General features: G+C 41.7%; 46 protein-coding genes and 2 pseudogenes (1 of these 48 only partly in view). 42 read left to right on the top strand and 6 right to left on the bottom strand.

What is annotated here, in order from left to right; all coding sequences use genetic code 11:
• Positions 1-5: 5 nt before the first annotated feature.
• Positions 6-1,175, bottom strand: a complete 1,170-nt coding sequence (locus tag AC1TO5_RS10750) for a magnesium transporter CorA family protein (RefSeq protein WP_482062800.1) — start codon at positions 1,173-1,175, stop codon at positions 6-8.
• Positions 1,176-1,944: 769 nt separating this feature from the next.
• On the opposite strand from AC1TO5_RS10750, the gene AC1TO5_RS10745 reads away from it, so the two are divergent.
• Positions 1,945-2,457, top strand: coding sequence for a hypothetical protein (locus tag AC1TO5_RS10745; protein WP_482062799.1), 513 nt, complete (start codon positions 1,945-1,947; stop codon positions 2,455-2,457).
• Positions 2,458-2,819: 362 nt separating this feature from the next.
• On the opposite strand, the gene AC1TO5_RS10740 is transcribed toward AC1TO5_RS10745, so the two are convergent.
• Complete coding sequence (locus AC1TO5_RS10740) at positions 2,820-4,049, bottom strand: NAD(P)/FAD-dependent oxidoreductase (protein WP_482062798.1); 1,230 nt, start codon at positions 4,047-4,049, stop codon at positions 2,820-2,822.
• Between the two features lie 29 nt (positions 4,050-4,078).
• Positions 4,079-4,999 carry an AraC family ligand binding domain-containing protein gene (locus AC1TO5_RS10735; RefSeq protein WP_482062797.1) on the bottom strand — a complete coding sequence of 307 codons (921 nt, stop codon included), beginning with the start codon at positions 4,997-4,999 and terminating at the stop codon, positions 4,079-4,081.
• A 163-nt stretch (positions 5,000-5,162) separates the two neighbouring features.
• Here AC1TO5_RS10735 and AC1TO5_RS10730 point away from each other — a divergent pair, with 163 nt between their 5' ends.
• The 4 genes from AC1TO5_RS10730 to AC1TO5_RS10715 all read left to right on the top strand — a co-directional run bounded on the left by AC1TO5_RS10730 (position 5,163) and on the right by AC1TO5_RS10715 (position 9,956).
• Positions 5,163-6,332 carry a galactokinase gene (locus AC1TO5_RS10730; RefSeq protein WP_482062796.1) on the top strand — a complete coding sequence of 390 codons (1,170 nt, stop codon included), beginning with the start codon at positions 5,163-5,165 and terminating at the stop codon, positions 6,330-6,332.
• 372 nt (positions 6,333-6,704) lie between these two features.
• Positions 6,705-7,691: a UDP-glucose 4-epimerase GalE gene (gene galE, locus AC1TO5_RS10725; protein ID WP_482062795.1), complete on the top strand. Its 987-nt coding sequence runs from the start codon at positions 6,705-6,707 to the stop codon at positions 7,689-7,691.
• Between the two features lie 30 nt (positions 7,692-7,721).
• Entirely contained in the window at positions 7,722-9,302 is a 1,581-nt protein-coding gene (locus AC1TO5_RS10720; protein WP_482062794.1) for a UDP-glucose--hexose-1-phosphate uridylyltransferase, read from the top strand.
• Positions 9,303-9,521: 219 nt separating this feature from the next.
• Complete coding sequence (locus AC1TO5_RS10715) at positions 9,522-9,956, top strand: hypothetical protein (protein ID WP_482062793.1); 435 nt, start codon at positions 9,522-9,524, stop codon at positions 9,954-9,956.
• A gap of 66 nt (positions 9,957-10,022) precedes the next feature.
• Here the strand turns inward: AC1TO5_RS10715 and AC1TO5_RS10710 are convergent, their stop codons facing one another.
• Positions 10,023-10,247 (bottom strand): DUF1128 family protein, encoded by a 225-nt coding sequence (locus AC1TO5_RS10710; protein WP_482062792.1) that lies wholly within the window; start codon positions 10,245-10,247, stop codon positions 10,023-10,025.
• Positions 10,248-10,398: 151 nt separating this feature from the next.
• Here AC1TO5_RS10710 and yyaC point away from each other — a divergent pair, with 151 nt between their 5' ends.
• The 14 genes and pseudogenes from yyaC (at position 10,399) to AC1TO5_RS10640 (ending at position 22,646) form a co-directional block, all read left to right on the top strand.
• Positions 10,399-10,947 carry a spore protease YyaC gene (yyaC, locus tag AC1TO5_RS10705; RefSeq protein WP_482062791.1) on the top strand — a complete coding sequence of 183 codons (549 nt, stop codon included), beginning with the start codon at positions 10,399-10,401 and terminating at the stop codon, positions 10,945-10,947.
• 4 nt (positions 10,948-10,951) lie between these two features.
• A complete protein-coding gene (locus tag AC1TO5_RS10700; protein WP_482062790.1) occupies positions 10,952-11,785 on the top strand; it encodes an alpha/beta fold hydrolase in 834 nt (277 codons plus the stop codon).
• Between the two features lie 34 nt (positions 11,786-11,819).
• Positions 11,820-13,019: a class I SAM-dependent methyltransferase gene (locus AC1TO5_RS10695; RefSeq protein WP_482062789.1), complete on the top strand. Its 1,200-nt coding sequence runs from the start codon at positions 11,820-11,822 to the stop codon at positions 13,017-13,019.
• A 115-nt stretch (positions 13,020-13,134) separates the two neighbouring features.
• Complete coding sequence (locus AC1TO5_RS10690) at positions 13,135-14,814, top strand: sensor domain-containing diguanylate cyclase (RefSeq protein WP_482062788.1); 1,680 nt, start codon at positions 13,135-13,137, stop codon at positions 14,812-14,814.
• Between the two features lie 74 nt (positions 14,815-14,888).
• Positions 14,889-15,971 carry an HD-GYP domain-containing protein gene (locus AC1TO5_RS10685; RefSeq protein WP_482062787.1) on the top strand — a complete coding sequence of 361 codons (1,083 nt, stop codon included), beginning with the start codon at positions 14,889-14,891 and terminating at the stop codon, positions 15,969-15,971.
• 162 nt (positions 15,972-16,133) lie between these two features.
• The gene (thiL, locus tag AC1TO5_RS10680) at positions 16,134-17,177 is read left to right on the top strand and encodes a thiamine-phosphate kinase (RefSeq protein WP_482062786.1); all 1,044 of its coding nucleotides are present in this window, start codon (positions 16,134-16,136) and stop codon (positions 17,175-17,177) included.
• 17 nt (positions 17,178-17,194) lie between these two features.
• Positions 17,195-17,683 carry a tRNA (adenosine(37)-N6)-threonylcarbamoyltransferase complex ATPase subunit type 1 TsaE gene (tsaE, locus tag AC1TO5_RS10675; protein ID WP_482062785.1) on the top strand — a complete coding sequence of 163 codons (489 nt, stop codon included), beginning with the start codon at positions 17,195-17,197 and terminating at the stop codon, positions 17,681-17,683.
• The gene (tsaB, locus tag AC1TO5_RS10670; protein WP_482062784.1) at positions 17,680-18,480 is read left to right on the top strand and encodes a tRNA (adenosine(37)-N6)-threonylcarbamoyltransferase complex dimerization subunit type 1 TsaB; all 801 of its coding nucleotides are present in this window, start codon (positions 17,680-17,682) and stop codon (positions 18,478-18,480) included. The genes tsaE and tsaB overlap by 4 nt, the downstream gene beginning before the upstream one ends.
• Positions 18,477-18,968 (top strand): ribosomal protein S18-alanine N-acetyltransferase, encoded by a 492-nt coding sequence (gene rimI, locus AC1TO5_RS10665; protein ID WP_482062783.1) that lies wholly within the window; start codon positions 18,477-18,479, stop codon positions 18,966-18,968. Before tsaB ends, rimI begins: the two co-directional genes overlap by 4 nt.
• The gene (gene tsaD / locus AC1TO5_RS10660; protein ID WP_482062782.1) at positions 18,961-19,974 is read left to right on the top strand and encodes a tRNA (adenosine(37)-N6)-threonylcarbamoyltransferase complex transferase subunit TsaD; all 1,014 of its coding nucleotides are present in this window, start codon (positions 18,961-18,963) and stop codon (positions 19,972-19,974) included. The genes rimI and tsaD overlap by 8 nt, the downstream gene beginning before the upstream one ends.
• A gap of 792 nt (positions 19,975-20,766) precedes the next feature.
• A complete protein-coding gene (locus AC1TO5_RS10655) occupies positions 20,767-21,150 on the top strand; it encodes a response regulator (RefSeq protein WP_482062781.1) in 384 nt (127 codons plus the stop codon).
• Positions 21,134-21,466: pseudogene (locus tag AC1TO5_RS10650) on the top strand (substrate-binding domain-containing protein); the annotation flags it as partial. The gene AC1TO5_RS10655 and the pseudogene AC1TO5_RS10650, both read left to right, overlap by 17 nt.
• Positions 21,441-21,671, top strand: a pseudogene (locus tag AC1TO5_RS10645) (ATP-binding cassette domain-containing protein); the annotation flags it as partial. The pseudogenes AC1TO5_RS10650 and AC1TO5_RS10645, both read left to right, overlap by 26 nt.
• 315 nt (positions 21,672-21,986) lie before the next feature.
• Positions 21,987-22,646, top strand: a complete 660-nt coding sequence (locus AC1TO5_RS10640; RefSeq protein ID WP_482062780.1) for a response regulator — start codon at positions 21,987-21,989, stop codon at positions 22,644-22,646.
• 96 nt (positions 22,647-22,742) lie between these two features.
• Here AC1TO5_RS10640 and AC1TO5_RS10635 read toward each other — a convergent pair whose 3' ends face one another.
• Entirely contained in the window at positions 22,743-24,680 is a 1,938-nt protein-coding gene (locus AC1TO5_RS10635; RefSeq protein WP_482062779.1) for an ABC-F family ATP-binding cassette domain-containing protein, read from the bottom strand.
• Positions 24,681-25,029: 349 nt separating this feature from the next.
• Here AC1TO5_RS10635 and AC1TO5_RS10630 point away from each other — a divergent pair, with 349 nt between their 5' ends.
• The 6 genes from AC1TO5_RS10630 to tatC all read left to right on the top strand — a co-directional run bounded on the left by AC1TO5_RS10630 (position 25,030) and on the right by tatC (position 29,078).
• Complete coding sequence (locus AC1TO5_RS10630; protein ID WP_482062778.1) at positions 25,030-25,620, top strand: 5-formyltetrahydrofolate cyclo-ligase; 591 nt, start codon at positions 25,030-25,032, stop codon at positions 25,618-25,620.
• 20 nt (positions 25,621-25,640) lie between these two features.
• On the top strand, positions 25,641-26,117 hold the full coding sequence (gene moaC, locus AC1TO5_RS10625; protein WP_482063111.1) for a cyclic pyranopterin monophosphate synthase MoaC: 477 nt from the start codon (positions 25,641-25,643) through the stop codon (positions 26,115-26,117).
• A 60-nt stretch (positions 26,118-26,177) separates the two neighbouring features.
• Positions 26,178-26,666 (top strand): MogA/MoaB family molybdenum cofactor biosynthesis protein, encoded by a 489-nt coding sequence (locus AC1TO5_RS10620; RefSeq protein ID WP_482062777.1) that lies wholly within the window; start codon positions 26,178-26,180, stop codon positions 26,664-26,666.
• A 74-nt stretch (positions 26,667-26,740) separates the two neighbouring features.
• Positions 26,741-27,802: a molybdopterin-binding protein gene (locus AC1TO5_RS10615; protein WP_482062776.1), complete on the top strand. Its 1,062-nt coding sequence runs from the start codon at positions 26,741-26,743 to the stop codon at positions 27,800-27,802.
• Positions 27,803-27,966: 164 nt separating this feature from the next.
• Positions 27,967-28,200, top strand: coding sequence for a twin-arginine translocase TatA/TatE family subunit (tatA, locus tag AC1TO5_RS10610; RefSeq protein ID WP_482062775.1), 234 nt, complete (start codon positions 27,967-27,969; stop codon positions 28,198-28,200).
• A gap of 65 nt (positions 28,201-28,265) precedes the next feature.
• Positions 28,266-29,078: a twin-arginine translocase subunit TatC gene (gene tatC / locus AC1TO5_RS10605; protein ID WP_482063110.1), complete on the top strand. Its 813-nt coding sequence runs from the start codon at positions 28,266-28,268 to the stop codon at positions 29,076-29,078.
• 117 nt (positions 29,079-29,195) lie between these two features.
• Here tatC and AC1TO5_RS10600 read toward each other — a convergent pair whose 3' ends face one another.
• Positions 29,196-30,143, bottom strand: a complete 948-nt coding sequence (locus tag AC1TO5_RS10600) for an ABC transporter substrate-binding protein (RefSeq protein ID WP_482062774.1) — start codon at positions 30,141-30,143, stop codon at positions 29,196-29,198.
• Positions 30,144-30,474: 331 nt separating this feature from the next.
• On the opposite strand from AC1TO5_RS10600, the gene AC1TO5_RS10595 reads away from it, so the two are divergent.
• From AC1TO5_RS10595 to AC1TO5_RS10515, 17 genes are all read left to right on the top strand, one after another.
• A complete protein-coding gene (locus AC1TO5_RS10595) occupies positions 30,475-31,494 on the top strand; it encodes an NEAT domain-containing protein (protein WP_482062773.1) in 1,020 nt (339 codons plus the stop codon).
• Positions 31,495-31,586: 92 nt separating this feature from the next.
• Positions 31,587-33,302 (top strand): S-layer homology domain-containing protein, encoded by a 1,716-nt coding sequence (locus AC1TO5_RS10590; protein WP_482062772.1) that lies wholly within the window; start codon positions 31,587-31,589, stop codon positions 33,300-33,302.
• Positions 33,303-33,456: 154 nt separating this feature from the next.
• Complete coding sequence (isdE, locus tag AC1TO5_RS10585; RefSeq protein WP_482063109.1) at positions 33,457-34,383, top strand: heme ABC transporter substrate-binding protein IsdE; 927 nt, start codon at positions 33,457-33,459, stop codon at positions 34,381-34,383.
• 8 nt (positions 34,384-34,391) lie between these two features.
• The gene (locus tag AC1TO5_RS10580) at positions 34,392-35,372 is read left to right on the top strand and encodes a FecCD family ABC transporter permease (protein WP_482062771.1); all 981 of its coding nucleotides are present in this window, start codon (positions 34,392-34,394) and stop codon (positions 35,370-35,372) included.
• Positions 35,362-36,138, top strand: coding sequence for an ABC transporter ATP-binding protein (locus AC1TO5_RS10575; RefSeq protein ID WP_482062770.1), 777 nt, complete (start codon positions 35,362-35,364; stop codon positions 36,136-36,138). The genes AC1TO5_RS10580 and AC1TO5_RS10575 overlap by 11 nt, the downstream gene beginning before the upstream one ends.
• 129 nt (positions 36,139-36,267) lie before the next feature.
• The gene (gene groES, locus AC1TO5_RS10570; protein WP_482062769.1) at positions 36,268-36,549 is read left to right on the top strand and encodes a co-chaperone GroES; all 282 of its coding nucleotides are present in this window, start codon (positions 36,268-36,270) and stop codon (positions 36,547-36,549) included.
• 179 nt (positions 36,550-36,728) lie between these two features.
• Positions 36,729-38,357 (top strand): chaperonin GroEL, encoded by a 1,629-nt coding sequence (gene groL, locus AC1TO5_RS10565; protein WP_482062768.1) that lies wholly within the window; start codon positions 36,729-36,731, stop codon positions 38,355-38,357.
• Positions 38,358-39,060: 703 nt separating this feature from the next.
• Positions 39,061-39,222 (top strand): response regulator, encoded by a 162-nt coding sequence (locus AC1TO5_RS10560; RefSeq protein WP_482062767.1) that lies wholly within the window; start codon positions 39,061-39,063, stop codon positions 39,220-39,222.
• A 68-nt stretch (positions 39,223-39,290) separates the two neighbouring features.
• Complete coding sequence (locus AC1TO5_RS10555) at positions 39,291-39,593, top strand: winged helix-turn-helix domain-containing protein (protein WP_482062766.1); 303 nt, start codon at positions 39,291-39,293, stop codon at positions 39,591-39,593.
• A 125-nt stretch (positions 39,594-39,718) separates the two neighbouring features.
• A complete protein-coding gene (locus AC1TO5_RS10550; protein ID WP_482062765.1) occupies positions 39,719-43,579 on the top strand; it encodes an S-layer homology domain-containing protein in 3,861 nt (1,286 codons plus the stop codon).
• Positions 43,580-44,332: 753 nt separating this feature from the next.
• Positions 44,333-46,465 (top strand): ATP-binding protein, encoded by a 2,133-nt coding sequence (locus tag AC1TO5_RS10545; protein ID WP_482062764.1) that lies wholly within the window; start codon positions 44,333-44,335, stop codon positions 46,463-46,465.
• Entirely contained in the window at positions 46,392-47,180 is a 789-nt protein-coding gene (locus AC1TO5_RS10540; RefSeq protein WP_482062763.1) for a response regulator transcription factor, read from the top strand. Before AC1TO5_RS10545 ends, AC1TO5_RS10540 begins: the two co-directional genes overlap by 74 nt.
• Positions 47,181-47,655: 475 nt before the next feature.
• A complete protein-coding gene (locus tag AC1TO5_RS10535) occupies positions 47,656-54,741 on the top strand; it encodes an InlB B-repeat-containing protein (RefSeq protein ID WP_482062762.1) in 7,086 nt (2,361 codons plus the stop codon).
• Entirely contained in the window at positions 54,720-54,956 is a 237-nt protein-coding gene (locus AC1TO5_RS10530; RefSeq protein WP_482062761.1) for an InlB B-repeat-containing protein, read from the top strand. The genes AC1TO5_RS10535 and AC1TO5_RS10530 overlap by 22 nt, the downstream gene beginning before the upstream one ends.
• A 313-nt stretch (positions 54,957-55,269) precedes the next feature.
• On the top strand, positions 55,270-55,968 hold the full coding sequence (locus AC1TO5_RS10525) for a response regulator transcription factor (RefSeq protein WP_482062760.1): 699 nt from the start codon (positions 55,270-55,272) through the stop codon (positions 55,966-55,968).
• Between the two features lie 279 nt (positions 55,969-56,247).
• Positions 56,248-57,198 carry a hypothetical protein gene (locus AC1TO5_RS10520; protein WP_482062759.1) on the top strand — a complete coding sequence of 317 codons (951 nt, stop codon included), beginning with the start codon at positions 56,248-56,250 and terminating at the stop codon, positions 57,196-57,198.
• Between the two features lie 51 nt (positions 57,199-57,249).
• Positions 57,250-57,671, top strand: partial view of an S-layer homology domain-containing protein gene (locus tag AC1TO5_RS10515; protein WP_482062758.1) — the 5' end (the start) only. The gene runs 1,147 nt beyond the window's last position; the window shows 422 of its 1,569 coding nt (coding positions 1-422); its start codon is at positions 57,250-57,252; its stop codon lies off the right edge, out of view.

The raw sequence follows: 57,671 nt of genomic DNA, 5'->3' as shown, positions 1-57,671 counted from the left end.
TTTCATTACCGAAGTTTCCTTGATGGCAGTGGCTCATCATTGGCATATTCGGTCAATACGGCTTTTGATTTTTCGGATGGTGTTACTTTTTTGTTGCGCAATTTACGAGAAGGAAGCTGAGTTCCTTTTTCTAATTCTAACGGTTTAAGTATATTTAAGCTTAATTTAGCCAAAGATTTATGTTTTTTTCGATGCATAAGGATATCACCTGTCCAGCCCTGTCTCCACAATAGAAAATAAATAAAGCTGGTGACGAGCATAATTGCGCCTAATGTATATATAAAACCAAGCGGATCGTCTTTGAATGGTAGCGTTATGAAATTACTACCCCAAATAGCACCAAATAAAGTAATAGGCAAACAAATAACAGTGAAAATCGTTAATATTCGAATAATTTCATTACCACGAAAATTAGATAATGCATCATCTACCGAAATCAATGTATCAATTTCCATTGCGTAATGATTCAATAAATTATCAATACGATCAAATCGATGCTGCATCCGGACGTAGCTAGTGGAAGCTGTAAGTATCTCTAGAAAAGCTTCTTTCGCCAGCCCTTCTATTTCACGAACAGGTAAATACAAATGACTGAAATGAAGCAGTTCATATCTTCGTTCAATAATATCATCTAGCAAGTCTTTACGATTACGTTCACGCATATCCGCTTCTAATTGACCTAATCGTTCTTCAAACTGATCTAAGCCAGTATCTAAGCTCTCGAGTAAAATGCCGATCATACAAAAGAATGCTTCGGGAGCACTATGACATTGTTCATAGAGGGATACATGATCTAGATTTTGTAATCGCAGCGGAATTCTCGTATCTGTTTGCATCGTAAATAATTTATTAGATGAGAACCAGAAGTGGAAAGGAGTAGTATCTTTCGAGTCCTCAGATAATTGAATAAGAATAGTACCTTGAACGATGACTCCATGTTGTTCAACATGCTGCAACACGATATTGTTAGTGGTACGATCATAACTTGATTCGATCCACTGAGATACCTCTGGATATGTTTGCATCAGTTCATATTTTTCATTAGAAAAGCGCTTATTATTGTGATGTATATTAGATTGAAATTTAGGACGAGGCTCATGAATTACTGGTTTGTGTTGAAGCTGCAGAACATTCCATTCCCAGCCCATCATATAACGAAGATTTCGATGGATCAAATGATCTGCCTCCTCCTTAAACTTTTTATATATTTCTTTCGATATAACCTCCTGAAATAAAAAGTAGCATCGAAAGCATGTGCTTGTATAGATATTCTCTACAGTACATCATAACGTAATGATAAGTGCTATACAACCTAATCGCACAAAATATACATTCTTAGAACAAATCTCTAATATTTCGACATTATGAGTGATTATTCCCTGTTTGGGCAATATTAAATGATATGGATGATTGCTCAAACTAGTAGATATACTGATTGCGCAGCATTAGCGCTCCATAGTACGCGAACTAGCGGACACATAGTACGCTAATTAGCTTAAAACCAACACTTTAGGATGTAAGAGGACACACGATACGCTATTGATCGAATTACGCTGAAAAATCACTAGTGAACGAGTAAATAAGGTCATCTGAGTCCGCGAAAACTCAAAATAAGCAGAAAACGCAGCAATAACGTCCTTACAGTCCGCTAGTATAACGGTTTGGCTGCAATGAGTGGTATAAGCTTAACACAGAATGCAAAGTTGGTTCAGGAAGTTAACACAAGGTTGGGTATATGCATTCGAAGCAACTTTTTGTTCGCATAGAAGTTGTATAAGAGAGTTAACAAAAAGTTTGAGTATATGCTTCGAAGCGACTTTTTGTTCACATAGAAGTTGCTCAAGGAAGCTAACAAAAAGTTTTAGGATATGCTTCCGAAGTAACTTTTTATATGCATAGAAGTTGTATAAGGAAGTTAATAAAAAGTTTTAGGAGGCTGCTTTTATGATCAGCAAAGTATTATTGTTTGAAAGTCAACATGAGGTAGCAGAGGCGCTTCAAACATTAGAAGCCAATGGATTTACGAAGGATCGAATGAAAATTGTTGCTTCGGATTTGGAGCATAGCAAATTACTTAATGCAGAAACCACGATTCATATAGATCTACTCTCAGAAATTGCTTCTGCTAACTCTAATGGTGGCATAGATAATGAAAATATATTTATTACTCCATTCTTCGTGTCTCAAGCTACGATGCAAATTCCGATTAATGGGATGCCTGGTGTAATTGTCGGTGAAGCGAATGAACAACATGGTATGGAGGCGCTTCGAGCATACGGTCTCAATGACGGTGTAGCAAGTACTTGCTTACAGGCATTGCGTCATGGACAGTTATTACTATGTATTACCGACGATGCAATCGGAGGCTCATTGTTTGATAGCTTGTATATGTCCAATTCTGAAGATAATGACTGGCTTCCCGACACCAAAGCAGTTCAAATATTGGATAATATATAATGAAACGAAACCCGGCAACATGTACGGTACGAGTGCACGATCATAAGCTATGAAATACGATCACAACGATGAAACGAAACCCAGCAACGTGTACGGTACGAGTACACGAGCGGACAATGTTTAGCACGAAGCTTCCAATAAAGGTTCAAAAAGTGGGCTTTCGCAAGCCGAGAAGATGGAGCGCTACTTGAGAAAGACGGAAGCGCAAATGTACGTTATTGGTACATGCGAACCTACAATGTTTCTGCAAGAAACATACATCGGAAGCTTATGCTTAACTTTCCAAGTTCGCTTCATCTTCGATGTCGAATATGCTACGTTAGCACACTCATCGTTATCAAAGCCCGCTTTTTGAACTACCCCTAGCGGTCAAGCTTGACGATTTCGGCTAGATCATTCATATCCCCCGAACCAGAGATAATATTCGTTAATAATTCAGCACCAAGCATACTAGATACAGTGCCGTTACCGCCATAACCAAGAATATACATAATATGTTCATCAGCAGGGTCTACACCGAGATAGGGAAGCTGATCTGCCGTTTCCGCAAAGGTTGCGTTCCAACTATAATCAATCTGGAGATCATACTCAGGAAAAAGTTTGCGTAATTCTGCTAACAATGTATTGTTATGAGCATCAACTGATGCATTATTATGATTTGGAGTCTGGATATTTTCATCAAGTCCACCGACAATAATTCTTGAATCAATCGTCGTTCGCAAATATAAATAGGGACGGGCAGTTTCCCAAAGCATATAATTTTCATACCAGCTTGTTAGATCGTTCACAGGATTTGTAACAATAACATAAGAACGGTTAAGGGCAGAATGAAAGAACTGTTGATGAAGTTGCCCAGGCTGATAGCCAATGGCATAGACAATATATTCACATTCAACATTGTGAATGTTATTGACGGTAACTCGATAATTCCCGTTAGATAATCGCTCATGATCACTTACTAACGATTTTTCATACAAGTGACAGCCTTGTTCTGCTAAGTATTGTGCAAGACTTAATATAAACAGATGAGGATTGACTTCGGCATCACCATGTGTAATTAATGCAGTACCTTTTGAAAAGGGGAAATGCTGCTCGATTTGTTGTCTACCCCATAATTCACAAGGCAAATCCAAGCTTAGCAAAGCTTCATATTCTTGCTGAAGCTTAATAATATCCTCCTCGTCAGTACAGTATTGCATACTCGTTCGAGGACGGAAATGAGCATCGCCCACTTGTTTTTGTAGAGTAGAGGCGATACGCTTGAGCCAGTCTAATGCCAGGTAACAGTAGCGATAGTAAATATCTGCTTTCTCACGACCGATCGTACTTCTTAATTCGCTTAACATAATATCATTACAATATTGCAATAAGCCAGTACTAGCCAAGGAACTACCTTCTGCGATTTGATCGCCTTCAAGTAAGACGAAATCAATACCTTGTTCTTGAAGCGTGTAGGCCATTAATAATCCAGACATTCCGCCACCGACAATAAGTACTTTTGTTGTTAAAGATTGTTCTAATGTAGGCCAGTGGGATGGCATGGTATCAAATGTATTCCAATAAAAATCTCCTGTATGAAGCTCTTTCATCATATTCACCTCTGAGCTTAGTATATCCATTATTACATTTGATCTAATACTCGTTTGCGATATGAAGTAGGAGATTGTTGGTAACGCTTTTTGAATTGTTTAGAAAAATAAAGCGCATCTTGAATGCCAACGGAAGCAGATACTTGTTCGATCGTTAGTTCATGTCGTTCCCTAAGTAAACGCTTAGCATTATCTAATCGTAACTGTAACAAAAAAGTGCTAGGAGTAACTCCGATTTTTTGTTTGAATATACGGGAAAGATAAGCACGATTATAACCGAGTGCTTCTGCCATATGTTCGATAGAGACAGGGTGTGTATACTGAGTTGTCAAATAATGCACAATCTGATTATGCAGCTGATATTCATTAATTTGTTGTCGATGTAATCCATGATCAGATGGCTGCTGAGCTCTTCCATATTCGGTCATGATCATATGTAGTAATCCCGAGGCGTATATCGATGAAGTAGAGTGGCTATAACGGAATGCCTCTAAAATATCTTGATAGTAGGAACCGACCGGTTCAACTGGAACATTATTCATTACTTCACAACCAGAGGTGAAACCAGCTATTGTTACGAGTTGTTCTGCTTGCTCGCCTCGAAAAGCGACCCAGCGATAGTGCCAAGGATTATTATTATCGGATTCATAGGAAATTAATTCATTAGGTCGAATAAGAAAGGTATCACCTGCATTTAATTCGTAACGCTTATGCTCTGTAATAAAGCTTCCGCTACCTGAAAGAATGACATGCATAAGATAAAAGTCATATACTTTCGGACCAAGTCGATGGTTCGGTTTCGTATAGCTTTCACCTGCAAACAACACATGAAGCCATTGCTGATTAGGTTCAGTCATATCAGGATTCGAAGCTACACGATACGATTCTTTTGTGCTTTCATCGTCTGCATAATGTTGATTCGGCTTCAGAAGCTCATGAGAGGACTTTTCCATTAGATCACCTCTCCTTTCTTGTCTACATATTATCATGAAATGTGTAGTAAAGTCACATTAATCCATATAGACTTCACTTGCCACCATTTTGTTAGTACTTAAACTACTATATACTGAATGCAATATCACTTAACAAATTTGATGAAAAAGGAATGTGATAACAATGGCAAATATTCAAGAACTAAAAGAACAATTTGTACAACGCTTCGGAACCTCTAATGAAGAAATTAAAGTATTCCATGCTCCAGGTCGCGTTAACTTAATTGGTGAACATACAGATTACAATGGCGGTTATGTTTTCCCAGCTGCCCTAACTTTCGGAACAACATTAATTGTACGTAAACGTGCAGATAAAGGATTAGGTCTTGCATCTACAAACTTCGCAGACACGAAAGTATTGAGTGTAGACGAGGTTGTCTATGATGAAGCGGACGATTGGATGAACTATCCAAAAGGGATCGTTAACGAAATTTTGCAAACCGGAGTTGTTTTCAGTTCCGGTTATGATCTTCTATTCCATGGTGAAATTCCTAATGGTGCTGGACTTTCTTCTTCTGCTTCGATTGAAGTAGTCACAGCATTTGCTTTACTTACATTAGAAAATCAACCAGTAGACACTGTGAAAATTGCGTTAATGGCTCAAAAATCGGAAAATGAGTTTAATGGCGTACAATGCGGAATTATGGATCAATTTGCTGTAGCTAATGGTAAAAAAGATCATGCCATTCTACTTATGTGCGATACGCTTGAATATGATCTAGTACCTTTTAACTCTGGTGATTATAAATTAGTTATCGGTAACACCAACAAACGCCGTGGATTAGTTGACTCTGCGTACAATGAGCGCCGTGCACAATGTGAGCAGGCAGTCCAAGATTTACGTGCTGACCACCCAGCGTTAACATTACTTGGTCAACTCAATATAGAGCAATTCAATGCATCTAAGCATCTAATTAAAGACGAAGTTGTACTGAAGCGTGCACAGCATGTTGTTGAAGAGATTGATCGTGTACTGCAATCGATGACGGCATTAAAAGCGAATGATCTTGTGCAATTTGGCCAATTAATGAATGGTTCGCATGATTCACTTCGTGATCTATATGAAGTAACAGGTTCTGAGTTAGATGCGATGGTTGCAGCAGCTCGCAGGGTTCCAGGCGTATTAGGTGCACGTATGACGGGAGCAGGCTTTGGAGGATGTACAGTTTCTCTTGTTCATCAGGATTCTATTGAGCAATTCAAAGAGCAAGTAGCTACTGCATATACAGCTGAAACGGGACTTGTGGCTGAGTTCTATGTGTGCACAATAGGCAACGGCGTAGAGCAGTTGTAGAGGAAATTCAAAAAGCGGACTTTGATAACGATGTGATACAGGAAGCATATTCGACATCGCATCTGAAACGAACTTGGAAAGTACTAGCGTAAGCTTCCGATGTATGTTTCTTGCAGAAACATTGTAGGATCGCGTGTACCAACCACGTACACTTGCGCTTCCGCCTTTCTCAAGTAACGTTTCACCTGCTCGATTCTGAAAGCCCACTTTTTGAACCTTCATTGGAAGTTAGTTCAAAAGCGAACCTAGATAACGATGTTATCGCAGTTCTGGAATTAATCAGTATACAAAAATGATTTATGCTTCCGATGTACTTTTTGTTAGCTAAGAAGTATATCAGGAAGTAAACAAAAAGTCTTAGGAGATGATCATATGGCAGTTCTAGTAACAGGTGGCGCGGGATATATTGGGTCTCATACGGTTGCGGCTTTGCATGAGCGTGGAGAAGAAATCATTATTCTTGATAATTTACAACAAGGTCATAAAGAGGCGCTTCTAGGCGGTAAGCTTTATGTTGGCGATCTTCGTGATAATGATATTCTCGATAAAGTGTTTACTGAAAACGAAATTGATGCGGTTATTCACTTCGCAGCTAACTCTCTAGTTGGTGAGAGTATGAAAAATCCGGGTAAATATTATAACAACAACGTATTTGGAACACTTTGCTTGCTTGAAAAGATGAAAGAATACAATGTTAAGAAAATCGTATTCTCTTCTACTGCGGCAACTTATGGCGAGCCTGAAAGTGTACCTATCGATGAATACGATCGTACAACACCAACGAATGCTTATGGTGAAACAAAGCTAGCTATGGAAAAAATGATGAAATGGTTTGATGTTGCTTACGGTGTTAAGTACATTTCACTTCGTTACTTTAACGCTGCTGGTGCACATGATAGCGGAAAAATTGGTGAAGCACATGATCCTGAAACTCATCTTATTCCAATCGTATTGGAAGCAGCTTTAGGTAAAAGACCGCATATCTCTGTATTCGGGGATGACTATGCGACAGAAGATGGTACATGTATTCGTGACTACATTCACGTAAGTGATCTTGCTGATGCACATTTGCGTGCAGTTGATGCATTGCGTAAAGGTTCAGACAGCGCTGTATATAATCTTGGAAGCAGCCATGGCTTCTCAGTGAAAGAAGTTATCGATATTGCTCGTGAAGTAACCGGTCGTGAAATTCCAGTTGTAATGGAACAACGTCGTGCAGGTGATCCGGCCGTTCTAGTCGCTTCATCAACTCGTGCACGTGAAGAGCTTGGCTGGAGTCCTGACCGTAGTAATTTGAAGGATATTATCGCAAGCGCTTGGAGCTGGCATGTTAACCATCCAAACGGGTATAACGAGTAACATTATTGCACAGCAGGAAGGAGTATCTTTATGACTACACAAACTACTACAACCGCAGAGCAAGCATTATTACAAATTGAACGTCTTGTACAATTTGCGGATCAGCAGCAGATGATTCAAACAGCAGATATCGATTACGCAAGAAATGCATTATTAGATCTTTTCAAATTCGATGAGCCGTACGAGGGTGAAGTGCCTTCAGAGCAATTAGCATCTCCCGTCGAGATACTAGAAAGCTTACTTGATTATGGATTTGAGATTGGATTAATTCCTGAAGGGACATTAACGTATCGTGATTTGCTTGATGCGAAAATAATGGGCTTATTGATGCCTCGTCCTTCAGAGTTGATTGCTATTTTCAATAAGCTTGTTCAGGAAAAAGGGATTTCAGCAGCAACGGATATGTTCTATAAATTGAGTATTGATAGTAATTATATCCGCATGGATCGTATCGCAAAAAATCCAAGTTGGTTGCATGCTACTAATTATGGCGATCTTCAAATTACTGTTAATTTATCCAAACCAGAAAAAGATCCTAAGGAAATTGCTTTGTTGAAAACATTACCTTCCGCAAAGTATCCGAAATGTTTATTATGTGCAGAAAACGTCAACTACGCAGGTCGGGTGAATCATCCAGCGAGACAAAACCTAAGAACGATTCCGATTGTGCTTCAAAACGAACAATGGCATATACAGTATTCTCCATATGTGTACTACAATGAACACAGTATTGTATTTAAAGGTGTACATGAGCCGATGGTTGTTTCGCATAGCTCAATGGCGCGCTTGCTTGATTTTGTAGAACAATATCCACATTACTTTATCGGATCAAATGCAGATCTTCCGATCGTTGGTGGTTCCATTCTATCGCATGATCATTTCCAAGCAGGTAAACATGTTTTCCCAATGGAAACAGCACCAATAGAATCAAGCTTCACATCTGAGCAGTATCCGAGTGTGAAACTAGGTATTGTACAATGGCCAATGTCAGTCATTCGTCTGCAAAGTAGTTCTAAAGAAGAAGTGAAACAGCTAGCTGCTTCTATTCTTGACCAATGGAAAGCATACAGCGATGCATCTGCAGACATTTTTGCTTTTACGGAAGAGAAAGATGGCAAGCTTACACCTCATAATACAATAACACCAATCGCTAGATTGCTGGATAATGGTGATTTCGAGCTTGATCTTGTACTTCGTAATAATCGTACAAGCAAGCAGTACCCAGATGGTATTTTCCATCCACATCAACATTTACATCATATTAAAAAAGAAAATATTGGCTTAATTGAAGTGATGGGGCTTGCCGTATTGCCTGGTCGCTTGAAGGCAGAACTGTCTCAAATTGCTGATCTATTGAGTAATGATGACGCTGCAGCTATTCAAGCAACAGCAGAGGCGACTCATCCGCTTCATAATCATTCGCATTGGATTGTTGAACTAGCGGAGCAGCATGGTACTAGCTTGTCTGCGCAAGAGGCTAATACGCTTGTACAATCGCAAACTGGTGGGAAATTCCTTGAAGTATTGCATGATGCAGGAGTATATAAACGTACAGAAGCTGGCCAAACAGCATTTAAAGCATTTATTAAGTCGTTGGGCTTTCAACAATAATATGTTTAAGTGATGAATTATTAGAAAAATCCTATTTGTTTCTAACAAATAGGATTTTTTTGTTGTAATTATATAAGGGGTATGGTATTTTTTATGTAATTATGAAATTTCATAGTGATTTATTATACAATTGTCTAAGCTAGTGCTTTCGATGTTACTTTTATTGATAAGAAGTCGCATCCAATGAAGAACATACAAGTTTAGGATGGAGGGGTTGTAATGGCTGAAAAGATGTTACCACTGGATGAATTTCTGAAGCTTGACTCTGATGATCAAGTTGAGAAGTTAAAACGTTGGAAAATGGATTACACGCTCAAAGATATTCGTGAAACGTGGAATTTTAAACATTCTGCACAGTATTATATGCTACTGAAGAAATTGCGTATCTATGAGCGCGTTGTGAATAAGTCTGATAAGTTTTATCCACAACCTGATAATCAGCGACTAGGTACAGATGGCATCTGGAGAAATTACGGAGGTAATAGCTTCAATACACCAGGAGATCATTTTAACTTCCATCTCAATACGAAACTTTCAGGGACAGAACTAGCAGATAAGCTAGAAAGAATTGCTTTTTTCTTACGCGGTGAAGCGAAGGAAGTCGATGTAAAATTCTCCGTTGTTGTTACAGAACAAGGAAATTCTGGAGATTAGTATATTGTACATGTCTACTATAAAAACTGCCTCCGATGACGATGACATCGGAGGCAGTTTTTCGTATTAGTTACGTAGTTTCCCTAATTCTGAGACAATCGCTTCTACTTCACTAATACTGAATTTATCTTTGGAAGTAATCACTTCATATATGTCCTTAATATCTTCATATTTATTCAAGTTATAACTTGAAGCTTGCATCGCCGCAGCAGATGCCATTTTTAATTTGGATTTAATTTCTTCGATCATAATAACCATATTTTCCATTGATGCTTGTTGTAAATCTGCCAATCTAAACACCCCTTCAAGTTTTCAGTTATCACTTATTGTAACATGATTTGCTATATGAAGCTTAACAAATTGAACTGCCTTAGAAAATTCGCTACAATAGCAGTATGCACTGGGGAGCGAATAAAGTAGTTATTATAGAGAGGACATTGTAATGCAACAATTCATGGAGCAACTTTTGACCGAGCCGATTGCGATAGAGCAGGATATCTATGTTAAGGTAATGCAGGATCTCGAGCCTATTCATAGTAAAGGCTTAAGGAAAGAGGATGTTGTATTTGTATGTATTGGTACAGATCGCTCAACTGGAGATGCTTTTGGGCCACTTATGGGCACGGTATTACAACAATTAGCATTTCCACATGTAATCGGCACATTAGCTAAGCCATGTGATGCATATAAAGTAGAACAAGCCGTACAACAGCTTCCATCACATAAATTAATTATTGCCATCGATGCTTGTCTTGGTAATGAGAAAACAGTAGGTACCTTTATTATTAGAGAAGGTTCCCTTCAACCAGGAGCAGCAACGGGAAGAAGATTACCACCAGTTGGGCACTATAGTATTGCAGCAATTATTAATGAAAATGGACCAAAAGCCTATTGGAAAATTCAAAATACGTCGCTGTATACTGTACTAGGCATGGTTGCTACATTGCGACAAGCAGTGATCGATACTTGGGCATTGGATAAGGAGATATAGCATAATGGAAGAACAAGATTTGCTATTAACGTTAGCTACGAATACATATACGTTATTAAATGGTGAAACGATCGCATATTTCGATTCGGCGCCACAACCATCCGAGCATATGCCAACTATAGTTCTGCTACATGGATATTGTGGGAGCTCCGCATACTTCTCGAAGCTTATACCACTGTTAAGCGATCAATATCGTATTCTCGTGCCTGATCTTATCGGACATGGACATTCTACAGCTAGTGCGCAAGCGATCTATACGATGGAGCTTGCCGCCTCTTGGATCGATGAGTGGTTAACTAATATCGGAATAGCTAATATACATATATTGGGACATTCACTTGGTGGTTATATTACTTTAGCTGTTGCCCAGCGTAATCCGGGTTATCTTCGTTCGTTCGGGTTACTTCATTCCACTGCTTTGCCAGATAGTGAGCAGGCAAAAGCTAATCGCGATCAAGCTATTGCGACAGTCCATCAACAAGGCGTAGTAAGCTTTGTATCAGCCTTAGTTGTGAAGTTATTTGCAGCGCCTGAGCGACAAACAGAGTTGTTAGACTACTCGCAGCAGATTGGTACATTAGCGTCATCTCAAGCTGTTATTAGCTATGCGAGAGGGATGCAGCAACGAATAGACCGGACGTCAATAATTAGCAATGCTTCAATGCCAGTGCTACTAGTATCAGGCGGCAAAGATAAAGTGGTTAATTCAGAGGGCACGTTTGCTGGGAGTAATCAGCAAACCCACTGTCATATCATTGAGGAGTCTGGACATATGGGTATGCTAGAGATGCCAGTACAACTTGCAACAATCATTCAACAATTTGTGAACGAACAATAACAGCAGCACCTATTTGGAAGGGGATATACAACACGTGAACGTAGATAATCAGCTAATGGAATTGCATAAGGAGCTTCAGCCATCGTTAATAGCAGGTACGCTATATCAAGCGATTTTTAGCTCTCCGAAAATAAAGGGCGAGCAAATTGCTAATAAAGTTGTGATGCGCCCAATTCAATTAAAAGAAGGTTTATTTTATCAGTTTGAATCATACTATACTAATAAGGTGCTGCATCAAAATATAGCTGCAGCGGAAGCGATCGAAACGTTAATTCCTCTTATTCAAGAACAGTATAAGCAAATTCTTATTAAAGAGAAATCAACGCAGCTTCATATTCTTAGTAATAAAAAAGGTCAGCTTTCTATTAAAAGAAAACGTAATGAAGAGCAAGTTCCTGAGCAGACTATAAAGCCGCATAATCGCCAAAAGCGTCGTGTGCTTGAAGAAGGTACGCCAATTACGTTTCTTGTTGAACTAGGAATTATGACGGCTGAGGGGCGAGTTCATGCGAAGAAGCAAGATAAGTTCCGTCAAATTAATCGTTTTCTAGAAATGGTTGAAGATGTTCTTGAATATTTACCAACTGATCGCACGTTGAAAATTGTAGATTTTGGCTGTGGGAAATCGTACTTAACGTTTGCCCTCTATCATTATTTAACGGTCCAGCAGCAACGTAATATTGAGATTATTGGTCTTGATCTGAAGAGTGATGTTATTCAATTATGTAATGACCTTGCAGAAAGGTTAGATTATAAATCCTTATCATTTTTAGTAGGTGATATTGCTGAGTATGAAGGCTTATCGGAAGTGGATATGGTCGTTACGCTTCATGCTTGTGATACGGCTACAGATGCAGCGATCGGCAAAGCCGTCAATTGGGGTGCATCGGTTATTATGTCTGTACCGTGTTGTCAGCATGAATTATTTCCACAAGTGAGCAATGATATTCTTACTCCATTACTCAGTCAAGGATTGTTGAAGGAGCGTTTTGCGAGTTTAGCGACGGATGCGATTCGTGGTCAGTTGCTTGAAAGTATTGGTTATCGCGTGCAGATGCTAGAATTTATCGATCCTGAGCATACTCCGAAAAATTTATTGATTCGTGCGGTTAGACCGGAAGTATTAACTTTTAATGAACAAAAGTGGGATCAATACGTACAATTCAAACAATTTATCGCTGTTCAGCACACGCTAGAGGGAGTGCTGAAGTCTCGTTTACCGTTAAAAAACTAGTCTAAAGTCTCTTGTATTCATGTAGTCTACTGTTATTGTAATTGTAGTTTTATAAATAGTTTGATATAGTGGGATAAGTTGGATACATAAGTGGGTGAAATTGATGGGAATCACGATGTTAATCGATTTAGGTGTTTTTCTAGTCCTATTAGCCTTGCTAGTTTTTCTTATTTTTACTAAAACAATGTCGATACTTCATCGGGTGTATTTAGCGTTGCATCTTGCATTTATGCATTGGGCATTTTTGCAATTTGTTGCGGATACCACCTCATATTTACCATATAAATTTTTGTACTTACAAGCTTCTTATGCAGCGTTATCGCTAACAGGATTAGTTTCATTGGTATTAACATTGTATATTCTGAATAAAAGCTCCTTCATCAAAACCTTCACATTTAAATTAATATCGCTTCCATGCATAATTACTACTATATTTATATTAATTAATCCGAATGATCTCTTCATAACGTTATATCAAGTTGGTGATTCTGAAAAATTATCTGCATACGGTAAACTATTCGGTTTGGCGATTGGACAACTGTTTATTTATGTTATCGCCTCACTATGTATGTTAATATGGTCTTATAGCAAGTCAGGACAGCGAAGTGTAACTCGTAAACTAAGTAAATTCGCAATTATTGGAATTGGACTTATGTTTATTTTCGGTATCCTTGATCTTGTTGTTAATATTATTAATATTTCATGGTTCAGTCTATACTTCCCGATTTTATCGATTGGCATGATGTGTGCTGCTTCTTACATGACCTTTAAATTGAATCGAATCAATGTAATGGATATTATTAATCTGGCACATCGTGATGTTATGAATACGATGTCGGTCGGTATTCTTGTATTAGATCGAGATAATTTTATCGTTGAGATGAACCAACATGTGCAGGCGATTATTCCATTGCAAATTGGTAGCTTTTTCGATATTAGACGTATTCAAGAACATATTCCTGATACGGATTGGGGTAAGATCGAGAAACAATTCATTATTCGACAACATGATCCTTATTATAAGCTTGAATTTGAAGTATATACGAGAATGCCTAAAGAGAGTCATTTACAAGTTCAGTCTACTCCGATATTGAATCAAAGATCGAAGTTAATGGGCTATATGTTCACGATGCAAGAAGTGACGGAAATTAAGCAATTAGCGGAAAATACGAAGAAACAAAATATATTGCTACAGCAGCGAAATTCCGAATTAATTAAAACTCAAGAAAAATTATATGAAGCGAATAAGAAGTTAGAAAAGATTGCAGTTACAGATGTGCTAACGGAATGTTATAATCGAAGGTATCTTATGCAGTTTTTGGAGTATGAACTACCACGTAATATTACGAATAGAGTACCATTTACTATTATTATTATCGATATCGATTATTTTAAGCTTATTAATGATGCCTATGGTCATTTGAATGGGGATATTGTTCTTGTTCAAACAGCACGTAAAGTGAGTGAAACATTGCGCAAACATGATATATTAGCCCGATATGGTGGCGAAGAATTTATTGTGTATTTACCGCAGCTATCTAGAGCAGAGGCGCAACAAAAAGCTGAGGATATCAAAAATGAAATTGAATATAATCGAATATGGATTGAGGAAGTAAAGGATGAGATTTCAGTAACGATCAGTGTAGGGGTTGTAACGATTGAAGATTATGACCAATTTCACATTACTGATTCTAAAGTTCTATTACATGAGATCATGAGTTTAGCCGATACAGCATTATATGAAGCAAAATACAAAGGGCGAAATCTGATTGTCAATCGTAGTTTTGCTATCTAGAGATTAGGTCGTTATACAACATGTGTAACGACCTATAGATATTACTAGGCAGAGAAGAAAGCAGGGAAGTTGTAATGAAAAGATTGCACATAGATTTAGTGAGTGCAGGCGATGTTATTGCGAGAACTATCTTCCAAGAGAACGGGAATGTATTGCTTGGAGCAGGTGTTGAACTTACGGTTCGTTACATCGATAGACTTCGTAATATGGGCATCGATTATTTATATATTGATGATAAACTTACCGAGGATATTATCCCTGATGAACCGATTTCAGAGGCTACTCGTGCTGTCGCAGTCAATGAAGTATTTAAGACGATGAATGCGTTCAAAGATAATGAACTAGGTAAGGGAAGAATTATTGCTCCTAATATAGGAAAGAACTTTAGAGATGTTTTTGGAAGTATTATGTCCGATCTATCGTCTCGTCCCAATATACTTGTTAATTTGAGCAGCATACATTCGGCAGATTCTTATCTCTTTCAGCATTCGGTCAATGTCGCAATACTTTCAGGGATTATCGGACTTGCGAAAGGATTCAATCGCAACCAATTAGAGGAATTAGGTGTTGGAGCATTATTGTTTGATATCGGTATGACGAAAATGCCTGATAAGGTAATGAAGCAAACAGGGGATCTTACCAAAGCGGAACGTGAATTATTGGAAACACACCCTCGTGAAGGATTTGAAATTTTACGTAAGTATCATGATGTATCATTAGTATCAGCGCATTGTGCGTTGCAGCATCATGAACGATTCAATGGCTCAGGTTATCCAAGACAATTGAAAGGTGACGAAACACATATTTATGCCCAAATTGTCGGGTTAGCTGATATGTATGATGCTTTAATTTCTCCGCGTCCACATCGAAAACGCTATACAACAAGTGAAGCGATAGAGTTTCTCTTTGCTGCAGGAGGAACGTACTTTGACCATGAATTAATTAAATTATTTTGTAGTCATATATCAATCTACCCGATTGCGACTATGCTGCTCCTTAACACTGGTCAGACCGTCGTTGTTGTCCATAATAGCGAATTAGCTCTGCATCGCCCAACGGTAAGAGTATTGAAAGAAGCCGATGGCTCCACGCCTACAACGCCTTATCAATTAGATTTGAAAAATGAGCTTCATATTACGATTGTGAAGGAATTATAAATATGGTAGCTATAGGATTAGGTCATTCGAAGTTTCGTATGACCTATTTTGCTGTTTTGAACGACCTCTAGTAGTATTTGAAAGTAGCGATGATTAAGGTAAAATGAAGAATAGCATGGAGAGTAACCGATTCGATGACTAGTGAGGTAGGAGTGGAAGCTTGTGGATGAGTTTTCTCGAATTCGATATTGGAATGCCAAGCGGCAAGAGCAAGCCCTCAAGGTAAGCTTAGGCGTGAAAGTAGATATTGGTGACGATGCGGCAGTTGTAGCTTTGCCATATGAAGGCCGGCGGAATCAAAGTCAATATGAAACGCTATACACGGTAGATACGATGGTTGAAGATATACATTTCTCAAGCGAGACGACCGATTTTGAGCATATTGGTTATAAGGCATTAGCTGCGAATTTATCCGATATTGCTGCAATGGGTGGAATTCCTTTACATGCACTAATTGCGATAAGTATACCTGATCATTATTCAGCCGATCACGTCATGCAAATATATAATGGAATATATGATTGTGCGAACAGATATAAGGTGGCAATAGTTGGAGGAGATACAACGTCATCACCCCATAGCCTGATCCTCACTATTACTGTTATTGGCATGGTAGAGCAAGGTAAAGCTATTTTGCGCAGTGGTGCTAATGTAGGAGACATCGTATTTGTGACTGGTGTGCCTGGACAATCTGCTGCTGGCTTGCACTTTCTGCAGTATGCTAACACGAGTGAGTATCCAGTAGCACTCGTACAGTCGTTAATTCGCGCACATCAGCAGCCTGAGCCACATATACAGGCAGGAAGATTATTGAATGCATCTAATGCATGTCATGCTTTAAATGATATTAGCGATGGCTTAATAAGTGAACTTGCGGAAATTGCGAAAGCTTCTCATGTAGATATCGTTATTGACGAGAATAACATACCGCTATCGGATTATATGTCCCAATATGCTGGGCAAAGTGGTCAATCGATGTTTGATTGGGTTCTCTATGGTGGGGAAGACTATATTCTAGTTGGTACCGCTAGTCGAGAACAGTTTGCGAGCATTGAGACAAGCTTTCGTGAGCAACAACTACAACTCTACGCCATTGGAGAAGTAATAGCTGGAAATGGTGAAGTCTGGATGGATAGCTGGAATGATGGGCTTCAATTGCAGAAACGGAACCAAATTATGAATAGAGGATACAATCATTTTACATAAATGAGTGGTGATAGATAATGAATATTGAGCTGAAACAATGGGAACTGAATATGACATCACAGCAGCAAACAGAACAACTAGCAAGAACTTTAGCAGAACTGGCATGGGGTGGCATGGTTATTGCGCTAGATGGTGATCTCGGTGCTGGTAAGACAACCTTTAGCAAAGCATATGCAGATCAGTTAGGGGTGCAAGGTATTGTAAGCAGTCCTACATTTACTATTATTAAGGAATATGAAGGTAGAGACTTACCATTCTATCATATGGATGTATATCGACTATCGATAGAGGAAGCTGATGAATTAGGGTTGGACGATTATTTCTATGGTCAAGGTGTAACGGTCATAGAATGGGCTAGTCTTATTACTGACATTATGCCGCAGCACTATTTATCGTTATTCATTGAATATGTCGATGATGAGCAGCGCTTAATTACAATAAAAGCATACGGCGAACGTTATGTTGGCTGTTTAGAGAAATTGATAGATGGGAGCACATCACAATGATGAAACAGCATACGCTGCTAGCGATTGACACTTCAACTGCAACGATGGCAGGTGCTATATTGCAGCAGGGGAAAGTATTAGCGGAAGTTCAGACCGAAGCAGAGCGTAACCATTCTCTTCATATTATGACTAATATCGAGAGCATGCTGAAGGAAGCGAGCATGTCGGTTCGCGATATTACTGCGTTTGTTACGGGAATTGGACCAGGCTCCTATACAGGAGTTCGCATTGCGGTCACTGCAGCAAAGACATTGGCATGGAGTGCGGGGAAGCCGGTTATTGGTGTATCCAGCTTGGAAGGTCTAGCTTATGGCGCATCACTTCAAGCGCAAGTACAAGACCAATTACAGCATAGTACGGCTGTCATTATCCCACTGATGGATGCTCGTAGAGGACAAGTATATACGGCTTCTTTCCAAGCCGATGGCGCGGGTAAGTGGGATCGGCTGCATAACGACCACATTGTATTGATGAATGATTGGTGTCAGTTATTACAAGAGCAGCTTCAACATTATGGGCAAGAAGATGTGACAGAGCTGTGGTTTGTTGGCGATGTGCAGCTTCATGAGGAAGCGATAGAACGATTGACGATCATTGCTAATCAACAGTCGCTGACAGTGCGTAGCTTAACTACTGCGATGTACGGCGAGGCTATTGCGAAGTTAGGAGCAGCGAAGCTGTTACAAATGACGGAAGCGGAGCTTACGGCCGTTCATGATCTTGTACCTAATTACGCTCAACTCACAGAGGCTGAAGTGAAGCAAAATGCTAAGGAGCAGGAAGAGGGTCAAGCATGAACATTATAGAAAATGAACTTATTTTTCGAAAAATGGCGCTTGAGGATATCCCTTTTATTGTGCAAATTGAGCTAGATGCTTTTGAAACACCATGGACGGAAGAGGCTTTTCGTAATGAACTAATGAATAATTTATTTGCACAATATATGGTGATGGAATATAAGAACGAGATTATTGGCTACGCAGGTATGTGGATTATTATTGATGAAGCGCATATTACGAATATTGCGATCCTTACACCTTATCGCGGGTTTGGTCTCGGCAAGAAATTAATTTATGAAATTCAACGTACTGCACAATTTCTAGGTGCGGAAAAGATGACGCTCGAAGTTAGAGTAAGTAATATACGGGCACAATCGCTCTATCGTAAATTTGGTTTCGAGGATGCTGGTGTTCGTCCACAATATTATTCAGATAACAACGAAGATGCACTTATTATGTGGGCACAATTGCAGCAGTCAGTGAATGGAGTGAATGAACTTGAATAATGAACTAATTTTGGCAATAGAAACAAGCTGTGATGAGACAAGTGCTGCTGTTATTAGAGGCGGCAAAGTTATATGTTCTAATATCGTTTCTAGTCAGATCGATATTCATGAGCGATTCGGCGGGGTTGTTCCTGAAATAGCCTCCCGTAAGCATGTTGAAAGCATCACACGTATTATTGAACAAGCAGTAGAACAATCAGGCTATGAAGCGACAGATTTGCATGCTATTGCTGTAACCGAAGGGCCAGGCTTAGTTGGAGCACTATTAGTTGGAAATGTAGCAGCGAAAAGCTTAGCCTTGTCGCTGGGGATTCCACTCATTGCGACACATCATATTGCGGGGCATATTTATGCTAGTCAACTAGAGCATGATTTGCAATTTCCTTCGTTGGCGATTGTTGTATCAGGTGGTCATACGGAGTTAGTTCTTCTCCCTGAAGAGGGTAAATTCATTATTATTGGTCGAACGCGTGATGACGCAGTAGGTGAAGCCTATGATAAAGTTGCTCGTGCTTTGAAACTTCCTTATCCAGGCGGTCCTTATATCGATCGACTAGCACATCAAGCAGATGAAGTGATTGTGATGCCGAGAGCTTGGCTTGAGAAGGAAAGCTATGATTTCAGTTTTAGTGGCTTGAAGTCAGCCGTACTATCGCAAATTAATCAGCATCGAATGAAAGGCTTGGAATTGAATGAAGCAGCATTAGCGCGCGGCTTCCAAGAATCAGTTATCGATGTTGTTGTAACGAAAGCGCTACGGGCAGCCAAGCAATATGAAGTGAAGCAAGTTGTACTATGCGGTGGTGTGGCGGCCAATCGTGGGCTACGTGCTACGCTGCAGCAAAAATGCGAAGAGAAACGGATGCCTCTGATTATCCCATCACCAGGTCTTTGTACAGATAATGCAGCAATGATCGGTGCCGCGGCGCATGTGAAATATAAGCAAGGGGAGTTTGCGGGACTGGATATGAGGGCGGATCCAGGGCTTTCACTAGAAGCCTGGTGAGAGGAAGTTCAAAAAGCGGGCTTTGATAACGTTGTTTATGCTGACGTAGCATATTCGAGATCGAATATGAAACGAACTTGGAAAGTACGGTTCGCATGTACCAAACACGTACATTTGCGCTTCCGCCTTTCTCAAGTAACGTTCCATCTTCTCGGTTCTGAAAGCCCACCTTTTGAACCTTTATTTGAACTTCATTGGAAGCTTTGCACAATTGACCGCTCGTGTACTCGTGCCGTACACATTGCTGGGTTTTGTTGCATAGCTTGTGGTCACGAAGATTATGCTGACGTAGCTTTAACTAAATAAAAAATTAAAAAATGCAGCATACGATAATTTCAATCGTATGCTGCATTTTTTGTTGTTGTGTATATTGTTATCCACATAGTCACAAATGAATGTGGACAACTTCGTGAAACACAGTAAAATTAGGCGATTTTGAAAAGCTGAAATAAATGACGTTGTGTATAAGGTTTTCATCTATAAACAGTGAAAATTGTGGACAATGTGGATAACTCCTGTTAACAACTTCCAGTATTTTAACTGAATCTTAAAAATCCCTTCATAATTGCATTTTCTTAATAGCATTAATGACAGAATTGACTAACAATTTATACACTGTTGTTGATAAGTATGTTGATAACTTTAATTATTAAAAATTAGAAAATAGTTAATATTTTTCCAATTCATACTATGATAGGTGATTAATAATTGTATTTTAGTTTAGTCTTTCGATGAGACTATTTGCTGCAAAGAAGAATATCGAGTTGAATAAAAAGTTTAGGAGGAAACACTTTGTATAAATTACTCATTGTTGATGATGAGCCTGAAGTTACCGAAGGTTTGGAAGAGGCAATTGATTGGGAACGTTATCGTATTACTGGAATATATACGGCAACTAACGGCAAGGAAGCGATGGAATTGTTCGATCGTGTAGAGCCGGATATTGTTGTAACAGATATCAGTATGCCTTATATGAATGGATTACAGCTAACAGAATGGCTGAAAAAATATTACCCATTGACGAAAGTTATTATTATTTCTGGTTATGATGATTTCCAATATGCGAAGCAGGCGATTCATCTTCAAGTAGAAGAATATTTATTAAAGCCTTTTTCTAATGCTCAATTGCTAGAATTGATTATGAAAGTGATCGTGATGATCGATCAACCCAGTTGACCGTACAGCTGCTGGTGTCATTATTGATAAAGCGAAAAAAGCAAAGATTCCTGTCGTATTTCTTAACCGTGAGCCATTAGCAGATGATCTTGCAAAATGGGATAAAGCATACTTCGTAGGTGCGAAAGCTGAAGAGTCAGGTTCAAAGGAAGGTCAAATTCTTGTTGACTATTGGAACGCTAACCCTGACATGGACAAAAATGGTGACGGTACTCTTCAATACGTTATGCTGAAAGGCGAGCCTGGACACCAAGATGCTGAACTTCGTACAAAACACTCTTTATTAGCGATTGAAGAAGCGGGTATTAAAGTTGAATAGCTTTCCAGGAGTACGGGCACTAGATGATGTCACATTGAATGTGCGGCCAGGGACGGTTCATGCACAGATGGGAGAAAATGGCGCAGGTAAATCGACGTTGATGAAATGTTTGTTTGGTATCTATAGTCCCGATGAAGGTGAAATTTTAATTAACGGTGACAAAGTTGATATTAAAAACTCCAATGATGCATTGCGAAATGGAAATGTACAATAGATCGTAAAGTTATAATAAGCCCTCAATGATGAGCCTAGTTGTGCGCGACTGTTGAGGGCTTACGTTATAAAAAACAATTTCAAAAAAATGTTTATATTATTAATGATTAACGCTATAATATATGCAGAACGTACACCAACACCCGCGATATTCACTTCATATTACTGCTCGTATTCTCCACTAAGTTTACTCTGTTTCAAACTCTTATTTTTCAAAAAGTGAAAGCACCCAGCTCATAACATATGTATAAGGCAGTCGCACAAAGTTGATGGTTATAAACTTATTTAGATAGGAGGGCTATTATTGTATAGTCATATTCTTATTGTGGACGACCATCCAGCAGTAGGGATTGGAACGAAGGACATGTTAGAGCGCAATATGCGTGTCAGAGTTAGTTTTGTTCAATCAGCAAAATTAGCACTTGAGTTGATTAGTCGGCAACGAGTTGATATTGTGCTATGTGACTGGCAGATGCCAGTTATGAATGGGATTGAGTTATGCACGCTGTTGAAGGACAAGCAGCCTGATGTGAAAGTAATGCTATATTCTGGTTATGAAATGGAACCACACTTCAATGAAATGATGGATGCAAGGGTCAATGGGTTTATCGACAAAGCTAGTTCTAGTGATGAACTTATTCTATCAATACAAAGTATGATCCAAGGCTACGCTATAGTGCCAATAGAGTTGCTACAACGCTTACGTATTATGGATATACGAGCTTTTCAAAAGCTTATGCAGAAGCAAAACTCCTATATTACTGACAAAGAAAAAGAACTACTGGAGGCGATCTCGCATGGCTATAGCAATAGAGAACTAGCTGACAAATTCCATATTAGCCAGCGTGGAGTGGAGTATCAATTAAGTAAATTATTTGACAAATTAGAAGTTCGTTCGCGTGCAAAAGCTATTACAGTAGCCATTGAACTGGGATATATTCCAGCAAAAACCTCGAAAATGTAATCATATTATGATTACTGCACTAGTGAAACAGCTAGCTTAATGCAAGAAGCTGTCCCATACAGTAGAGTTCTCTACAGTGGAACAGCTTCTTCGTCGTTAAGCCATAACTTCTTCCCATTGCTCGTAGCAAAGATCAAGCGATTCCTTACGATTTGTTATTTCCGCTTGAATTTCTTGAATACGCATATAATCGTTGAAAATGGCTGGATCTGTAAGTTGAACTTCCCAGTCAGCAATTTGTTGCTCTAATTCGGCAATTTGTTGCTCTAACTGCTCTATTTTACGTTGCTTATTGCGCTCTTCGCGTTTCTGTTGCTTCTCAGCTTCATAGGATTGGACAGGGGATGTTGTCACTTGCTGTTGAACTGAGTTTTTATTGTTTTGTAATTTTGCTGCTTCAAGTCGAGCTTCTTCCATTTCGAGTTTTTTCTCCAGCATATCGTCATAATTTCCCAGGAAATAGCTAGTGCCTTGCGCTGATAGTTCGACAATGCGCTCCGACATCTTGTTCAGAAAGTAACGGTCATGTGAGATAAATAGTAAAGTCCCCTCATAATCAAACAAGGCTGACTCCAATACTTCTTTACTGAAGAGATCTAAATGGTTCGTAGGCTCATCGAGAATAAGGAAGTTCGCTTGAGCTAACATTAATTTGGATAACGAAACACGCGCTTTCTCGCCACCACTTAATGCTGAGATTTTTTTCAATACATCCTCACCACTGAATAAGAAGTTGCCAAGTACAGTACGAATACGAGCTTCTTCCATATGCGGATAAGTACCCCATACTTCTTCAAGCACAGTGTTATTATTGTTTAATACATTATGTTCTTGGTCGTAGTAGCCAACCTTCACATGAGATCCGAATTGGATGCTCCCTGTTGTCGGCTCTAATTGCGCGACAAGCGTCTTTAATAATGTGGACTTGCCGATTCCGTTAGGTCCAACTAGTGCCACCATCTCGCCGCGCTGCAATTGGAAACTAATATCGCTGAACAGTGGAGTAGCAGCATTAGGGAATTGCATAGACAGATGATTGACATTCAAAACTTCTTTTCCACTCATCCGTTCTACTTCGAATGAGAACGATGCACGTTTTAGATCACCTTGGGGGCGATCCATCCGATCCAGTTTGTCTAAAGATTTGCGGCGGCTCTGAGCACGTTTTGTTGTAGAGGCACGAACGATGTTTTTTTGAATAAATTGCTCCATTTTTGCAATTTCACCTTGTTGTTTTTCAAAGTGCTTCAGCTGAGTTTCATACTCTGCTTCTTTGATTTCAAGGTAGCGACTGTAATTACCAGTGTAACGCTTTGCTTGGTGACGCTCGATCTCTACGATAGTCGTCGTCATGGCATCAAGGAAGTAACGGTCATGTGAGACGACAACAATAGCGCCGTTATAGGAACGTAAGTATCCTTCAAGCCAAGTTAGTGTCTCAATATCGAGATGGTTGGTAGGCTCATCGAGCATTAAAAGATCAGGTGCTTGTAGTAAAATTTTAGCTAATGCTAATCTTGTTTTTTGTCCACCACTTAACGATGCGATCGGCATATCAAGTTCGAAAGTTCCAAATCCCATGCCGTGCAGAACGCTATTAATGCGAGTATTAATTTCAAACCCACCATTAGCTTTATACCAATCTGAACGTTGTGCATAGCGTTCAAGCACTTCGTTATATCTTTTCTCATCATCGTGCAATACAGGATCGGCAATTTTCAACTCTAGCTCGCGTAGTTCTTTTTCAGCAGCATAAAGATGGGAAAATACCGTTTGCATTTCTTCTATTATAGAGAGATGAGATTGTAGGCCGCTATTTTGGGCAAGATAGCCTAGCTTTGTTTCTTTCGCTTTATGAATTTCTCCGCTTTCAAAACTAATTTCGCCTGCGATGATTTTCAAAAGTGTTGATTTTCCGGCACCATTGACGCCTACTAGCCCAATTTTATCTCTCTCTAATACTTGTACATTAATATTTGAAAGGATTGTATCAATCCCGTAGCTTTTTGTAATATTGGATACTTGCAGTAACATGTCTTGTCCTCCATCAAAATGTAGTAGTATCTACGTCTATTTAACTACTATATAGTGTACCATAAGCTTGTTATTTAATGGCGTAACTTGTGCAACAATGGTACACTAATATCAATTGAAAACTATTTATTTCTTATAGGATTATGCTTTCGATGTAACTTTTCAATTCTATGAAGTTATATCAAGAAGCTAATGAAAAGTTTTAGGGTATGCTTTCGATGCGACTTTTCAATTCTATGAAGTTATATCAAGAAGCTAATGAAAAGTTTTAGGGTATGCTTTCGATGCGACTTTTCAATTCTATGAAGTTATATCAAGAAGCTAATGAAAAGTTTTAGGTGGTTATACTATGCAACAGTTATCGGTGCAAAAACAACAGATGCGGAAACGATTTGCGGAAATCAGAAAAAATGTCGAACATTTGGATGCGTATCAATGGTCCAAGGAGGCTACTGAGTATGCGATTAGTCTAGTTAAACAACATGGCTGGACACAAATTATGGTCTATATCCCATTTCGCAGTGAGCTTCAATTATGGCCATTCATCGAATGGTGCTGGGAGCATCAGATTACTATTATCGTGCCAAAATGCGAGGTGGCGACGCATACGATGCAACTATATCCATTATACAATAAAGAGCAACTGCGCCTAGGGGCGTATCATATATTAGAACCTAATTCTGAGCAGCTTTCGCCAATTGACATAATACCCGAAGCAGTGATTGTACCTGGTCTTGCCTATACAAAGGATGGATCGCGTTTAGGATACGGTGGAGGGTATTATGATCGTTTTTACGAGTTAATGGGACAACAGGAGCTGCAAGTTACTTGGATTGGTATAGGCTATGCACTGCAGATTACAGATCATATACCGATGGAGAAATTTGACATTAAATTGAACATTTTAATTACAAATGAAGGAATTACGAGATGTTCATAGAATGAAAGGAAGTAACGAAAATAGTGGAGTTCACTCATTTTAATGAACAAGGTAGAGCGAAAATGGTAGATATATCTGATAAAGAGGCTACAAAGCGCGAAGCTACGGCAACGTCAATGGTCAAGATGCTACCAACTACTTTACAGAAGATTAAAGAAGGCAAGATTGGTAAAGGCGATGTACTATCTGTAGCGCAAGTAGCGGGAATTATGGCAGCAAAGAAAACATCTGAATGGATTCCGATGTGCCACCCTTTAGCATTAAGCGGAGTTAACATTTCATTCACTGATAATGACATCGACGAGTTGTATATTATGGTGACAGTGAAGATTACCGGGAAGACAGGCGTAGAGATGGAAGCACTTACTGCGGCATCCGCCACCGCCTTAACGATATATGATATGTGTAAAGCATTGCAGAAAGATATGATTATAGGTCCGACGCAGCTTATGAAGAAAACCGGCGGAGTACACGGGGACTTTGAAAGAGTTGAATGATAGCCAGTGCTAGAACTATAGAAAGAGTAAGCTTTAGAAAGAAGGATGGAGGAATTGGAGATGCAATGGAAGGTTGCAATACTTACGGCAAGCGATAAAGGTGCACGCGGTGAACGTGAAGATGTAAGTGCACAGGTTGTCAGAGAACTAGTTGAAGATGAACTAGGTGGCCAGATCGTTGATTATCGAATTGTTCCAGATGAGCAAGATGAGATTATGGCAGCATTGATTGAGATGACAGAATATTATGGAGCAGATCTCGTTATTACGACAGGTGGTACTGGACTTTCAGCAAGGGATGTAACACCAGAAGCTACATTGAAAGTCATTGATCGTGAAGTTCCAGGAATTGCTGAAGCGATGCGAATGGGAGCACTGCATAAGACGAGACGTGCTATGCTATCTCGAGGCATATGTGGTACTCGTGGCAAAGCATTAATTATTAATTTACCAGGCAGTCCGAAGGGCGTATCAGAAAGCTTATTGGCCATTATAGATCAAATACCACATGCATTAGGAATATTATCGGGAGAGTTACTAGAGCATTAGAATAATGCTTGCGAATATACTTTTCATATGCGTGTAGTTGTATGTATATGGAAAGTTTTAGGAGATTAAGCAAGATGACACAATTATACGGACATGATGACAACGCTGTGGATTCACATACTACCATAACAGAAACCTCACTTAGGGAGGTTTCTGTTTATGATGCGATTGGACTAAGACTTGCACATGATCTGACGCAAATCATTCCAGGTCAATTCAAGGGTAGACTATTCCAGCGTGGTCATATGATTACAGAAGCAGATATTCCAAAATTACTTGATATCGGTAAAGAGCATATTTATGTGATGGAATTAGGTTCACTTGATCTCCATGAGGATGATGCTGCTAAGTTAATGGCTGATGCGTTGATGGACGAGCAGTTATTGCGTAATGAACCACATGAAGGAAAAGTAAGCGTCAAAGCTCATATTGCTGGCGTTGCCAAAATAGCGAAAGAAGTAGTCGATGCCGTTAATGCGATTGGCGAAATCGCACTAGCAACCATCGTTACCAATAAAGTGGTGAAGCAAGGAGGACAACTTGCTGCGACTAGAGCAATACCGCTTATTGTATCGAAAGAAAAGATTAAGCAAGTAGAGAGTATTGCTACGCAGTATCGTGAAAAATATGGGGTAGCACCAATATCGGTTGTTCCTTTACCAGCTAGACGTATAGGGTTGCTTACAACTGGTAGCGAAGTGTATAATGGCAGAATTAAGGATAAATTTGGACCTGCTGTACAAGCAAAGCTTGAGGCACTCGGGTCGACGGTTGTGGAGCAACGCTTCGCAACGGATGATCGTGCCAAAATTGTTGAAGAAATTCAATATTTACAAGCTAAAGGTTATGATATGATAGTAGTAACTGGCGGTATGTCTGTTGATCCAGATGATCGTACTCCAGCTGCTATTAAGGCGACAGGAGCGCATATTGTAAGCTATGGAACGCCTATGCTGCCAGGCTCGATGCTACTTATAGCCTATTTGCAGGATATAGCGATTATTGGCTTGCCGGGCTGTGTAATGCATGATCCTTACACTTCGTTTGATGTATTTCTTCCTAGACTATTACTAGGTGAGAAGATCGAGAAGGAAGATGTTGTCGCTCTTGGCTATGGCGGTTTACTTGGCTGCTAAGTTATATAAAAAGTTTTAGATGATGCTTCCGATGCGACTTTTCATAAGCAAGGAAGTAGATTCAAGAAGTATATAAAAAGTTTTAGGATTACGCTTCCGAGGTGACTTTTTATAGCGGGGAAGCACAAGCGAGAAGCATATAAAAAGTTTTAGGAGGAATAGTAATGGGTGGTATAGGTATAACTGGGATTATTTTATTAGTATTAGTAGCATTACTTTTGTTCGGGCCCAATAAGCTACCTGAGCTTGGACGAGCAGTAGGGCGTACACTACGCGAGTTTAAGACGGGCGCTAGTGAGATGATGGATTCAAACGACAAGAAGAGCGAGGATGTATCTCGCGTTGAAGTGAATCAATCAGAGCAATCAGAGAAAAACAATAAGCGGCTACCAGATTAGTTTGGTCCGCTTTTTTCTTGCTTGTTAATCAATGAAGAGAAAAGAGGGAAGTCGCGCGAATGAGTATGCCACGAAAACAATTGGAGCGTTTGGCTTCCGCCAGAGATCGATTGATGTCAGAGGAAGGATTAATGTCGATAGTTGAGCATCTAACCGAGTTACGTAAAAGAGTAGTATATATACTAATTATGATCGTATTAGGTCTTATATTCGGACTTGTTATAGCAGAACCAACGTATCAGTTTTTATTGAACGAAAAGCCAGCATCTGGCACGCTAGTCTTACATACGTTCTCATTCTGGGACGGTATTGGCATCTATATGCAGGTTGCTTTTGTTGTCGCATTGATTGTGACGCTACCGTTCACGGTACTGCAGTTATGGTTATTTGTGAAGCCAGCTTTATTGCCTCATGAGCAACGTTCAACATTGAAATATGTTCCACTTGCCGTATTTATGGCGTTAATTGGACTATCATTTGCTTATTTTGTCGTGTTTCCGTTGGCATTTGGCTTTACAAGAGCAGTTTCGGCGCGGTTAGGGTTAGCCGAAACATTTGGCGTTGTACAATATTTCGATTTTATGTTCAGTATTATATTGCCGATTACTTTATTATTTGAGCTTCCATTAGTCATTATGTTTTTGACAGCTATTCGTATTGTTAATCCAATTCGACTTCGGAAAATGAGGAAGATAGCTTACTTCTTAATGACGGTAATCGGAGTATTGATTACACCGCCGGACTTCATTTCAGATATTCTCGTTATTATTCCACTTATTGTACTGTATGAAATTAGTGTTTGGCTGTCGGGTACAGTGTATAAGAAGCAGCTATTGTCGGATAGTCAGTGGGTAGATGAAGAGGATGAAGCTAGATAGATATCGAAATTTAGGATAGGTAATTAGAAAAGAGAGTGTTTCAATGGTAGATGTAATCTACTACTGAAACACTCTCTTTGTTTGTAATATTGAATATATACAAGGTAGCCTGAATAACTATGGATGAAGTACTTTGTACATATAGTCCAACGATTCATTAATACGTGTACCAGGGTTAGAGCCAAACAATTCTGCTGGTAATACTTCAATATGACCATTTTTCACTGCGTCGACACTATTCCATGCTTTACTAGCTTCCATCTCACGAATGAAGCTATCCTTGACCTCTTCAGGATCAGCATGGGTCATGATGAAAATAGCTTGTGGGTTAGACTCGACAATCCGTTCCATATCAAGTGTTGCATACTGCGGATAACTAGCTAACTGCGGATAATTTGCTGCAATATTAGCCCCTCCTGAAAGTGAAAGAATATCACCTGCTAGTGAACTAGGTAATGCTGCCATAAATGTGCCTGGAGCACCGTATACGATTAGAGCAGGTACAGGTTGTTGCGATTCAGCAGCTAATTCAGTCAGCTTACTATCAATCTCAGTCACTAACTGCTCAGCTTTACTTTGCTTTTGTAGCAGATCGCCAAATATCGTAATTTGACGTTGAATATCTGCAACCGAGTTACCGCTTGTAAGAACAACTTTGGCACCGATGTTTTCGAGCTTTGCAACATCCTTTGCATTCATTATATTGTGAGCGAGAACGACTTGTGGTTTTACATAAGCGATTTGTTCTAGATCAACTTCATGTGTTGTACCAATCTCACGTATATCGTAGGATGATTCCCATTGAAGCGGGACATCTGTCGTTGGACGACCAACTAAAGTGCCTTCAAGTGAGTAGATGATGTTTGTTTCCCCGATGCTTAAAGCGGCAATTTTGTCAGGGACACCATTAACGGTAATCGATCGATCATTGAAATCGGTAACGGTTATCTGCTCCCCTGTTGCTTCATTCGTAATAGCTGGATTAGTAGCTGTACCACAGCCAGCTAGTAGAATAGTACATGTCAGCAACATGCTAGCTAAAAGTTTTGTGTATTTTTGCATCATTATGTCTCCTTCAAAGAATTTAGAAACTATATTTAATGGTAATAAGCTTGTATTACTAGATTTTAACTTTGATAATGATTCTTAATCTCGTTATTAATTGTGACATAATTATGGATTGAAGGAAAGAGACAACTTATGTCTGAATAATGACATCTCATTGAAGCTTCTTAGAAATGTCATAAATCTGTTGACTATTTCTTTTGAAATCATGTAATATCAAATGAGAATGATAATCAATAATGACTTTGCTTAATCAGTTTATGCTTTCGATGCTACTTTTTATTTGCAGAGAAGTTCACCGAGAGGCTAATAAAAAGTTTTGGGGGTATCTATGATCTTTCAAAGGGATTATGTAAGAAAGTTACTTACAGTAGTTGTAATGTCTGTACTACTAGTCTTATTAAGTACTTCTCATACAATGGCAGCGGCAGCGCTTGAGGATGGAGAATATACAATTAATTATGAAATACTAAGAGGCGACACCAAAGATGATTCCACTTCACTTGCTGATGGATATTGGGATAAGCCTGCTAAAGTTATTGTGAAAGACGGTAACATCACAGTACAAACGAATATTAATCAACATGCTTGGGTTGTTGCATTTGCAACACAAAGCAATGGGAAAATGGTTGATGCAAAAGTTGTTTCAACGAATGAAAAGGCTAATTCGAGAGTTGCGGAATTCAAAGTTAATAGCTTTGACGACCTATTATTATCCTCCATGACGGTTGATATTCCGGAGATGGATTACTTACATAGCTATGAGGCTAGATTCAAATTTTATCCAGATTCTTTGAAAACAGTTGGAAAGCCTACAGACACAACTAAGCCAACAGCAACGCCTAAACCGACAGCGAAACCAGCGTCAACGCCTAAAGTAACAGCTGAACCAACAAAAGACACATCGAACACAGGTACGAATCCAGTGAAACCTACGACTTCAGAGAAGCCGCAAGATACGATGACACCGAGTTCGTCTAATAACTCAGTTTCTAACTCTGCAACGCCAGATCCTAATGCAAGCACATCATCTACTGATGATAATATGGTAGATAAGGGCAGTGAAGGATCTGATATTGGTATAAGTGTAAAAGAAGATGCAGCGACGAAAGAAGATGCGGACGTACCTGCAGTTAATGCAGCGGATGATGTTATTGTTGAAACGGCAGAAGGCATTACTGCTAATAAAGCATTAGATGGCACTACTGAGGTTGAAACGGATCAATTTACCGTTGATATAGAAGAAAAGCAAGGCGGTACCATTGCTATTACAATCATTATTATTATTGCGATAATATTTATTGCAGGCGCTATTGCCTGGATGGTTGTCAGTCGTAAACGCAATATATAATTAGAAAAAACAAAAATTATGCTTTCGATGCTATTTTTTATTGTCAAGGTAGTTCATCGGGAAGCTAATAAAAAATTTGAGGAGAATGAATAATGAAAAAGAAAATGGTTAAGCATCTATCAACAGCTGTAGTGGCAGCTATGCTAGTAGGGTCAGTTCCAGCATTTGCATTGGCGGCAGAAGTACCGGCTATTTCTAGTAATCAAGAGACAGCAACAGCAGCACTTGCACATTTCATTAATAGTGATGACACTGCCAAATTATCAAGTATGGCAGCTTATGTATCTGAACCAAAAACATATGTAAAAGATAGCGTTACTTATTTGCGATTAGATGTTCAACAAGTATATAGTGTGAAAATTACAGTTGAAGGTAAAGAAGGTACTAAGGTTGATGAATATGTGAAAACAGTAGAAGGCCGTAACGGTTCACAGGAAGTAACATTCTTCACTCTTGATTATGCATTAACAGATGCAACAGCAATTATACAATCTCAAGCTTCTTACTTTGTCCCTGGCGTATTTACTGAAACTCAAATTCATGATCTATTCATCGTAATTGGTAATGATATCGATGCAGCAAAAGCTGAGCTTGCAACATTAATTGAGCAAGCACAATTAGAAAAAGCTCCAACAGCTGCGCTTCAAACGGCTCTTACCGCTGCTGAAAAAGCAAATAACTATGTAACAAAAAAAGCTGATTTGGAAGCAGCGCTTAAGGATTTAAAAGTAGTACTTAACGAAAATCCAACAGAAGCAGCAGTATATTTCGTTAATAAAAGCGATGCTAGCAAAATTTCTTCCATGGCTAACTATCTTTCCAATCCAAAAACATATACAAAAGACGGCGTAACGTATCTACGTCTTGATGTACAGCAAGTATACGATGTAACTGTTACAGTTGAAGGTAAAGCCGGTACTAAAGTTGCTGAGTATGTTGCAACGGTAAACGGCCGTACTGGTCCACAGGAAGTAACATTCTTCACATTGGATTATGTAGTAGCTGATGTGAAAGCAGTAATTGAAGCATCTGCTTCTTACATGGTTCCAGATGTATTCACTGAGCCACAATCTCACGGTATTGATATCGTCATCGGAAGTAACGTTGATGCAGCAAAAGCTAACCTAGTTAAAGCACTTGCAATAGCGAATGCAGTAACAACTCCTTCTGCAGCACTAACGACTGCAATTGAAACAGCTACAGCTGCCAATAGCTACTTGAAATCTAATGAACAAATCGTTGCAGCTACTAATGCATTAGTTGGAGTCGTTGCGCAAAATGTAAGCTTCTCTGATGTTACTGCTCATTGGGCAAAAGATGCTATTAACTTAGCAGTAGCGAAAAGCATTGTAAATGGTTATACAGATGGTACATTCCAACCAAACAAAAATATTACTCGTGCTGAATTTACGAAATTAATTGCTACAGCTCTTGATTTGCCGGTAGCTAGCAATGAATTAACATTCAAAGATGCTGCAAGTATTCAAGAATGGGCAGTTCCATTTGTGAAACAAGCGGTAAACGCTGGAATTATTACTGGATACCAGGATGAAACATTCCGTGCGAACAACAATATTACACGTGCAGAAATGGCTGTAATGGTTGTTAAAGCATTAAACATTACAGAACTTGCTTCTGCTGATGAGCTAACGTTCAAAGATAGTGATGCTATCCCAACTTATGCGAAAACATATGTAGCTACTGCAGTGAAGCTTGGTCTAGTTACTGGTCTTACTACTGACACATTTGGTCCTAACGGGCAAGCTACTCGTGCTGAAGCAGTAACAATCATTGTACGCGCTCAATAATTTATGCGCTGCTATCGTATACGGCGTGGTATATAACATATGTTATGAAATGAATAGTTTACACCATGAGGACCTCGATTAATCGATGTCCTCATGGTGTATTTATAAGGAGTTTATGAAAGGACGTTATACAATGTTAGGAAAGACGCAAGGTATGAAGCTAATCGCAATTGGTTTGACATTATGTATATTATTCATAGCAGGCTGTAGCTCTAATGGAGTCAAAGAGAATGAATCAGTTAATCGACCATCCAATACAGCAGGCAACAATATAGCGACTCCAAGCTTAGATGATGTTGATTATCGTATCGTATCGACTACTGTTGCTATTACTGAAATTCTTGCCGAGCTTGATCTTAATGTAGTTGGTATACCATTTACTTCCAAATCATTGCCAGAACGATATAGCGGAGCTGTTAAGATTGGTAACCCGATGAGTCCCGATATGGAGCTTGTGAAGTCTCTGAAAGCTACTCATGTGTTATCGGTAACGACATTACAACATGATTTGGAAGATACATTTAAAGGATTAGGAATCGAAGCAAGATTTCTAGACTTTACAAGTATTGAAGATATGAAGAACGAAATTACAAAGCTTGGTGCAGAGTTCAATCGAGTAGAACAAGCGAAGGCGCTTGTTGCAAGCTACGATAAGAAAATTAGTGATATTAAAGCGGATGTTGCAGGTCAACAGGCGCCTAGCGTATTAATATTGATGGGAATTCCAGGTAGTTATCTCGTTGCTACAGAAAATTCATATATTGGTGATCTTGTGAAGCAATTAGGTGGCGCTAACATCGTAACAGATTCGAAAGTTGAATTCGTTTCAGCCAATACTGAGTTTCTTCATCAAGGAAATCCTGATGTTATACTTCGTGCTGCTCATGGGATGCCAGAAGAAGTGATTGAAATGTTCGATGCTGAATTTAAGCAAAATGATATTTGGAAGCATTTCAACGCAGTGAAGAATGAACGTGTCTATGATTTGCCTGAAGATTTCTTTGGAACGACAGGTAATTTAGCGGCAGATGAAGCGTTAGATATACTTGCTGACATGCTCTATCCGGATCGGAAAGGATAATTTAACCTATGAAAAAAACGATTTACTTTGTCGTTGCAGTAGTTTTGCTTGTTGCAGTCGCATTGTATTCTGCGGCAACAGGAAGTATTAAGGTTGGACCTTGGGAACTCATTCAAGGATTAATCTATGGTGGTAATGATCATGTTGATATTATTCGAGATTTTCGTTTGCCTCGTATTATTGTATCCATAATGACTGGAGCTGCACTCGCAGTATCTGGTGTACTATTGCAAGCGGTGATGCGTAATCCACTAGCTGATGCTGGAGTAATCGGAATTTCATCTGGAGCAGGCTTTGTATCTGTATTAATTGCTACATTGTCGCCTACACTTATTTTTTGGATGCCGGCGTTCTCTGTTATTGGTGGGCTAGTAGCATGCTTCTTAGTATATTTATTCTCTTGGCGCTCAGGACTGCAACCATTACGACTAATTCTTGTCGGTGTAGCTGTTAATGCGATGTTCTCTGGACTCAGTCAATTGTTCAACTATCGAGGCAGCTATGCGGTAGGTAATGTCAATCAAGCAGTCAGCTCTATGTTCTCCATGAAAACATGGAATGATGTGGAAATGATTTTGCTCTACAGCTCTATTGGTTTAATTATTGCATTACTGCTTAGTACATGGTGCAATATGTTGTCGTTGCAGGATCGTACAGCTAGTAATTTAGGTTTACGTGTCATGCGTGCAAGAGTGATTATTTCTTTTGTTGCGGTGTTGTTAGCCTCAATTGCAACTGCTATTGGTGGCTTAATTGCTTTTGTTGGTCTATTAATTCCACATATTGCCCGTCAAATGGTTGGGACTGATCATAAGATTCTTATTCCGTTTTGCGCAATACTAGGAGGATTACTTATTCTACTAGCGGATACGATCGGGAGAACGATTATTGCACCAATGGAAATACCAGCCTCTGTTATTATGATGATTATTGGTGGTCCATTCCTAATCTTTATGTTGATGAGGGGGGATCGAGTTAATGGAAATTAACGGAATTAGCTTTCAATACAAAAACAGCGCACAGATTTTAAATCAACTTTCAACTTCAATTGCTCAAGGTAAGATTACGACGATCATTGGACCTAATGGCAGTGGGAAATCAACGTTGCTAGCATTACTAGCTCGTAACAATATGCCAAGTGTTGGTCAAATTTTTATTGATGGACGTGATTTACAGCAGTTGAAATCTAAGGAATTAGCTCGCATTCTAGCCGTTGTGCATCAGCAGAATGAAGCTCCCTACGATCTAACGGTAGAGCGGCTAGTGGAGTATGGACGTCTACCTTATCGTCATATGTTTTCGTCAGAGACGGATGAGGATCGCCAGGCAGTGGAGTGGGCACTTGCGTGTACGAAGCTTACGGAGTTCCGCAGTCGTCGCTTGAATGAGCTATCTGGTGGACAGAAGCAGCGTGCTTGGGTTGCGATGGCACTTGCGCAGAAAACATCGATTCTGTTTCTCGATGAACCAACGACATTTCTCGATATTTACTATCAGATTGAATTACTTGATCTTGTACAGCAATTGAATCGAGAGCATGGCCTAACGATTGTTATGGTGCTTCATGATGTGAATCAAGCCGTTCGCTATAGCGATGACATAAAAGTATTGAAAGATGGCAATATTATTGCTGAAGGTGAACCGGAGACAATTATGACCAGCGAATTAATGGAATTAGTATACGGAGTAAAGGCAATTATTCGCAAGGATGAGGAGACCGGAATGTATATCGTACCTATTGCTACAAATGGATAGGTATTTTTTTTGAGTAAATACTTGAAATCAGACAAGAAAATAGGTAGAATAATAGTTGTTAGCACTATCAGTGGTCGAGTGCTAAAAGGTATTACAAATTGAACCATTCATATAAGGAGGCTTTTTTCAATGATTAAACCTTTGGGTGAACGAGTATTGGTTGAACCAATTGCACAAGAAGTAACAACAGCTAGTGGTATTGTATTGCCGGATACGGCTAAGGAAAAACCACAAGAGGGTAAAGTTATCGCTGTAGGAAGCGGCGCACTTAAAGATGGCGTTCGTGTTGCTTTGGAAGTTAAAGAAGGCGACCGCGTTCTGTTCTCTAAATATGCTGGTACTGAAATCAAGTATGAAGGTAAAGAATACTTGATCATGAAAGAAAGCGACATACACGCGATCTTCGAATAGGCTCGCGATCAAATACACATACAATAAATCAATTGCTTATGCTTCCGATGTAACTTTTGAGTTACAAGGAGTTCATCGAGAAGACAACAAAAGTTTTTAGCTTATGCTTCCGATGCGATTTTTTATTCGCAGGTAGTAACTCACGGAGATACCATAAAAAATTTTAGGAGGACTTAATCATGGCTAAAGAAATTAAATTTAGTGAAGATGCTCGTCGCTCTATGCTTCGCGGTGTAGATGCACTAGCTAATGCAGTTAAAGTAACACTTGGTCCAAAAGGACGTAACGTTGTTCTTGAGAAGAAATTCGGTAGCCCACTAATCACTAACGATGGTGTTTCTATCGCCAAAGAAATCGAACTTGAAGATGCATTCGAGAACATGGGTGCTCAACTAGTTAAAGAAGTAGCTACAAAAACTAACGATATCGCTGGTGACGGTACTACAACTGCAACAGTTCTTGCTCAAGCTATGATTCGTGAAGGTCTGAAAAACGTAACTGCTGGTGCTAACCCAATGGTTATCCGTAAAGGTATCGAGAAAGCTGTTAAAGCAGCAGTACTTGAGCTTCAAGCGATTTCCCAACCAATTACAGGTAAGCAATCTATTGCACAAGTTGCTGCAATTTCTTCTTCTGATGAAGAAGTTGGCGATCTGATCGCTGAAGCAATGGAAAAAGTAGGTAATGATGGTGTTATTACGGTTGAAGAATCAAAAGGCTTCGCAACTGAACTTGAAGTTGTAGAAGGTATGCAATTCGATCGTGGCTACATTTCTCCATATATGATCACTGATACAGAAAAAATGGAAGCAATTCTAGACAATCCATATATCTTGATCACTGATAAAAAAATTACAAACATTCAAGAAATTCTTCCAGTACTTGAGAAAGTTGTGCAATCAGGTAAACAACTTCTTATTATCGCTGAAGATGTTGAAGGTGAAGCACAAGCTACTCTAGTTGTGAACAAACTTCGTGGAACATTCACTTGCGTAGCGGTTAAAGCTCCAGGCTTTGGTGACCGTCGTAAAGCAATGCTTCAAGATATCGCCGCTCTAACTGGTGGTCAAGTGATTACGGAAGAGCTTGGTCTTGATTTGAAAACTACTGATGTAGATGCACTTGGTTCTGCTCGTCAAGTACGCATTACAAAAGAAAATACAATCATCGTTGATGGTGCTGGTAACTCTGCTGATATTAAAGCACGCGTTAACCAAATCAAAGCTCAACTAGAAGATACAACTTCTGAGTTTGACAAAGAAAAACTTCAAGAGCGTCTAGCTAAATTAGCTGGTGGCGTAGCTGTCATCAAAGTTGGTGCAGCGACTGAAACTGAATTGAAAGAGCGTAAGCTTCGCATCGAAGATGCTTTGAACTCTACTCGCGCAGCAGTAGAAGAAGGTATCGTATCTGGTGGTGGTACAGCGCTAGTTAACGTATATAAAGCAGTAGCGGCAGTAGAAGCATTTGGCGACGAAGCAACGGGTGTTAACATCGTACTTCGTGCGCTAGAAGAACCAGTTCGCACAATCGCAGCTAACGCTGGTCAAGAAGGTTCTGTAATCGTAGAACGCTTGAAAAACGAAAAAGTAGGTATTGGTTACAATGCAGCTACTGGCGAATGGGTGAACATGTTCGAAGCGGGTATCGTTGACCCTGCTAAAGTAACTCGTTCTGCTCTTCAAAACGCAGCATCTGTTGCAGCTATGTTCTTAACAACGGAAGCTGTAATAGCTGAAAAACCTGAGCCGAATAAACCAAGCATGCCTGATATGGGTGGCATGGGCGGTATGGGCGGTATGATGTAGTTTTGACCACATGAATGAAAATAGGCTACTCACGAGTTCAATTTGAACTTTGTGAGTAGCCTATTTTATTATGCGTTGTGTAGTTCATCAAGCATTTGATTAAGCTTCTTGTGATTTCACTATAGACCTTTAGCGCCCGACCATACTTTTGTCGTGCACGGTTATGTTTCTGTAGGCGAGTAAATTACTTAGAGAAATCATGGAGCAAGTAGCGCAGTCTTAAGGCGCCTCTGGCAGTGCGTCGATTCCCTTAATATAGCTGCTGCCGTTGTTGCTGGTTTGGTTGCAAGTCTTGCCATCGTCTCCGCAGACGGACTCTCTTAAGTTTCAAAGTGAAGAGGGCATTATGAATTTAGCGCAGCTAACGCAGCTTCATGTCAGTTAGAATCGCTAAAGCTCGCTAAAGCTGCAAGGGGAGTGGGAGTTCTACTGGCAAGAGTTGCTGTCGCCTGAGGTCATTTGCATGTCAAGTTTGTTACTAGCGTTGCTGATCAGCCTGCCTCTCCCTGCTGTCTACGCAGTCTTTTCATATAAGTCCCCCTGACACGGGAAAGTATTCCAAAACAAAATGTAATGAAAACTTTAAGTTTGCGTATGAAGCAAAATCTTAAATATTCCTTTATATTTCATAACTAGTCTGTTCTTTCATGCTAAGATAGGTATTAAATTACAATAGCCTGTCGATTTGAGAAGAAGGAAGGTGATGATTATACATGAAATTATGATCGTCGATGATGATTTTCACATCTGTGAAATTGTTCAGGCGTATTGTGATCGGGAGGGCTTCATATCCGCATGCAGTCATAACGGGGAAGATGCTATGAAGCTGCTTGCATCGTTCGAGCCTGATTTGGCGTACTCATAGCCAAGATCAAGGCTCACCTTCGCAGAGTGTCGACGGGTCGAAGGGAACAACTGCTGGAGTTGCCAGGTTTGACATTGGATTACAACGCACAGTCCGTCATTATGGGTAGTGAAACCCTCTTTTTATCGAAAAAAGAATTCTGTCTCCTGTCCTATATGGCACAAAACGTTAATCGTGTCGTCAGTGTCGATGCGTTGTTTCAGCTCATCTGGGGAATGGAAAGTCTGGATGATACGAGAACGGTCGCTGTACACATCAGCAATTTACGCAAGAAAATCGAGGCTGACCCTGCCAAACCTGAGCGAATTTTTACGATTCGGGGGACCGGATATATGCTGGTGGACAAGGGTGAGTTGCAAGCGCGAACTTAAAGTCTTCTTTACATTTCACAAATTGGCTAATCTACCATGATAAAATACAATTGACTCAAGATCGTCCAACTAGATATGGTCTTCGTGTTGCAACTGAGCGTGTTATCTGAGAGGGGAAAACAAAAGTGAAAAAGAAAATGATCATGATATCGATCATCGTTGCACTGTTTTTTGGCGTACCAACCCATAGTATGGCATTTGACGAATTTGATGGTCTTTCAGCAGATTCAATTGACATTAAATTTTATGATGGAAATTTTTACGTTGCTGAATTTGGTTTAAATAAAATTACAAAAGTATCAATGTCTGGAGAATCAACGCTAGTTTATCAAGAACAAAGTAATAATTGGCAAAAAATTAGTGGTTTCGCATTTAGTGCGAATGGAGATTTATACTTTGCCAGGAATGCAGAGCCGAGCATTTTTCGAATCGCACAAGATGACCTGGGTAATGGGAATCATGTGCAGGTCGTTACAACAAATCCAGCAGGAGGCAATTATTTCATAAGTAGTATGGCGTTTGATTCTGAAGGAAATATGTACTTCTCTGAATTCGATGCGAGTAATATTAAAAAAATATCCAAACATGATTTAGACGAATCTCCTACGAATTTAGATATTACGAAAGCGAGCATTATTGTTGAAAATATATCCGGTAATCCAATATCTGTAAATTTTGACGAAGATGGAAATTTGTATTTTAGTCTTTATGATCAAAAAAAAATTATGAAAATTGATCATACGGACTTGGCAAATAACGCAACAATCAATTATTCCAATGCTGTTCTATTCCAAACCACTTCGGGCTTCGCAGGCGGAGTTGCCTTTGATCAGGATGGAGCCCCTTATCTATTGACTGGCGGCAAAATTAGCGTGCTAAATGCTCGTCCAAAAGCATCAGATGTTCAAGTTGATACAACGGACGGATTAATCGTAGGGAACACATTAATAGGAAGCTATACCTATGAAGATAGAGACAACGATCCGGAAGGGGCATCCTTGTTTCAGTGGTATCGTGCTGATGATGATTCGGGTACCAACAAAACTGCGATTGCCGGGGCAACGGGTGAAAGCTACGGGATCCAAGAGGATGATAGCGGCAAATATATTGGTTTTGAGGTGACGCCAGTGGGCAAAACAGGTGCAACACCAGGAGAACCTGTACGAAGCTTTGTGGGACCTGCAATTGCCGGCGCACAAACAGCGGCAGCATCGGCAGCAACGCTGACACCTGTTGCTGGCGCAGACAATACGATTACGCTGACGGTGAAGGATTCGCTTGGGAATGTGGATACGAATTTTAGCGGGGCGCGTAACGTAACAATTTCTGGCGTGGGGAAAGCGTCGAACGATTCATACGGGAGCTTTAACGGAACAGAGTTAAGCAGCTCATCACAGACGATCAGTGTGAGCTTCACTAATGGCGTGGCTACGCCAGTCTTGGTGCTGAACAAGGCTGTCGAGCAGAACATTGGGTTCAGCATTGCTGGCGTAGCGACTCCTGCGACGAACACGCAGGCGATTACGCCAAGTGTGGGCAGCTTGTCAGCGATGGAACTAATGCAAGATATTACCGCGCCTGCGGTGAATGGCGGACAGTTCGCAGAGCAGCCGAAGGTGACGCTTGTCGATGCTTATGGCAACGTACGAACAGGGGATAACAGCACAGTGATTACCGTATCGAAGAAAGATGCAGGTGCTTGGACGCTGGCTGGAACGACTACTGTCACCGCAAGTGCAGGTGTAGCGACATTCAGTGATCTGGTTGCAACGAATGCGGCGCAAGTGACGGGTGCACAGTTGGCTTTTCAGGCTGACTCGCTTACAGAGATTACGAGTTTAACGGTGACATTACCTTGGTCTTCACTTGCTGCACCAAGCATTACTTCTGTAGCGGCTGGTGATGGACATGTGGCTATTGGCTGGAATGGCATATATGGAACCGTCACTTATGCGGTATATCAACGTGAGGCTCATGGAAGTTACGGAGCTGCAATCGCAATCGTAGATGCATCCGTACTTGAATATGATACTCTCGGATTGACCAATGGTACAACCTACTATTTTATGGTCAAGGCGATTAATCCAGCAGGAGAAAGCGATCCATCTGATGCAGTCAGCGCAACGCCGCAGGTTCCAGCACCAGGAGCTCCGAGCCTGCTCACTGCTGTGGCAGGCAATAGCAATGTTACGCTTACCTGGACCCCTGTGAATGGTTCAACAGGCTATAAGATCTATCAACGGTTGAGTTCCGACTCCTCAGGAGCAGAAGCAGCAACGGTGACGGGTTCAGTATATAGCTACCAAGTGACGGGCTTAACGAACGGTGCGATGTATTATTTTTCCATACAGGCAGTGAACCCAGGAGGCGAAAGTGATCTTTCCAATGAAGTGAGCGCAACGCCGATGACGGTTCCTTCATCCCCGACAGAGGTGCGGGCTGTTGGCGGCAACGGTCAAGCTACAATTACCTTCACGGCGCCTGATGAACAGGGCGGGAGTCCAATTACGGGATATGAAGTGACGATATTACCGGATAATCGAACAGTAACAGGTCATTCAAGTCCGATTACGATAACGGGGTTGACCAACGGCAGGGCTTATACGTTCGTAGTCAGAGCGATCAATAGCGTGGGAAGCGGTAGTGATTCAGTGGAATCCAATGGAGTTAGACCGCAATCACCTCCAATTAATAATGAGTTGCCACAAGTCCCGAGTGAGCCTGCTCCTACAGCGACGGAAGTAGAGGTATTGATTAACGGTAAGCCGGGGAAAGCTGGAATTTCAACTACGACTGAGGACAATGGTCGTACGATAACGATGGTTACGCTTGATCCGAAGAAGCTTGGAGATCTCCTTCAAGCGGAAGGAAGTCGTTCTGTCATTACGATTCCGATTAGCAATCCATCTGATGTGGTAATCGGCGTCTTGAATGGCCAGATGATTAAGGATATGGAAGCGAAGCAGCAGACGATTGAGATTCGAACAGATAAGGCGACCTTCACCCTCCCTGCACTGCAGGTTCAAATCGATACCATCTCTGAACAGATCGGTCGAGACGTGGAATTGGAACAAATTCAAATTGAAATTGAAATATCCGAACCTACAGAGGAACAATTGAAGGTAGTGGAGAATGCGGTTAATCAGGGTGAGTATACACTCGTTGTACCTCCGTTGAACTTCTCCGTCAGCGGCAGTTACGGTGATGTGACCGTTGATGTTTCCAAGTTCAACGCTTATGTAAAGAGAACGTTTGTCATTCCAGATGGTATTGACCCGAATAAGATCACAACAGGCGTTGTGATTGATCCGGATGGAACGGTTCGACATGTACCTACCACAATCGATCTAATAGACGGCAAGTATTATGCAACGATTAATAGTTTGACAAACAGCACGTACGTTCTCATCTCGAATCCAGTGGCGTTCAAGGATGTAGGTGGTCATTGGGCAGAGAAAGCTGTGAATGAAATGGGATCACGTTTGGTGGTTAGTGGAATAGGTGATGATCTGTACAATCCGAATCAAGCGATTACCCGTGCAGAGTTTGCGGTGATTATGGTGCGGGCAATGGGACTTAAAGAGAATAGAGGGGCAACTCCATTCTCTGATGTGCATTCATCAGATTGGTATAGTGGTGCAGTGCTAACCGCACTGGATTACGAACTGATCAGTGGTTATGATGACAGCACCTTCCGTCCACAGCAGCAAATCACACGTGAGCAAGCGATGGTCATGATCGCAAATGCGATGGAAGTGACAGGGCTTAGCGATCAACTTCCTGCTCAGGATTCGAACAAAATCCTACAATCTTATGACGATGCGAAAAAAGTGTCGGTGTGGGCGAGGGATAGCGTTGCCGATGTGTTGCAGGCTGGAGTTATCACAGGAAGAGGCAACTCACAGCTTGCTCCGCAAGCCTTCATAACACGAGCAGAAGTAGCGGTGATCATCCAGAGACTTCTTCAGCAGTCTGAGTTAATCTAACCTATTACATCAGCCACTTTCCTTGACGGTGCTTGGGTACCGCAATGGAAGGTGGCTTTTTGTTTAAAAATATCGAAACATTTACATTAATAATTCATGCCCACAAAGTGCCCACATACTCTACCTACAGATCATACTCACACGGATTTATTGGACTAATTTCTGTAGACAATCGGACAAAATCGCTACAAATAGACTCAAAATACACATAATAACGCCTTTGTCTCATGGGCGGCATGATGTAATAAGGGGATTAAACCCTTATGCATCAAGGGATTTCTCGAGAGAAGTCCCTGTATGACCACATTTTGACCACGAACACTGTAAACACATCATATTGATTTGGAAATCTAGAATCAATATCAAAGAAATTCGATGTTGAGCGACCGCGGTTAATCGGTAGATTTCATCGCCGATGGAGCTGAAAACGCTCCATGAGGTAGGACTGACAAGGCTTTCGAGCTTTGACGAACATCAACGGTAATGCATTTCCCTTCGTGAATTAAGCGACAAACAGGCATTGTTTTATGAAGCTGTTATAGAACGAAATATATCGTTAAACAATGACCACTTCTTAATTAACACTTAAGGAGTGGTTTTTTGTATTGTAACAAACATAAATGAAATAAGGACCTCATTGTGATGCTTGAATGCAATGGTCTAAGTTATTTGCAGAGGACATTTTCATTTAGTGATGATAGTATATAAATAACTTACATATTACGCTCTTTTAGATAGGGGTTTGGATTCATAATGAGGAGTATTCTCCGATTCGGTTCTCGTACGATCTTGCTTCATATAACTGTTGCCATAGTTGTTGGTTTGGTCGCAAGCTATGCTGTTGTCTCTGCTCAGGACCCCCCTAAAATCCAAAGTGCAGAAGGCATTCTGGATTTAACGCAGGTTCATATCAGTAAGAATCCATTAAAGTTACAAGGGGAGTGGGCGTTCTACTGGCAAGAGCTACTGTCGCCTGAGGACATAGAGCTTCGTTCTAATCAGGACGGAAATAATGACCGTTGGATTAGCATTCCGAGCTCCTGGCTAGGCTATCAGTGGGATAATCAGAAGTTGAGTGGTACAGGCTTCGCAACATTTCGGGTAGTTATAGAGCTTAGCGAGCAGGATAGTAAAGAGCGGCTTGCCCTGCGGCTGCCCACTATTTTTCATTCTTATAAATTATGGGTGAATGGTGAACTGTTGGCAGAAGTCGGCGAGGTTGGTCAGGACAAGAGTAGCGTGACACCGCATCTGGCCACGAAGCTAGTATTCTTTCAGCCGAAGAATGATAGGGTGGAGCTAGTTATGCAAGTCGCCAATTTCCACCATAATCGTGGCGGCATCACCAAGTTTATAGAGCTGGGCGGCAGTGATGTGTTAACGGTCAGGACCAATCTGAAAATCGCTGCCGACATGTTTATCACCGCAAGTTTGCTAGTGATTGGTGTGTATCACCTGCTGTTGTTCATACTGCGACGCAAAGACAGGGCTCCATTGTATTTTGGTCTGTTCACCGCGTTATTCGGTATCCGATCCTTGCTGGTCGGCGAGCTCATGATCACACAATTGTGGTCGGCTATTCCATGGGAATTGCAGTTTAAGATCGAGTATCTGATTCTTTGCAGTAGTGGTTATATCATCACTAGGTACTTTGAAAGCATTTTTCCGAACTATGTTTCGCGTTGGTTTCATCTTGCTTCACGGTTTATAACTGGCGCATTCTGTATACTTGTTGTGGTGACCCCTGCACTTATATTTACAAAATTAATGCTGCTAATCGGTGTGATGGTTGTTTTGCATATGGTTTATCTGATGGTTGGGCTGGTCCAAGCGGCTGTGTGGCGAATGGAAGGAGCGCTAATCTTCCTGCTGGTGTCGGTGGTTACTTTAGTTACTGTCGTCAACGATTTTTTATATTACAATGAATGGTCACCAATCGGAATTACCTCTCCGCTTGGTCTGTTGGTATTTACGATCGCACAAATGATTCTGCTTTCTTCGAGATTTACGAGGGCGGCAACGAATGAAGAGAGAATTGCACGTGAGCTGCAGGATGCCAACAACAAGCTGACTGAAATGAATATGAATTTGGAACGGATCGTACAGGAGCGCACACAGGCCTTATCCGCAGCTCATGATGATCTCCGCACATCGTATGACCGCTTGCTTCACTCCGAGCAAGGGAGGAAGAAGCTTCTTGCCTATATTACGCATGATTTGCGTATGCCGCTGTCCAGCATGCTTGGTTATGTTGAGGCTGTGCAAGACATGGTCAAGCCGGAACGTAATGAACAGTATCTGAAGTATATCTGGGATAACACGATAAGAATTAACCGTATGATTGAGGAGTTGTCCTTCTTGTCGCATTTGGAGACAGGACAAATCTCGTACCGAATGGAACCGGTGTATGTGGTACACTTCTTGCGTAGGTTTTATGAACAATATGAGCTGGTTGTGCGTGACGCAGAGTTGGACTTCATACTGGATATCGGAGATGTGGAAGATCAAGGATTGGGCTCGACTGTTGTAGAGATGGATACGCAAAGACTGGAGCAGGCTTTGTTCAATCTGGTGTCGAATGCGATGAAGTTCACCTCTAGGGGTGAACTGGTACGTATTGGACTAGCTGTGGACGAGGTGGATCATACCCGCTATGCGATCATTAGCGTACAGGACTCTGGAATGGGTATTCCTCCAGAGCAGCTCGAGCAAATCTTCGATCGAAATTACCGGTACGATCGACCGGGTGTAGAGAAGGGGATAGAGGGCAACGGGCTCGGACTGGCGATTTGCAGGGAAATCATACAAGCGCATGGAGGGACGGTTCGAGCGGAGAGCGATGGCAAGACAGGGTCGATCTTCTATGTATCGCTTCCTTGTATTTGAGAAGGAGAAAGGTGACGGAGTGATGGACACGCACAAAATTATGATCGTCGATGATGATCCCCATATATGCGAGATTGTTCAGGTGTATTGCGAAAGAGAGGGTTTCCTATCCTCCTACAGTCATAGCGGGACAGAAGCCATGAAGCTACTTAAGTCTTTCGAGCCGGATTTGATTGTACTGGATGTATTGCTGGCTAATGAAAACGGCATAGATTGGTGCAGGGACGCACGGGGCTACACAAATGCGCCGATCGTGTTTCTGAGCAGTCGTGAGGAGGACGAGGTGAAGATCAGCGCATTATCCTATGGCGGTGACGATTATGTGACCAAGCCGTTCAGCCCAGGCGTACTTATGGCCAAGATCAAGGCACATCTTCGTAGAGTGTCGACTGGAAGAAAGGGACAATTGTTGGAGTTACCGGGTTTGACGCTAGATTACTATGCACAGTCCGTCAATATGGGGAGTGAAACTATCTTTTTGTCAAGAAAAGAGTTTAGTCTATTATCCTATATGGCTCAAAACGTCAATCGTGCTGTCAGTGTCGATGCGTTGTTTCAGTTCACCTGGGGAACGGATAGTCTGGAGGACACGAGAACGGTCGCAGTACACATCAGTAATTTACGCAAAAAAATCGAGGCTGCCCCTGCCAATCCTGAGAGAATCATTACGGTTCGGGGGGCTGGCTATATGCTAGTTACTAGCAGTGCGTTGTAGGCGTGAACCTAATGTTACGGTTGGTAGTATGAGCGAGATTACTGCTCTACCTCTAACATACTACAGTCACAATCATTCAAATTAAACCTAAAGATTGAATTTATTAATAAATAGCGGCGTAGGGATTACCTCCTTACGCCGCTTTTGCTCTAGATTATACTTTATTCCAATAGCTTCTAAGATACCGTCCAAGTTGTCATCGGTTACTCCCGTTAACAATAGAACTAACATCAAGCTTAAATTTTTTTCATCTAAGATTTTCATTCTCTCTTCAATTATTATGATTTATTTCCTTGTATTCTATTATGGTAGATTAGCTCATGCATGAAACTTAAAGTTTTCTTTGTAATCCACTAATGCTCCACCTACCATGATAGAATCGACATAAATAATCCAATATTAGTGACAGTATTCGACATCGAAATGAGAGAGTCAGTATGGTAGGAGAAGAGATTCATAGTAGTTACTAGAGAGGATGAATGAATTGAAGAAGGCAATAAAATGGGGCTGGAAGTTAAAATCACGGCTTCTGGCATTGATGCTCGTTATTAGTATGGTGGTGAGCTTACTGCCAGTGGGCTTACTGCCGATGCAGCAGGCGGTAGCGGCTGAATCAAGCGAATTTCAAAATGTTAGTCTAACGGATGGGTATCAAGATGTTAATCCAACGGACTGGTTTTATGATGCGGTCATATATGTCCAGAAGAATGGCATATTCAATGGAACAGGCGCTGATACCTTCTCGCCAAAGGGAACGATGACGCGTGCCATGTATGTGACGGCGCTTGGAAGAATGGCAGGCGTGGATATAAGTAAGTATCCAATCTCGACTTTTGCCGATGTGCAGACTGGTGCTTGGTATGCACCATATATAGAATGGGCGGCTGAGAAAGGGATTACTAACGGCACGGGTGATCAAAATTTCTCTCCTGATGCAACGGTATCGAGAGAACAGATGTTGACGATGACTTTGCGGTATTTCGAAAGCTATCAGATTCCCTATCAAACAAGCACTCACATAACGACGAAGCCGGGCGATCTCGTTAGTGTTTCTTCTTGGGCTGTTGATGCGGTCGTTAAGCTGTGGCAAGCAGGCTTATTCGTTGGGGATGCCAATGGCAATTTCAACCCGCATGCGCAAGCGACTCGTGCGGAAGCTGCTGCTAGCTTTATGCGCAGCAATGCGGTTGTGGAAGCATGGGAAGAGCAGAATCAAGCTCCCCCGACCCCAACCCCGACTCCAACCCCGACTCCATCTCCGACTTCGAATACGGATAATGGTAGCAACAATGGAGGTAATAGCGGTGGCAATAATAACACTGAATATGCGCTAACGTTTGAGAGCAACGGAGGTACATCAGTAGCTGGCCAGACGGTGAAATATGGCTCCAAGGCTGTGGTACCTGAAGTGCCGACAAAGCTAGGCTATACGTTCGGTGGTTGGTATAGCGACAGCAGCTTGAAGATCAGCTACAGCTTCACGACACCGGTGACGGATAGCATGACGCTATATGCAAAATGGACTGCCAGATACACAGTGAGCTTCGACAGTGACGGTGGGTCGGCGGTGGCTGCTCAGACGGTGAACGAAGGCACTAAAGCTGTAGCGCCTGGAGCACCGACAAAGGTCGGATATGTGTTCAGCGGTTGGTACAGTGATAGCACCTTAACAAGCGTCTACGACTTCACAACAGCTGTCGTGACGAGCAATATTACATTATATGCGAAATGGACGATTGAGAAAAAAAATAGCTATACGGTGAAATTTGACAGCAACGAAGGTACGACGGTGGCTGACCAGAATGTGAAAGAAGGCGCCGTGGCTGCTGCGCCTGACGCCCCAACGCGGGCAGGACATACATTCGACGGCTGGTACAGCGATAGCGACTTGAAAAGCCACTATGGCTTCACGGAACAAGTAACGGGTAACGTTACGTTGTACGCGAAGTGGGTAATTAATAGCTACACGGTGAGTTTCGACAGTAAAGGCGGCACGGTGGTAACAAGTCAGTCCGTGAATTATAACGGATTAGCTACTGCACCTAGTACACCAATTTGGGAAGGCTATACGTTCGGCGGCTGGTACAGCGACAGTGGCTTGACCAAAGCCTACAGCTTCACGGCAGCAGTGACTGGCAACATTACATTGTATGCGAAGTGGACGATGAATAGCTACACAGTGAGCTTTGACAGTAACGGCGGTTCGGCGGTAGCTCCTCAGACGGTACGAACTGAGGAAGTGCTGAGTAAGCTGCCTGCCCCGGCAAAAGAAGGAAGTATATTCCAGGGCTGGTTTAGAGACGAAGATTTTTCACGCATTTTCGCGGAAGGCGGCACGGTTAATGCGGATACAACGTTGTATGCGAAGTATATTGATCATGTGAGTAATACGGTAGAAAACATCCCAGGCTACTCGGTGCAGGATGTTCCGCAAAGCTTCACTATCACTGTCAACGCTGTAAGCGGCAGTATGACAGCAGCTGAAGTAAAAGCGGGTATGACATTCATCGACACTGCGAATCCTGACCCCATAGAGCCTGCCGTCACTGATGCGAATGGTCACTTCAAAGTAGCATCCGCAGCTGAAGACGGTAAGTTCGTAGAAGGCAACACCTATGAGCTTACATTAACGGACGATCGCCTGACTTTCCAAGGTCAAGATGCGACGACGCGCGTTTACGTGTTTAGCGTTGCTAAAAAAGAAGTTATGAATATTCCGTTGAATCCGAATATGGTTTATCTGCGCTTCGCGGATATCACGAATATGATGATCGATGGTGCAGAAGTTGGTTCGCCTGCGATCCCGGTCATTACGATGGCGATGGACGGCGGCGGCAGCGGTCTTGCTGAGGCGAATGCAGGTAGTGGAACTTTCCAATATACGGGGGATGCTAGCATTCAAGTTGGTGCTACTGTCGCGATCTATGAAGGTGTTCGCCCCGATCAGCGCACGGTAAATACAACAGGTGCAGACGACGGCGATGTTGCCTATATACAGATCACGGCGATTAACGGAAAGACCTACACTTACGATCATGCGGATATCAAGCAAGTGTTGTTCATGCCAGACACGCTGCCTGTAAGTGTAGATGCGGATACGGATGGCGATCCGAACAATCTTTCGATCACGGTAGAGCAAGTTGCGATGAACTACAGCGATGATCGATATGCGCCTTTTGGTTTGAGCGAACTGACCACCGTTGATATAGGCGATTTTATCGCTTTTTATACGGGTGAATTCACTGAGGAAGATGCGAACTTCGAAGTAATCAGTTATGGACGCATCATCTCGATTATTCCTGCGGCGGAGATGATGGTTATTGAGTATAGCGATGCCAATGTGGAAGACATCAAGCATGCCTTCAATATCTATCAGCAACAAGCGATTGACGGCGATATGCTGTTGTCGGAGGAGGACATCACTCAGCTTGAGAATGAAATTGAGCAGCAAGCGATAGACAGTGGCTTCGTTAATCAAACTGCAAGCTATCTTTCTACTCTGGCGAGGGAGACGGATATATTCAAGACACAGATGAAAGCGAAGGGATTCGCGGCTTCAAGAATCGGAGGCAGAGCATATGTAGAGAATGTGACTGTGAAAGCTTCACTTGGTACGAGAGTGAAGAATATTGCCGGACAAACTTCCGGAGTCAGCGCTACACTTCAAGTCGGAGCAGATATTGTCATTCCTATCCATGAAGAAAGCGATCTCGTCATTCATATGACTGGCACATTTCTTGAGGAGATAAGCTTGAATCTCAGCGTCAATGGCGGTGCGGAATACGAAGAGAAATGCTTTATCTTTTGCGCTACGCTACCTTTCCCGACAGATTATCGGATCACAGTTAATCTGGACGCTTATAGCTATACTGGGCTCAACATTAAGGCGGAGATTGCTACCATCGAACATAATAAGCTAGCAGCGGCGCTGGCAGATTGGGATAGAGCGAAAAATAGCGGCCAGCTTGGTAAAGTATTGGATATTGCGACAGAGATTAAAGCGTTGATTGATGGTGTGCAAGATAGCGGAGTCGATGCTGAGTCCTTGAGAGAACAATATAAAAAAATGATGGAAAACGATACGGAGTGGGTTCCGTTAGTTAAGAAGAAGCTTTTTGAGCAGAGCGTACGAGTTGCTGCTAATCTGGTCGAAATCCAGTTTTCGGCTGAGTTCGTGGTCAGCGCCAATGTGAACATGACGGTCGGGGCTGATTTCAACTATACGACTGCCAAGCGTCTCTCGGCGACTTTGTTGGTGTTTGGACGAGAAGGCCATGTCCATACGACAAGATTGAATGGTGACGGTGATTATCAGTTTACATTCTACGTCATGGGGACGCTCGGCTTGCGGGCGGGCATTCAACTGGAGCTTAAAGCGGGGCTAGGCAGCGTTGATTGGAATAGTATTGGGATTTCTGTTGAACCTGGAGCTTATGTGAATTTATGGGGCTATTTCTATTATCAGCTGAAAAATATAAGTGGGAAACGGTTTACGCAATCATTCGGCGCTCTGTATGTAGAGATGGGCATCTATTTGGAAAGCGCTATAGGCGCCCAATTGGGCGATGGATTGCTCAAAGCCAGCGTGCCGATATATGAGGAAAAATGGCCTTTGTACTCGGTAGGGGAGCAACATAATGTCACTGGCTTTTACTATCCGCAATATGGTACGAGCGAATTGAACATGGCGGGATCCGCGTCATCCGTCGTTGTGCCGGATTCGTTGTTCACGATGAGTGTGTTTGATTTGAAGACAGGCGGCACAAATGCTCGGACGTATCCTCTTTCAAGCTTCGATGTCCAGGTGGATAACCCGAATTTCAGGTATAACGCAACCACCAAGAAGATCGAAGTAGTGGATACAAGCGGTACGGTGAGTAAGGGCAATCTGGTCATCACCTGGAAGGGAGCGCCGCTATCGTTCACGTCTGATCCGATCAAGCGCACGATTCCGTTGACTTGGCGCATTAGGCCAGGGGAGTACACCCTTCAACTGGATCCGCAGAACGGTGAAATGACGGAGATTGTCGTTGCCCGCCCTAACACGGTAATCCGCGTGACCGCACTGGAATATCCGGGGTACACCTTTGACGGTTGGTTCACGGAGGCTACTGGCGGCACGGAGATGACGATTCCGGATATTATGCCAGAATTGGATCTTAATCTGTACGCACACTGGACAACGAACACGGATACACCGTATACCGTTCAGCATTACTTAATAGACCCGAATACTGGGACATCGACATCACCCGACTTTACGGAAATACTGACTGGCACAACCGACACAGAGATTCAGATCGACTCTGACCGATACAGGGAGCAAGGTTATACAAACGGGACGGCAAGCGGTGCTTACATTAAGGGTGATGGCTCGACAGTAGTGAGAGTGGAATATTATCCGACTGATCGAACCATTACCTTCGATGGGGGTTATAAGAGTGCTCCTACAAGTTCGATCACGGCACTGTTCGGTAAGAACATCGCCGTCCATAAACCAGTGCTGACAAGACTAGGCTATACGTTCGCTGGTTGGTCGCCGGAGGTGCCGAGTATCATGCCAACTTCGAACATCACCTATACCGCAATGTGGACAGCGAGAGAGGACACGCCATATCAGGTCGTCTACTTGCTGCAAAATATCGGCAGCGACACCTATACGGTTGTAGATACGGAATCGCATCGCGGGACAACCGATACCGAGGTAAATATGACGAATCCGAGATCTTATGAGGGCTTTACGTTCGACAATACCGTTTCGAGAACGGTGCAGAAGGCCAATATCGCGGGCGAAGGCACAACAGTGCTGAAGTTGTTCTACGCGCGCAATAACTACGCCATGACGATCAATTATAATAGCGACGTCGCGACTAATGTTGTTCCCGTGCCGTTTGGCGCAACAACGGGATTGCACATTGGCACCCCAACCTGGCAGGGACATACATTCACGGGATGGTCGCCAGTTCCACCGACTACGATGCCCACACAAGATGTCATGATCACCGCTGGGTGGACGACTAACAGCTACACGGTGAGCTTCAACAGCAACGATGGATCCCCAGTAGCTGCCCAGACAGTAGATTTTGGCTTATTGGCAAGCAAACCGGATGAACCGATGAAGGACGGTTTCGTATTCAGCGGCTGGTACAGCGATGGCGCGCTGACGAAAGCCTATGATTTCACAACATTGGTGACTGTGAATCTCACGTTGTATGCAAAGTGGATATACAGTTACACGGTGAGCTTCGAGAGTGACGGGGGGTCAACGGTGGTTGCCCAGACGGTGAACGAAGGAGACAATGCTACGCTAGTCGTACCGACAAAGGCCGGATATGTGTTCAGCGGTTGGTACAGCGATAGCGAGTTATCAAGCATCTATGACTTCACAACGACTGTAGTGACAAGCAATATTACCTTGTACGCAAAGTGGACGATTGTGCCCAAAAATAGCTATGTAGTGAGCTTCGACAGTAAAGAAGGTTCGGCAGTGGCTAATTTGACGGTGGTAGAGGGCGCACTAGCTGAGAAGCCTAATGATCCAACACGTGAAGGTTATACGTTCATCGGCTGGTACAGCGACGAAGGCTTGACGGATGAATTTAACTTCTCGACAACAACGATCACGATGAATCTTTTGCTGTATGCGGGATGGCAGAGGAACAACTACACGGTGAACTTCAACAGCATGGACGGCACGCAAGGGGCTGCTAAGACGGTGAACGAAGGAGAAAAAGTTGCGATACCTGTCGAACCGACGAAGAATGATCACAAGTTCGGCGGTTGGTACAAAGATGTTAATATGAGTGAAGCCTACGACTTCGAGACACCAGTGACGAAAAATCTCACGTTGTATGCCAAGTGGATACCTCTTTACACAGTGAAATTCGACAGTCGAGGCGGATCCTCAGTGGGTGACCAAAGGGTGGCATCTGGCGACAATGCTATAGCGCCTGCCGTGCCGACGCCTGTCGTACCGGAGATAAAGGATTTAGTGTTCGATGGTTGGTACAGCGACGAGGGTCTAAGTGAAGCCTACAGCTTCACGGCAGCGGTGAAGGGTGATCTCACGTTGTACGCGAAGTGGGAGGTTCCTCACACGGTGAGCTTCGACGCTGGCTACGGATGGTACAGCCCGCGTTGGCCAGCAGAACATTATAAGGTATTTAAACAGACAGTGGCAAGCGGTGGTAAAGCTACGCCGCCTGACCTCATGCCAGTGTTTGATGGTGGCTTGTTCCGCCATTGGTACACCGGTGAGATTTGGAAAGCCTACGACTTCACGACACCTGTGACGGAAGATCTCACGTTGTACGCAAGGTGGGGGAATCAATATTTAGTGCAGTTTTACACCGGTGACGGAACGAAAGTAGCTGACCAGACGGCGTGGTTTGGCGAAGCTCCTACGAAGCCTGAGGATCCAACCCTAGGAGGTTATGTGTTCGGCGGTTGGTACAGCGACCAAGCTAGGACTATAGCCTACGATTTCACGACAGAGGTGCCGAGGCACGGTGAATTATATTACCATTCGTTGCACGCGAAGTGGATACTGATACGTCCTTAACGGTGTACTTCGACAGCATGGGCGGATCGCAAGTGGTTGAACAGACGCTGGAAAGTGGCGACACTGTCACGGTGCCTGCAGAACCGATGAAGGACGGTTACATGTTCGTCGGTTGGTACCGGGACGTTGAGCTGACTATATTCTACAATTTCAGCAGGGAACGGGTGGAGAGAAGTGACCTCACGTTGTACGCGAAGTGGACGGCGCTACCGTGACTGCAAGCGGGAGACGTACTGAACACGTTAGCGGCAATATAGTCAAGTATCTCTTTCGACAGCTAGTGTACCACACCGGTATTGGAGATCTAGTGACCGTAATGAAGTATGATCCGTACTTACATTAACCTTGACAGATCAGATTGGCGGAACAGCCCACTCCATCGGAGCAGGCTGTTCTGCCTTAAAGTTTTCTTTGTAATTCACAAGTGGTCTAATCTACCATGATAAAATAGGAAGAGAAAAATCGACAAAAATTGTAGTAAATGAACAGGATAGCTGGCGATAGACACTGAAAGAAGGTGACGGTGTGATGGACGCGCACAAAATTATGATCGTCGATGATGATCCCCATATATGCGAGATTGTTCAGGTGTATTGCGAAAGAGAGGGTTTCCTATCCTCCTACAGTCATAGCGGGACAGAAGCCATGAAGCTACTTAAGTCTTTCGAGCCGGATTTGATTGTACTGGATGTATTGCTGGCTAATGAAAACGGCATAGATTGGTGCAGGGACGCACGGGGCTACACAAATGCGCCGATCGTGTTTCTGAGCAGTCGTGAGGAGGACGAGGTGAAAATCAGCGCATTATCCTATGGCGGCGACGATTACGTGACCAAGCCGTTCAGCCCAGGCGTACTTATCGCCAAGATCAAGGCACATCTTCGTAGAGTGTCGACTGGAAGAAAGGAACAACTGCTAGAGTTACCGGGGTTGACGTTGGATTTCTATACACAGTCCGTCAATATGGGGAGTGAAACTATCTTTTTGTCAAGAAAAGAGTTTAGTCTATTATCCTATATGGCTCAAAACGTCAATCGTGCTGTCAGTGTCGATGCGTTGTTTCAGTTCACCTGGGGAACGGATAGTCTGGAGGACACGAGAACGGTCGCAGTACACATCAGTAATTTACGCAAAAAAATCGAGGCTGACCCTGCCAATCCTGAGAGAATCATTACGGTTAGAGGGGCTGGATATATGCTAGTTGCCAGAAGTGCGTTACAAGCGTGAACAAAGTGTTAAGGTTGATAGCCTACTATAAATAGGGCGAAATATTCGTAAAGTATAGGTTTTTTATTATGCTCGGCTTGGGTTTGGAGGAGTTCTTACTCGGCGGAAAAAATGGGGTCACGGCGTTGGGGCATCTCTTGACGCTGTTGACCCTTTTTTGTTCTTTCCGCTAGCTTTGCAAGCGCGAACTTAAAGTTTTCTTTACGTTTCACAAGTAAGCTAGTCCACCATGATAGAATAGAATCACTAAACAAGATCACGAATAATGGAGGAATAAACATGAAACATTGGTTTCAAAGAAGTATGGTAATTGGTCTTGCAATAACAGTTTTACTCGGATTAGGAATTATACCTGTAAAGATTAGTGCTGAGCCTATGCCTAGCTTTGTGGCTGGTGATGGTTCTGAAAATGACCCATATCAAATATCGAGCGTCGATGATCTTATATCAGTGAGGAGACACTTTGGTGAGGGAATCCATTTTATTTTAATGAATGATATTGATTTGGCTTCAGAGTCATGGGTTCCTATAGGACAACCGGATAATGATTTTAAGGGTATATTTGAAGGTGTATTTAATGGGAATGGTTATAAAATTAAAAATTTAAATATAAATAGCGAATCATTGACTAATTATGTTGGTTTATTTGGTTCTATTGGGACATCAGGTATAGTGTCTAATCTGGGAGTAGAAAATGTGAATATTGATATTCAAACAGAAATTAACAATGTAGGGGGCATTGCTGGATGGAATATAGGAAAAATACTGAATAGCTATATGACGGGTACAATAAGCACTCCAGTTGGAAGCGGAATTGGGGGTCTAGTTGGATTCAACAGTGGGAAGGTATTCGAGAGTTATGCGGAAGCTACTATATCTGGTGAAAGTAATGTTGGAGGTTTAATAGGAATTCAACATCCAGGTGGAGAAGTACGTGATAGTTATGCGAAGACTTTTGTGACAGGTGAGACGAATGTTGGGGGCTTAATAGGAGATAGTCACTTTGCAACAGTAGAGCATAGTTATTCGACGGGTAATGTTTCTGGTCAGAATCAAATAGGAGGCTTGATTGGACGCAGTCTTGAAACAACCCAAAGTAATAACTATTCAACAAGTGATGTTATTGCAAATGGAAATGATGCAGGTGGACTAGTAGGTGAATTAATAGGTGGTTCTATAAGTAGTAGTTATGCATTAGGGGATATTACTGGCGCATCATCTGTGGGATGATTAGTCGGAAATTCAACCGGAACTATTCTTAATAGCTTCGCAAGAGGTAATGTGGAAGCATCTGGTGAAAATGCTGGTGGTTTGGTAGGTATTATTAGTCCCCGTATTCCGGGCACAAATGATATGAGCTTTAATTACGCAACGGGCCAAGTAGTAGCTGATGTTCATTATGGAGGTCTGGTAGGTTATAATCATGATGAAGCGGACGTTCAACATAGTTATTATAACAATGAGATCGTAAATGAGATAGATACAGACAAGGGAACAGGTAAGTCGACATCTGAACTGAAAGATATTTCAACTTATGAATTGTGGACAGGTTTTTCTGATATATGGATAATTGATCCATTACGTAATGACGGGTACCCTCAATTGAGAGTTTTTAATAAGTACGTTATATACGATGGTAATGGAAACACTAGCGGAGCTGTATCAAGCGAAAGTATAGGGTATACACGTAAGGAAACCGTAAC

The sequence above is a fragment of the Paenibacillus sp. Y930 genome, assembly GCF_056786375.1.
The sequence above is the reverse complement of the archived record's forward strand: the minus strand, read 5'-3'. Positions and strand labels throughout refer to the sequence as shown.

Coding starts and splice junctions, on each gene's coding strand:
- AC1TO5_RS10745 (WP_482062799.1), top strand. CDS start 1,945: ATGATCAGCAAAGTATTATTGTTTGAAAGTCAACATGAGGTAGCAGAG.
- AC1TO5_RS10740 (WP_482062798.1), bottom strand. CDS start 4,049: ATGATGAAAGAGCTTCATACAGGAGATTTTTATTGGAATACATTTGAT.
- AC1TO5_RS10735 (WP_482062797.1), bottom strand. CDS start 4,999: ATGGAAAAGTCCTCTCATGAGCTTCTGAAGCCGAATCAACATTATGCA.
- AC1TO5_RS10730 (WP_482062796.1), top strand. CDS start 5,163: ATGGCAAATATTCAAGAACTAAAAGAACAATTTGTACAACGCTTCGGA.
- galE (WP_482062795.1), top strand. CDS start 6,705: ATGGCAGTTCTAGTAACAGGTGGCGCGGGATATATTGGGTCTCATACG.
- AC1TO5_RS10720 (WP_482062794.1), top strand. CDS start 7,722: ATGACTACACAAACTACTACAACCGCAGAGCAAGCATTATTACAAATT.
- AC1TO5_RS10715 (WP_482062793.1), top strand. CDS start 9,522: ATGGCTGAAAAGATGTTACCACTGGATGAATTTCTGAAGCTTGACTCT.
- yyaC (WP_482062791.1), top strand. CDS start 10,399: ATGCAACAATTCATGGAGCAACTTTTGACCGAGCCGATTGCGATAGAG.
- AC1TO5_RS10700 (WP_482062790.1), top strand. CDS start 10,952: ATGGAAGAACAAGATTTGCTATTAACGTTAGCTACGAATACATATACG.
- AC1TO5_RS10690 (WP_482062788.1), top strand. CDS start 13,135: ATGTTAATCGATTTAGGTGTTTTTCTAGTCCTATTAGCCTTGCTAGTT.
- AC1TO5_RS10685 (WP_482062787.1), top strand. CDS start 14,889: ATGAAAAGATTGCACATAGATTTAGTGAGTGCAGGCGATGTTATTGCG.
- tsaE (WP_482062785.1), top strand. CDS start 17,195: ATGAATATTGAGCTGAAACAATGGGAACTGAATATGACATCACAGCAG.
- tsaB (WP_482062784.1), top strand. CDS start 17,680: ATGATGAAACAGCATACGCTGCTAGCGATTGACACTTCAACTGCAACG.
- rimI (WP_482062783.1), top strand. CDS start 18,477: ATGAACATTATAGAAAATGAACTTATTTTTCGAAAAATGGCGCTTGAG.
- AC1TO5_RS10635 (WP_482062779.1), bottom strand. CDS start 24,680: ATGTTACTGCAAGTATCCAATATTACAAAAAGCTACGGGATTGATACA.
- AC1TO5_RS10630 (WP_482062778.1), top strand. CDS start 25,030: ATGCAACAGTTATCGGTGCAAAAACAACAGATGCGGAAACGATTTGCG.
- AC1TO5_RS10620 (WP_482062777.1), top strand. CDS start 26,178: ATGCAATGGAAGGTTGCAATACTTACGGCAAGCGATAAAGGTGCACGC.
- AC1TO5_RS10615 (WP_482062776.1), top strand. CDS start 26,741: ATGACACAATTATACGGACATGATGACAACGCTGTGGATTCACATACT.
- tatA (WP_482062775.1), top strand. CDS start 27,967: ATGGGTGGTATAGGTATAACTGGGATTATTTTATTAGTATTAGTAGCA.
- tatC (WP_482063110.1), top strand. CDS start 28,266: ATGCCACGAAAACAATTGGAGCGTTTGGCTTCCGCCAGAGATCGATTG.
- AC1TO5_RS10600 (WP_482062774.1), bottom strand. CDS start 30,143: ATGATGCAAAAATACACAAAACTTTTAGCTAGCATGTTGCTGACATGT.
- AC1TO5_RS10595 (WP_482062773.1), top strand. CDS start 30,475: ATGATCTTTCAAAGGGATTATGTAAGAAAGTTACTTACAGTAGTTGTA.
- AC1TO5_RS10590 (WP_482062772.1), top strand. CDS start 31,587: ATGAAAAAGAAAATGGTTAAGCATCTATCAACAGCTGTAGTGGCAGCT.
- isdE (WP_482063109.1), top strand. CDS start 33,457: ATGAAGCTAATCGCAATTGGTTTGACATTATGTATATTATTCATAGCA.
- AC1TO5_RS10580 (WP_482062771.1), top strand. CDS start 34,392: ATGAAAAAAACGATTTACTTTGTCGTTGCAGTAGTTTTGCTTGTTGCA.
- AC1TO5_RS10575 (WP_482062770.1), top strand. CDS start 35,362: ATGGAAATTAACGGAATTAGCTTTCAATACAAAAACAGCGCACAGATT.
- groES (WP_482062769.1), top strand. CDS start 36,268: ATGATTAAACCTTTGGGTGAACGAGTATTGGTTGAACCAATTGCACAA.
- groL (WP_482062768.1), top strand. CDS start 36,729: ATGGCTAAAGAAATTAAATTTAGTGAAGATGCTCGTCGCTCTATGCTT.
- AC1TO5_RS10560 (WP_482062767.1), top strand. CDS start 39,061: ATGATTATACATGAAATTATGATCGTCGATGATGATTTTCACATCTGT.
- AC1TO5_RS10545 (WP_482062764.1), top strand. CDS start 44,333: ATGAGGAGTATTCTCCGATTCGGTTCTCGTACGATCTTGCTTCATATA.
- AC1TO5_RS10540 (WP_482062763.1), top strand. CDS start 46,392: ATGGAGGGACGGTTCGAGCGGAGAGCGATGGCAAGACAGGGTCGATCT.
- AC1TO5_RS10535 (WP_482062762.1), top strand. CDS start 47,656: ATGAATGAATTGAAGAAGGCAATAAAATGGGGCTGGAAGTTAAAATCA.
- AC1TO5_RS10525 (WP_482062760.1), top strand. CDS start 55,270: ATGGACGCGCACAAAATTATGATCGTCGATGATGATCCCCATATATGC.
- AC1TO5_RS10520 (WP_482062759.1), top strand. CDS start 56,248: ATGAAACATTGGTTTCAAAGAAGTATGGTAATTGGTCTTGCAATAACA.